This window comes from Allobosea sp. CS1GBMeth4 (assembly GCF_900185715.1).
In the GTDB taxonomy this organism is placed as follows: Bacteria; Pseudomonadota; Alphaproteobacteria; order Rhizobiales; family Beijerinckiaceae; genus Allobosea.
This window is the reverse complement of the sequence record NZ_FYAS01000037.1, coordinates 1-45,673: the sequence shown is the minus strand read 5'-3', so window position 1 is coordinate 45,673 and position 45,673 is coordinate 1. Positions and strand designations below refer to the sequence as shown.

Here is a 45,673-nt window from a genome sequence, read left to right as displayed (position 1 = left end):
CGGCGGTGCCGATCGCCGATCCGGCACGGCGCCTGCAGAAGCGCCCGGTCTCGAACGACGAGATCAAGAGCCCGATCCGCCCGGCCGACTACGTCCCGCCCGTGCGCCAGTACCGCGAGGTCTCCCCAGGACACGCCGTCATGATCTGGGGCGAGGAATGGGACGCAAAACCACACATCGCACTCGTCGCGTGAGCCGATCCGTCATTGCGAGCGCAGCGACGTAGCGATCCGGGAGCCGGGGAGCACTGCCGCCCCCGGATCGCTTCGCTTGCGCTCGCAATGACGATCCGGCCGTTTCGGGCCCTTGGCCCGTCATGACCTGCCGATCCGCGTGGCGATCCATGTCGCGGCCTCGTCCAGCTGCGTGAGATCGACTCCCGTCGCGATGCCGCTGGCCTCGAAATGCGCGACGAGCCGCTCGGTCGCGAGATTGCCGGCGGCGCCGGGCGCATAGGGGCAGCCGCCCAATCCGCCGACCGAGCCGTCGAAGACCCGCAGTCCGAGCTCCCACGCCGCCGCGACATTGGCGATGGCCCGTCCCGACGTGTCGTGGAAATGTCCGGCCAGCATCGCCGCCGGCGCCCGGCGCAAGGCGGCCTCGACCATGGCCGCCGTCCGCTCCGGCGTGCCGCGACCGAGCGTGTCGGACAAGGCGATCTCGCTGCAGCCGAGCGCCAGCAGCTCGGCCGCGACCGTCGCGACCGCCTCGGGAGCGATCGGCCCCTCATAGGGGCAGTCGAGCGCGCAGGAGACATAGCCGCGGACCGGCACGCCGGCGCGCTCCGCCAGCGCCATCACCGGCCTGAAGCGTTCGATGCTCTCGGCGATCGAGCAGTTGGTGTTCCTCCGGCTGAAGCTCTCGGATGCCGCGGTGAACACCGCCAACGCCTGCGCACCGGCGGCGAGCGCGGCCTCCGCGCCCTTTTCGTTCGGGACGAGCGCTGAGAATGCCACGCCCGGCCGGCGGCCGGCGCCACGCATCACCGCTGCGTGGTCGGCCATTTGCGGCACCCAGCGCGGCGAGACGAAGGCGGTCGCCTCGATGCGCGCGAGGCCGGCATCGGCGAGCTTGCCGATCAGCGCGAGCTTGTCCTGCGTCGCGATCTCGGCCTTCTCGTTCTGCAGGCCGTCGCGCGGGCCGACCTCGACGATGGTGACGCTCGCCTGCGCCATCGTCAGGCGCCGAGATAGGCCGAGCGCACGCGCTCGTCGCGCAGGAGTTCGGCGCCGGTCCCGGCGAGCGTGATCGTGCCGGTCTCGATGACATAGGCGCGGTCGGCGATGGCGAGCGCCTGATTGGCCATCTGCTCGACCAGCAGGATCGTCATGCCTTCTTCGCGCAACCGGCGGATCACGGCGAAGACCTCGCGCACGATCAATGGCGCCAGGCCGAGCGAGGGTTCGTCGAGCAGGAGCAGCTTCGGCCGCGCCATCAGGGCGCGGGCGATCGCCAGCATCTGCTGCTCGCCGCCCGAGAGCGTGCCGGCGAGCTGGCCCTGCCGCTCGGCGAGGCGCGGGAAGACGCCGAAACAGCGCGCGATATCGCCGGCTATGCCATCCTCGTCCGTCCGCGCATAGGCGCCGAGCACGAGATTGTCGCGCACGCTCTGGTCGCCGAAGACCAGGCGGCCCTCCGGCGAGTGGCCGATGCCGAGCCGGACGCAATCATGGCCCCTGATCCCGGTGATGTCGCGCCCCTCGAAGCGGACGGTGCCGCCGGCGACTTTCACCAGCCCGCCGATCGCCCGCATCAGCGTCGACTTTCCGGCGCCGTTGCCGCCGATCAGCGTGACGACCTCGCCCCGGCCGACCTCGAGCGAAATGCCCTTCAGCGCCTCGACCGCGCCATAGCGGACCTTGAGCCCTTCGATCGCGAGCATGGTCATGCGGCGTCTCCGGTCGCGGCGGCCTCGTCGTCGGCGCCGAGATAGGCGGCGATGACCTTGGGATCCCGGCGGATCGCCTCCGGCCGCCCCTCGGCGATCAGCGCGCCGTAATCGAGCACCAGCACGTGCTGGGAGATGCCCATGACCAGGTCCATGTGGTGCTCGATCAGCAGCACGGTGACGCCGGCCTCGCGGATGCGGCGGATGACCTCGCCGAGCTCGTGCGTCTCCTGCGGATTGAGGCCGGCCGCCGGCTCGTCGAGCAGCAGCAGCCTCGGCCTCGATGCCAGCGCCCGGGCGATCTCGAGCCGCCGCTGCAGCCCGTAGGGCAGGCTCTTCGCCGGCTCATGGGCGCGTTCGCCGAGACCGAGATCGGCGAGCAGCGCCAGCGCATCGGCGCGCGCTTCGGCCTCGGCCCGCCGGCTCGCTGGCAGGCCGAGCAGCGAGGCGGCGAAGCCGGAGCCGATATGCCGGTGCGCGCCGAGCAGGACGTTGTCGAGCGCCGAGAGCTCGCCGAACAGCTTGAGGTTCTGGAAGGTGCGAGCGATGCCGAGCGCGGCGACGCGATGGGCCGGCCAGCCGGCAATCTCCTGCCCCTCGAAGCGGATCGAGCCGCTGCCCGGCGCGACATGGCCGGAGAGCAGGTTGAGCAGGGTGGTCTTGCCGGCGCCGTTCGGGCCGATCAGCGCGTGGACCTTGCCGGCTCCGATCGCGAAGGAGACGTTGCGCACCGGAACGATGCCGCCATACGCCTTATAGAGACTCTCGACGACGAGGATGTCGCTGGTGGCAGGCATGGCGGCTGCCGCCGCCAGGGCGCTGCGGCCGGCGACGGCAGGCGGCACGATCTTGCGCCGCCGCCAGCGGGCGGCCAGTGCGGAGACCGCGCCGGCGATGCCGTTCGGCATCAGATAGAGCGAGAACAGCAGCAGCGCGCCATAGGTGAAGTGCTGCAGGGCCGGCCAGCGCGCCAGCCAGGCGTCGAGCAGCGTCAGGATCACCGCGCCGAAGAGCGGCCCGTAGAGCGAGCCCGAGCCGCCGAAGATCACCACCACCAGCAGGAAGATCGACAGGTTGAAGGTGATGAAGTCGGAGTTGAAATACTGGTTCTGCTGCGCGACCACGGCACCGGCGAGCGCGCAGCTCACCGCCGAGATCACGAAGGCCAGCGTCTTCGCCCGCACCACGGAGATGCCGACCGACTGCGCCGCCGGCTCGGCCATCTGCACCGCCAGGAAGGCGCGGCCATAGCGGCCGGCGAGCAGCGAGCGCAGCATCAGATGGGCGGCGATGCAGAGCGCGCCGACGAACCAGACCCAGTGCAGGTTGGTGAAGCTGGTCCCGGCGAGCGCGGGCGCGCTGATGCCGTAGAAGCCGGCCTGGCCCTTGAAGATGTCGGTCCATTCCGTGACGATCTTCTCGACGACGATGCCGAAGCCGATCGTCACCATGGCGAGGCTCGGGCCGGAGACGCGCACCGAGGGCATGGCGATGACGAGGCCGAAGACCGCGCCGAAGCCGCAGGCCAGGAGCAGCGAGAGCCAGGGGGAGAGACCCCATTCGATGTTGGCGATCGCCGCCGTATAGGCGCCGACCGCGAACAGGCCGGCATGGCCCAGCGACTTCTGGCCGGCATAGCCGACGAGGACGTTCAGGCCGGCCGCTGCGAGATAGTTCACCCCGATCGTGAACAGGATCTGCAGGTAGAAATCGTTGAGGCCGAACAGGGGCACGAGTGCAAGGCCGGCCGCCAGCGCCGCCACCCCGATCGCATGGGCGAGCGCCGGCATCAGATCTTCTCCACGCTGCGCGCGCCCATCAGGCCGCTCGGGCGGACGACCAGCACGATGATGATCAGCAGGAAGATGGTGATCTCGCGCATCTCGGCGCGCCAGAGCCCGACCAGCGCCTCGACCACGCCGAGCAGGAAGCCGCCGAGCATGCAGCCGCGCGGGCTGGTCAGCCCGCCGACGATCGCGGCCGAGAAGGCCTTCAGCGCGACGCCGAGGCCGATGAAGACCGAAGCCGTGGTGATCGGCGCGATCAGGATGCCGGCCAGCCCGGCGAGGCCCGACGAGATCACGAAGGCGGCGATCACGATCGTCTCGACATTGATGCCGACGATCGCCGCCGCCTGCGGGTTGAAGGCGACGGCCCTGAGCGCCTTGCCGAAGCGCGTCCGGCGCAGCACGATGTCGAGCAGGGCCATGACGGCGACCGCGACGGTCGCGATCAGCACCTCCTGCGGCCTGATGCCGGCGCCGGCGATGCGCCAGACCTCGGAGCCGAGCGGCGAGGGCACCGCGATCGAGGCCGGGCCCCAGATCGCGAGCGCGGTGTTCTGCAGGATGATGCCGAAGCCGATCGTGCTCAGCACCCAGTTGAGGCCGCCGGCGCCGACGAAGGGCTTGATCGCGCAATAGTAGAGCGCGATGCCGATGGCTCCGACCACGACGACGCTGGCGATCGTCGCCAGCATATAGGCCGTCATGGTCATCTCGGCCTGGGTGAGATTGCCGAAATGCGGCTTGCCCGCTGCCAGCAGCAGCAGCGAGACGCCGACCAGGCTGCCCGGCACCAGGAAGGCGCCCTGGCCGAAATTGAAGGTCTTGGTCGTGGCGTAGGTGATGTTGAAGCCGAGCGCGATCAGCCCGTAGATCGCGCCCAGCGCCAGACCGCTGGCCAGAGCCTGAAGGAATGCCGTCATCGTCTCTCCGTTATGACGAGCCAAGCCGCTCCAGCCTCGTCATGCTCGCCCTTGTGGCGAGCACCCAAGTCTTGAACGCCGCTCTCGATCGAGCGAAGACGTGGACGGTCGGCACAAGGCCGACCATGACGGGATGAGTCCGAGGGGGACGCTCAGCGCTTCAGGTCGGCCGCCGTCAGCCCCTTGACCACGGCGTCGTCGAGCTTGACCACGCGTCCGTCCTTCCACTGCGCCAGATGGAAGTCGGCGACGCCGAGCGCCTCGTGCTGCTCCTTGCTGAACGGCTTGTCATAGGCCTTGATGATGCCCTGCACCTTGCCGAGGCTCTCGAGCGCCTGCTGCAGCTTCGGCCCCTCGCTGCCGCCGGCCTGCTTGATCGCCGCGGCGATCAGCATCACCGCGTCATAGCCCTGCGCGGCCGAGACGAAGGCCGGCATGTTCGGATGCTTGGCGACGAGGCGCTTGTGCAGCGCCGCGGCGCGGTCGCTGGCGTCCTCGGTGGTCGACGCCGCGAAGATCGTCTTCTCGGCGAGCTTCGGCCCGGCGATGTTGATCAGCGGCGTGTTGATCGACCCCCAGGTCGAGAGCAGGCCGGGATAGTAATCCATCTTCTCCATGCTCTTCAGCACCTGCGCGGTGGCGTCGGCCAGCGAGCCGGTGATGACCATGTCGGCGCCCGCCGCCTTCAGCTTGGCGAGCTGCGAGGTCATGTCGGTGTCCTTCGGCCCGAACTTCTCGATGCCGACCGGCTTGATGCCATGCAGTGCCAGGATCTCCTGCAGGTCCTTGGTCGCCGCCTGGCCGTAGCCGGTGGTGTCGGCGATGATCGCGATGTTCCTGGACTTCGAGGCCTTGACCGCATAGGCGGCGAGCAGGGCGAGCTGCTCGCGATCGACCATCGAGACGCGGAAGATGTAGTTCTGCGGCTCCTTGGCGTAGCGGGCTGTGATGTCGGTCGCGGTCGCGACATGCGAGATCACCGGCACCTTCTTCTGCTGCGGGATGTGCAGCCAGGCCAGCGCATTGCCCGAGTTGGTCGGGCCGACCACCGCCGCGACCTTCTCGTTGTCGATCAGCTCGTTCATGTTCTGGATCGACTTCGGCGGCGCGCCGGCATCGTCGCGGACCACGCCGACGACCTTGCGGCCGAGCACGCCGCCCTGCGCGTTGAGGTCCTCGATCGCGGCCTGGAAGCCGTAGAGGCCGGAAAGGCCGAGCTCGGCGGCGCCCGAGGCCGACTGGTCGGCATTGTAGCCGATCTTGATCTCGTTCTGCGCGAAGGCCGGCAGCGACAGCGCCATGCCGGTCGAGACCATGAGCGCGCCGAACAGGCGGCGGGTGATGCGATTGTCCATGAACGTTCCTCCGGTTTTCGTCCGCTTGCTGCGGTTCTGTGGTGAGTCTCTGAAAAGCGTCAGCCTTTGCGCCGCTGCGCCAGCAGCTCGCGCGCCCGGTCGACGCGGACATCGTGGCTGCGGGCGAGCTCGGCGGCGATCGCCTCGATCTCGGCGCCCTCGGCCCCGGCGACGATGGCGATGTTGCGGGCATGCAGCGCCATGTGGCCGCGCTGGATGCCTTCGGTCGCCAGCGCCCGCAGCGCCGCCATGTTCTGGGCCAGGCCGACCGCGACGGTGACCTCGGCCAGCTCCTGGGCGCTGGTCACGCCGAGCAGCCGCAGCGCCCACTGCGCCAGCGGATGGGTCTTGGTCGCCCCGCCGACCAGGCCGAGCGCCATCGGCATCTCGATCGAGCCGACGAGATTGCCGTCGCGGTCCTCCTCCCAGGTCGTCAGCGAGGTGTAGCGGCCGCTGCGGGCGGCATAGGCATGAGCTCCGGCCTCGATGGCGCGCCAGTCATTGCCGGTCGCGACCACCACCGGGTCGATGCCGTTCATGATGCCCTTGTTGTGGGTCGTGGCGCGGTAGGGGTCGATCGCGGCGAAGGTGTAGGCGTCGAGCATGCCGTCGATCATGCGGCGGCCGGAGAATTCCCTGGTCGCCAGCGCCGCCTCCGGGATGGTGACGCTGGCGCGTGCCAGCCGGAGGTCGGCGAGGTTCGACAGGATGCGCAGGCGCACCGTGCCGCCGGTAATGCGCTCGACGATCGGCGCCACCGTCTCGGCCATGGTGTTGACGGTGTTGGCGCCCATCGCGTCGCGCACGTCGACCAGCAGGTGCATGACGACGATCGGCCCGCGCGGCGTTTGCGGGAAGACATGGACCTCGATGCCCTGGCAGCCACCGCCGAGCGAGATCAGCACCTTGTCCCTGGCATTGGCGGCGGCGACGATCTCGGCCTCTGCCGCCAGCAGCTTGTGGCGCGCGCCTTCAGGATCGCCGACGCCGAGCAGCTGGACCTGCGCCCGCATGATCGGGCGGTCGCTCGAGGTGCGAAAACCGCCGGAGCCGCGCGCGATCCGCGCCATATAGGAGGCGGCGGCGACGACGGAGGGCTCCTCCACCGCCATCGGGATCAGGTAGTCCCTGCCGTTGACCGTGAAGTTGGTGGCGATGCCGAGCGGCAGCTCGAAGGTGCCGACGACGTTCTCGATCATGCCGTTGGCGAGGGCGAGCGGCAGCGCGCCGGGCTGCGCCGGCAGGGCGCGGTCGGCATCGGACAGGCCGGCCGCGGCGACGGCCTGGGCCAGGCGCTCGGCGCAGCTCAGATTGCGGTAGTTCTCGATGCGCGAATTCACGTCGCGCGCGGCGGCGCCGCGCGCCTCGGCCGTCCTCATGTCGTTTCCTCCCCCAGCCGGGGTGTCGTTCTGCGCCGGGCTGTCCGCCGCGGCGCTTCTTCGGTTGACAAGCTCGGACAATCGCGGAAGAGCGGCAAGGCACAATTTCCGCAATGTCCCATTCTCTGTACCAGTTGATAGGCTGGTACAGACGGGAGGAGTGATGGACGAACAGGCCGACAGCAACCGCACCGGCGCGATCGTCGCCCGGATCGGCCGGATGATCGACGAGGGGCTGCTCCAGCCCGGGCGGCGCATGGCCTCGCTGCGCCTGGCGGCCGGCGAATACGGCGTCTCGAAGAACACCATGGTCGAGGTCTACGACCGGCTGGTCGCCAGCGGCCGCCTCGAGGCCCGTCGCGGCGCCGGCTTCTATGTCCGCGCGCCGGGGCAGCGGCCGAGCGAGCTGCCTCCGCCGCACATGACCGAGGCGGTCGACATCGTCTCGCTGCTGCGCGAGCAGCTCTGCCAGGTGCATCCGGTGCGCGTCGGCGACGGCCGCCCCCCGCGCTCCTGGATGGAGGATTCCGAGCTCGGCCGGCATCTGCGTGTCCGCGGCGGCAAGGGCGACCTGCCGATCGAGCACGGCTATGGCGATCCGGTCGGCTACGCGCCCTTGCGCGCCCAGATCGGGCTGATGCTGGCGGAGCGCTCGATCCAGGTCTCGCCGGGGCAGATCCTGATGACCTTCGGCGCCAACCATGCCCTCGACCTGATCATCCGTCAGCTGCTCCAGCCCGGCGACACGGTCCTGGTCGACAGCCCCGGCTATTATCCGCTCTTCGGCAAGCTCAAGCTGGCCCGCATCGAGATCGCCGGCGTCAGGCGTCTCGCCGAGGGGCCGGACCTCGACGATCTCGCCGCCCAGATCACGCGGCATCGGCCGAAGGTCTTCTTCACCCAGTCGCTGGCGCATAATCCGACCGGCGGCTCGATCGCCCTGCCGGTCGCCCACCGCCTGCTGCAGATCGCGGCTCACCACGATCTCACCATCGTCGAGGACGACCCCTTCGCCGACGTGATGCCGGGGAGCGCGCCGCGGCTCGCCGCGCTCGATCAGCTGGAGCGGGTGATCTATCTCGGCACCTTCTCCAAGACGCTCTCGGCGAGTCTGCGCATCGGCTATGTCGCGGCGAGCCCGGCGCTCGCCCGCTCCCTCGGTGACATGAAGATGCTGACCGTGGTCAACTCCTCAGGCTATCTCGAGCGGCTGGTCAGCGACCTGATCGCCAGCGGCCAGTACCGCCACCATCTCAAGCGCCTGAAGGAGCGGATCGGCAAGGCGACGGGCAATGCCCTCGGCGGGCTGGAGCGCCTCGGCCTGCCGGTCTTCGCGCGGCAGGGCGGCGGCTATTATCTCTGGGTCGAACTGCCGCCGGGCCTGGACGACCTCGCTTTGGCGCGCCGGGCCTCGGAACAGGGCATCTTCATCGCCCCAGGCACCGTCTTCATGCCCGACCGGCGCCATTTCGACGGCGGCTCGAGAGCGGCCGGGATGCGGGTCAACGTCGCCTATGCCGACGACCCCGCCTTCAGGGCCTTTCTCCAGGCCGAGCTCGATCGCGCCCGATAGCGCCCAAGCGCGCCGGCCTCCGGGCGGGCGGGACCGCCCTGCTGACAATTTCCTCCAATCCGGGCGCGGGCATTTGCCGTAGCCCGGAGCTGCTTCACTACGGAGATGCTGCGCATGCCGGCCTTTTCGATCCTGCTCCCGAACCCTCCCGTCGCTGGCCGGGCCGGTGCCCATTCCGGTGGTGCGGCGCTGTCCGGCGGTGATCCGTTCGCGGCGGGCCGCGAGGTCGCCTGGAGCGGCCCTGACGCTCTCGCGGCCGGGCAGGTCGCCGTTTCGGGAGTGGGCGAGTGCGAGGATTTCCCGCACACCGAGATCCTCGTCGTCACCGGCGGCCGCCTCATCCTGTCGTCCGCGGAGGGAGGCAGGCGGGAGCTCTCGCCCGGCCAAGGGGTCGTGATCGCGCGCGGCACGGCCTTGCGCTTCGAGGCGGCGCCCGGCACGCGCTGGGCCTTCTGCGCCGGGACGGGCCTCGCCTCCGCCGCTCCCGGGCTGACCGAGCTGCCGGAGGACGCGGTCCTCTCGCCCTCGTCGCCGCCGCCGATCGAGCTCCTGGAGGGGCCGGCGCCGCAATGCCGCAGCTTCAACGCCTTCACCGACGAGGCGATGCGCCTGCGGGCCGGCATCTGGGACTCGACGCCCTATCGGCGCGTCTCGCGCCCGCATCGCGTCAACGAGCTGATGCACGTCCTCGCCGGCAGCGTCACGCTGACCGGCGCGGACGGGCGCCCGGTCCGGATCGGGGCGGGAGAGACGGTGTTCGTTCCCCATGGCGTCCCGTGCGCCTGGACCAATGACGAGCACGTGGCGAAGATCTATGTCGTTCAGGAGGTCGCCGCGTGAGCGCGTCTCTGCTCGCAGCGTCCGGCGAGGAGCGCCGGGCGACGGAAGGCGGGCCTCCGGAACAGGTCGCCCTGCGTGCGATCGAGGCCGGCGACGCCCCGTCCTGTGCCGAGCTGTCGCGCCGTGTCGGCTGGCCGCATCGCCGCGAGGACTGGGAGTTCGTGATCGGCCTCGGCCGGGGCGTCGTCGGGATACGCGACGGCCGGATCGTCGCCTCGGCGCTGTGCTGGCCGTATGGCGAGAGCCACGCCACGCTGGGGCTGATCATCGTCGCCCCGGAGGAGCAGGGAGCCGGCATCGGCAAGCGGCTGATGCAGGCGCTGCTCGCGCAGGCGGGCGAGCGCTCGCTGATGCTCAACGCCACCACGGCGGGTGCTCCGCTCTACGAGCGCTGCGGCTTCCGGCCGCTGCACGACGTGCGCCAGCAGCACGGCCATGTCCTCGCCGTCGCCGCGCCGGTCCTCGGCGCGGGCGAGCGGCTGCGCCCCGGCGGCGCCGCCGATCTGCCGGTGATCGAGCAGCTCGACCGCGCGGCGAGCGGGCTCGAGCGCGGGCCGACCCTCGCCGCGCTGCTGCGCTGCGCCGACTGCGTCGTCCTGGAAAGGAACGGGCGGCCGGTCGGCTTCAGCATGCTGCGCGCTTTCGGCCGCGGCGATGTCGTCGGCCCCGTGGTGGCGGAGAGCGAGAGCGATGCCCGCGCCCTCATCGCCTGCTGGCTTCATGGCCGGGAAGGCCGCTTCATGCGTATCGATCTGCAGGTCGGCTCGCCGCTCGGCGCCTGGCTGGAACGCTGCGGCCTTGCTCCTGCCGGAGACGTCACCACGATGGTGCGCGGCGACAAGCCGGAGGCGGCGGGCCCGGCGCGCCTGCACGCGCTGATCAATCAGGCGCTCGGCTGAGCCCGGCTGGAGGTTTGGACGTGACCCTGCTGCTCAAATCCGACGCCGAGCGCGCCGGTGAATGGACGAGGCTGCTGGCGGTGAAGGCGCCGGAGCTGCCGTTCCGGGTCTGGCCGGATATCGGCGATCCCGCCGATATCCGCTACCTCGCGGCCTGGATCCCGCCGGACGACCTGCGCGGCTTGTTCCCGAATCTCGAGGTGCTGTTTTCCGTCGGTGCCGGGGTCGACCAGCTGAACCTGGCCGATCTGCCGCCCGGTCTGCCGATCGTGCGGATGATCGAGCCGGGCCTCGTCGACAGCATGGTCGAATACGTCACCATGGCGGTGCTGGCGCTGCATCGCGACCTCGTGCCCTATATCGCGGCGCAACGGAGCCAGGCTTGGGCGCCGCTCAGGATCCGGCCGGCCTTCGAGCGCCGCGTCGGCATCCTCGGGCTCGGCGCGCTCGGCAAGGCCTGCGCGCGCGCGCTCGCCGGCTTCGGATTCGATGTGGCCGGCTGGAGCCGCTCGCGCCATCAGGTCGAGGGCGTCTCCGCTTTCGCGGGCGATGCGGAACTGCCGGATTTCCTGGCCCGCACCGACATCCTCGTCTGCCTGCTGCCGCTGACCGACGCGACGCGCGGCCTGCTCGGCGCCGAGCTGTTCGCCCGGCTGCCGCGCGGCGCGATGCTGGTCAATGCCGGCCGGGGCGGCCACCTCGATCAGCAGGCGCTGCTGGCGGCGCTGGACAGCGACCAGCTCGCGGCGGCGGTGCTCGATGTCTGCGAGCCCGAGCCGCTGCCGGCCGGGCACCCGCTCTGGGTCCACCCGAAGGTGCTGATCACCCCGCATATCGCCAGCCGCTCGCGCTCGGAGGCCTCGCTCGACGCGATCATCGAGAACCTGAGGCGCCACCGGGCGGGCGAGCCTCTGATCGGCCTGATCGACCGCCAGCGCGGCTATTGAACGGAGCAGCCAATGACGGCCTTGTCCCTGCAAGATCGCGACCTCCTGGTGGGGCGTGCCCTGATCGGCGGTGAGTGGGTTGCCGCCGCCTCAGGTGAGGAGCTGCCGGTGCGCGATCCGGCGACCGGTGTTCAGATCGGCACGATTCCGGCCTGCGGCGAAGCCGAGACGAACGCGGCGATCGCCGCCGCGGAGGCGGCGTTCCCGGCCTGGAAGGCACGTCCGGCGGCCGAGCGCGCGGCCCTGCTGGAGCGCTGGCACGATCTGATGCTGGAGCACCGCGCCGATCTCGCCCGCATCATGACGGCCGAGCAGGGCAAGCCTCTCGCGGAAGCCGAGGGCGAGGTGCTCTACGGCGCCGGCTTCGTCAAATGGTTCGCCGAGGAGGCGCGGCGCGTCTATGGCGGCACCGTGCCGGCGCCGACCGCCGACCGGCGCATCCTCGTGCTGAAGGAGCCTGTCGGCGTCTCCGCGGCGATCACGCCCTGGAACTTCCCCAATGCGATGATCACCCGCAAATGTGCGCCGGCGCTCGCCGCCGGCTGCCCGATCGTGGTCAAGCCCTCGGAGCTCACGCCCTATTCGGCGCTGGCGCTCGGCGTGCTGGCTGAGCGGGCCGGATTCCCGCCCGGCGTCGTCAACATCGTCACCGGCCTGCCGCAGGGAATCGGCGCGGCGCTGACGCAGAACCCCGTCGTGCGCAAGCTCTCCTTCACCGGCTCGACCCGGGTCGGCGCGCTCCTGATGCGGCAATGCTCGGACACGCTGAAGCGGCTGAGCCTCGAGCTCGGCGGCAACGCGCCCTTCATCGTCTTCGACGACGCCGATCTCGACGCCGCCGTGGCCGGGGCCATCGCCAGCAAGTTCCGCAATGCCGGCCAGACCTGCGTCTGTGCCAACCGCATCCTCGTCCAGGACGGCATCCACGACGCCTTCGCCGACCGGCTCGCTCGGGCGGTTGCGGCGATGCGGGTCGGTGACGGGCGGCAGGCGGGCGTCACCATCGGCCCGCTGATCAATGCGGCGGCGGTCGAGAAGGTCCACGCGCATCTCGACGACGCGCTCGCGCTCGGCGCGACCAGGCTGGCCGCGGCTGAGGGCGAGGTCGAGGCGTCCCGTTTCGTCGTACCGACGGTGCTGACCGGCGCGACCACGCGCATGCGGCTCGCCAATGAGGAGACCTTCGGCCCGGTGGCGCCGCTGTTCCGCTTCAAGCACGAGGACGAGGCGATCGAGATCGCCAACGGTACGCCCTATGGGCTCGCCGCCTATTTCTACACGCAGGACCTCAATCGCTCCTGGCGCGTCGGCGAGCGACTGGAGTTCGGCATGGTCGGCCTCAACACCGGCTCGGTCTCGATGGAGGTGGCGCCTTTCGGCGGCATCAAGCAGTCGGGCATCGGCCGCGAGGGCGGCGCGACCGGCATCGAGGAATATCTCGAGCTGAAGAGCTTCCATATCGGCGGGCTGAAACCCGCCTGAGCTGTCGGCCGAAGCACGATCTGCCGATCGCGCGCCGCAATTGGGCAGGGCATACCAAAGCGGCACGCCAAAGCCGCCGCACTGCCCGGCCGGCCGCTCCTAGCCTCTGCGACAGGCGTCACGCCGTCAGCGGAGGTCGAGGCGGTTCATATGCTCCAGTCTGTTTCAAGCCTCGCCGTCCGGGCTCCGGAGCCGACGAGCCCCGGCATCCGGCGGGCGCTGGCCCATATCGAGCGGCATTTCACCGAGGCTCTCTATCTCGACGATCTGGCGGCTCTGGCCGGCCTCAGCGTCTGCCGCTTCGTCACCGTCTTTCGCCGTCAGGTCGGGGTGACGCCGCATCGCTTCGTCTGCCGGCAGCGCGTGCGTTATGCGCGCACCCTGCTCGCCGATGGCGTCCCGGCGGCCCAGGCCGCGCTGGAGGCCGGCTTTTTCGACCAGAGCCATCTCTCGCGCCATTTCAAGAGCGTCTACGGCCTGACCCCCGGCCGCTATCTGCGCGAGCAGACGCAGGCCGCGCGGCCGCGACACGGACGGATCGCCTGTCCGCCGGCCGCGCCCTTCTCCAACCTTCCAAGCCCACGTCCCGTCTGAGGTTCTGCCATGAGCGTCAACTCCCTCGAAGCTCTCGACCGTCGCCATTGGGTCCACCCGGTCGCCAACTGGGCCGGCCACGAAAAACGCGGCGTCACCGTGATGAAATCGGCCAAGGGCGCCTTCGTCACCGACAGCGACGGCCATGAGCTGATCGACGGCTTCGCCGGCCTCTGGTGCGTCAATGTCGGCTACGGCCATGACAGCATCGTCGAGGCCGCTGCCCGCCAGATGCGCGAGCTGCCCTACGCCACCGGCTATTTCAGCTTCGGCAGCGAGCCGGCGATCCGGCTCGCCGCCAAGCTCGCCGAGCTCACCCCCGGCGATCTCGACCACATCTATTTTTCGCTCGGCGGTTCGGACGCCGTCGACAGCGCGCTGCGTCTGATCCAGTTCTACTACAACGTCACCGGCCAGCCGACGAAGAAGGCGATCCTCTCGCTCGAGCGTGGCTATCACGGTTCGAGCTCGACCGGCGCGGGCGTCACGGCGCTGCCGGCCTTCCATGCCGGCTTCGACTTTCCGGCGCATGTGCATCACTACGTCGCCCCGCCCTATGCCTATCGCAACCCGACGGGCTCGGGCGATGCCGCGGTGATCGCGGCCAGCGTCGCCTCGCTGCGCGCCAAGGTCGCCGAGCTCGGCGCCGAGAACGTCGCGGCCTTCTTCTGCGAGCCGGTGATCGGTTCGGGCGGCGTCATCGTGCCGCCGAAGGGCTGGCTCAGAGCGATGCGCGAGACGGCGGCCGAGCTCGACATCCTCTTCGTCGCCGACGAGGTCATCACCGGCTTCGGCCGCACCGGCCCGCTGTTCGCCTGCGAGGCCGAAGGCGTCGTGCCCGACATGATGACCATGGCGAAAGGGCTGACCTCCGGCTATGCGCCGCTCGGCGCGCTTGCGCTCGGCGAGAAGGTCTATCGCGCCATCGCCGACAACGCCCCGGCCGGCGGCCCGGTCGGCCATGGCTACACCTATTCCGGCCATCCGGTCAGCGCCGCCGTGGCGCTCGAGGTGCTGCGGCTCTACGATGAGGGCGGCATCCTCGCCAACGGCCAGCGCGTCGGGGCTTATTTCGAGGAGCGCCTGGCGACGCTCGCCGACCACCCGCTCGTCGGCGAGGTCAGGGCACGCGGCCTGCTCGCCGGCGTCGAGCTGGTCGCCGACAAGGCGACGAAGCAGAAGCTGCCGCGCGAGGTGAAGCTGTCCGACCACCTCTTTGCCCGCGGCTATGCCAATGGCGTCATCTTCCGCGCTTTCGCCGACGACATCATCGGCCTTGCCCCGCCGCTGTCCTGCAGCGAGGCCGAGATCGACCTGATCGTCACCAGGCTGCGCAAGACGCTGGACGAGGTCATGGCGCTGCCGGAGGTGGCGGCGGCGTTGAAAACCGCAAAGGCGGCATGATCCATGCTTGGCCCGGACCGCATCGAACGACTAGTCTGATGCCGGTTCGGGCACGCTTCGCGGGGCCGATTCCGCAAGAGGCAGCCAAGGCATGAGGCCCTCGTCGTGACACCGGGTGTGCGGCTCGACCGCATCGACATGAAGATCCTGATCGAGCTGCAGAACAACGGCAGGATCACGAACGTCAACCTCGCCGATGCGGTCGGCCTGTCGCCGAGCCCGTGCCTGCTGCGGGTGAAGCGGCTGGAACAGGCCGGCTTCATTTCCGGCTACGGCGCGACCATCAACCTGCAGAAGCTCGGCGAGACCATCACCGTCTTCACCGAGATCACCCTGGCCGACCACACCAAGGAATATTTCATCCGCTTCGAGACGGCGCTCAGGCGCGTCGACGAGGTGATCGAGTGCCACATGGTCAGCGGCGGCTACGACTATCTCGTCAAATTCGTCACGCGCGGGCTGACGCATTACCAGTCGCTGATCGAGACGCTGCTCGACCGCAATATCGGCATCTCCAAATACTTCAGCTACATCGTCATCAAGTCGCCGATCCAGAAGCCGGGCTATCCCCTGCCGGTGCTGTTCGACCTGTAGGGCTCAGCCGAGCGCCTGGGTGACCAGCCCGAAGGTCCGCGCCGCGCCCCGCGGGCCGTGATTGCGGCCCCTGACCATCGTCGTCACGGTATCGAAGACGGTCATGCCGCACTCTTCGAGGAAGCCGCCGAACCTGCCCTGTTCCTGGGCGGTGTCGACGCGCAGGAACTGGCCGTCATGAGCGAGCACATGCGGATGCACGAGGGCGATCGCAGCCTCGTCGCTTTCGGCGACGATCGGGCCGACGACATGGCCGCGGCCGAAGCGGCGGCAGAGGGCGAAGCCGACGAGCGCGCCGTCGCGCTCGACCACCGTTCCCGTCGCGAGCTTCATCAGCGCGGCTATGACGCGCGAGCGGTCGGCGCCATAAGCGTCGGCGTCGAGCCGCGCGATCGCCTCGCCGTCGGCGGCGGTCGCCGGACGGATGGCGAATCCGCCGGGCGCGGCCCCGGCCGGTGCCTGGACGCGGCCCTGATGCTGGAAGATGCGGCCGATCGGCTGGAAGTCGAGCGAGCGGTAGAGGCGGTAGCCCGCCCGCGTCGCGTTGAGCCGGAGGTCGCGAGCGCCCGCCTCTTCGAAGATCGTGTCCATTAGCCGGCGTCCGGCGCCCTGCATCTGCAGGCGCGGGGAGGTGATGACCATGCCCACCGTGGCGAAGTGCGGCCCGAAGGGCCACCACATCGCCGAAGCCAGGACCCGGCCGATCGCGTCGCAGGCGACGAAGCCGTACCCGACCTCCAGCACGAAGCGCCAGTCCTCGGGCCGGTGCGGCCAGCTGACGCCGACGGAGAGCTGGTGCGCCTGGGCGATGTCCGCCTCTGTCATCGGCCTGATGGCGAGCTCGTAATCGAGCCGGCGCCGAGCCGTACCGTGAGCCACTGTTGCCGGCCTCGTTCCTTGAATGCTGCACGACTATAGGCAGGCGCCGGGCTGCGGAGAACTGCAAAATTGTCCAAGAACCCGTGGCGCGGCTCGCTATTCTCGACGCCCGGAGCCGGCTCGGCCGGCCGGGCGCGGCTCTCGCCGCCCTGTCCGGAGCGCTGGGACTGACCTGCCATGAAGCTCGAACCCTATTGGCTCGCGACGGCTCCTGAATTCGCCGCCGGCTCGCGCGCGCCGGTCGCCGGCAAGGTCGACGTCGCCATTGTCGGCGGCGGCTTCACCGGCCTGTCGGCCGCGCTCGCCCTGGCGAAATCGGGCGCGAGCGTCGCCGTGCTCGAGGCCGGCCGCGTGATCGGCGAGGCGTCCGGCCGCAATGGCGGGCACTGCAACAATGGGCTCGCCCACGATCTCGGCAGCCTGGCGGCCAGCCTCGGCGAGGAGAGGGCGGTCGCGCTTTACCGGGCCTTCGACAGCGCCGTCGACACCGTCGAGGCGCTGGTCGCGAGCGAGGCGATCGACTGCGGCTTCGTCCGCACCGGCAAGATCAAGCTCGCCGCCAAGCCGGAGCACTTCGCCAAGCTGGAGAAGAGCGCCGCCCTGCTGCAGCGCACGGTCGAGCCGACTCTGGCCGTGGTGACGCCGGCCGAGACGCGCCGCGAGATCGGCTCGGACGGCTTCCATGGCGGCCTCGTCTATCCGCGCAGCGCGCATATGCATATGGGCCGCTTCGGCGTCGGCCTCGCCGAGGCGGCCGCGCGGCGCGGCGCGGCGATCCACGAGAACGCGGCGGTGACCGGGCTCGAGCGGTCGACCGCCCAGGCCCATCGCGTCGTCACCAGCCGCGGCACGCTGGAGGCGGGGCAGGTGCTGCTCGCCACCGGCGCCTCGCGCCGGGGCCCGTTCGCCTGGCTGAGGCGGCGCATCGTCCCGGTCGGCAGCTTCATCATCGCCACCGAGCCGCTCTCGCCCGAGCGCGCCGCTGCGATCATGCCGACGCGGCGGACCGCGACGACGACGAAGAACATCGGCAACTATTTCCGGCTCACCCCCGACAACCGCTTGATCTTCGGCGGGCGGGCGCGCTTCGCCCTGTCGAGCCCGGCCTCGGACGCCAAGAGCGGCGAGATCCTGAAGGCGCGCATGCTGGAGCTCTTCCCCGAACTGGCCGGCACCCGCATCGACTATTGCTGGGGCGGCCTCGTCGACATGACGGCGGACCGGCTGCCGCGTGCCGGCGAGCGCGACGGCCTGTTCTATGCGCTCGGCTATAGCGGCCACGGCACGCAGATGTCGGTCCATATGGGCCAGGCCATGGCCCGGGTGATGGGGGGCGAGGCGAAGGCCAACCCCTTCGCCGGCCTCGACTGGCCGGCGGTACCCGGCCATTTCGGCCCGCCCTGGTTCCTGCCCTTCGTCGGCATGTATTACCGCTACCAGGACTGGCGCCATTGAGCCTTGGCGACGGGCGTCGTTCTCGGGCGAAGCGAAGCGCAGCCCCGAGAATCTCGTGACAGGAAGGCGCCAGTCAGCGTCTCGTCCGGCCTGAGATGCTCGGGTCAAGCCCGAGCATGACGTCGCCTGCGCTACGCATCCTTCTTCTGTCCGCTCATGGCGAGCAGGACGAGCAGGAAGGAGGCCGCCGTCAGCAAGGTCGAGATCGAGGCGATGGTCGGGTCGATCTCGTCGCGCAGCGCGGTGAACATGCGCTTGGTCAGGGTCTGGTACTGCCCGCCCGAGACGAAGAGCGCGATGATGGTTTCGTCGATCGCCGAGATGAAGGCGAAGACGGCGCCGGCGAAGACGCTGGCCTTGATCTGCGGCAGCGTCACGGTGAGGAAGGCGCGCAGGCGGTTCATGCCGAGGCTGCGCGCCACCATCTCCTGCGTCTTGTCGAAGCTCTGCAGCCCGGCGACCACCGAGGTGATGACATAGGGCAGGCCGAGCATGACATTGGCCAGCACCAGCCCCGTCAGCGTCTGGATCAGGCCGAGCTTGGCGTAGACGAAGAAGATGCCGATCGCGACGATGATGATCGGCACGATCAGCGGCAGCATCAGCACCATGTGCAGGGAGCGCATCAGCCGGTTCTGGGCGTTGCTGATCGCATAGGCGGCGGCGGTGCCGAGCGGCGTCGCGATCAGCACGGTCAGGGCGCCGAGCATCAGGCTCATCCGCGTACCCTGCATCCAGTTCGGATTGCCGAAATATTCCTGGTACCAGCGCAGCGACAGCGCCGGGGGCGGGAAGGTCAGGAAGCGCGTGCTCGAGAACGACATCGGCACGATGATCAGCACGGGCAGCATCAGGTAGAGCAGGATCAGCCCGACGACGAGGCCGAAGGCGAGGCGCGGCAGCAGGGAGGTCTTCATTTCTGCCCCAGCATCTTGTCGAGCGGGATGATGCGGCCGACCGCGGCGAAGATCGCGAGCACGCAGGCGAGCAGCACGACGCCGACGGCGCTGGCCGCGCCCCATTGCGCGTAGAGCTCGACATTGCGGCTCACCACCATCGAGATCATCACGGTGCGCCCGCCGCCGAGCAGCTCGGGCGTGATGTAGAAGCCGAGCGTCAGCACGAAGACGAGGGTGAGCCCGGCGACGACGCCCGGTAGCGACAGCGGCAGGAAGATGCGCCGGAAGCTGTAGAGCGGGCCGCCGCCGAGGCTGGCGCCGGCGAGCATCAGCTCGCGCGGGATCTTCTGCATGGTGGAATAGAGCGGCAGCACCATGAAGGGCAGAAGGATGTGGACGGTCGCGATCACCGTGCCGAGCTCGTTGTGCACCAGCGCCAGCGGCTCCGAGACCAGCCCGAAGCGCTCGAGCAGCTGGTTGGCGACGCCGGTGCGCTGCAGCAGCACGAGCCAGGCATAGGCGCGCACCAGCACGCTGGTCCAGAACGGCAGCATCACGCAGGCCAGGATCAGCACGTTCCAGGGCCGCCTGGCATGGGCCGCCGCATAGGCGACGGGATAGCCGAGGATGAGGGTGAGCAGCGTCACCGTCAGCGCGATCCGGAAGGTCAGCGCGAAGCTGCGCCAGTAGACCTCTTCGGCGAAGATGCGGCGGTAATGCTCCAGCGTGAAGCCGTTGTCGTAGACCGACTGGGCCGCGAGCCATCCGACAGGGATCACTACCAGCGCGACGATCACCAGCACGGCCGGGGCCGCGAGCAGCGCCATCAGCGCCTGCTCGCGGCGCTGATGGGCAAGGGAGGGGTCGATCGCGCTGGTGCTCATCTCGTCACCTCATGTCCGGCTTTCGCGCGTCATGCTCGGGCCTGACCCGAGCATCTCTGGTCGGAAGAAGCGCCGAAAAGCGCCTTCTCGTCGTCATTCTCGGGTCTGCGCTGCGCTTCGCCCGAGAATGACGACGAGCCTCATTTCTGCATGAACTGCAGCCAGCGCTTCTCGGCGGCCTCGCCGGCCGGCGAGGTCCACCAGGCATAGGACATCAGGGCCTGTACCTTGGCGTTCTCCGGCGCGCTCGGTAGCTCCTTGGCCCGCGCCTCGGAGATGACCTTGGTGTCATAGGCCTTCGGGTTGGCCGGGCCGTAGTCGATATGCAGCGGCAGATTGGCCTGATGCACCGGGTCGACCGCCTCGTTCAGGAATTTGAGCGCCGTCGGCAGGTTGGGCGCGCCCTTGAGCACGCAGAGCGAGGTGCTCTGCAGGATGCCCTGGTTGTAGGTGTAGGTGACCTTGGCGCCTTCCTTGGTCAGCGCGCTGATGCGGCCGTTCCAGGCCATCACCATGTCGACCTCGCCATCGTTGAGCAATTGCGCCGACTGGGCGCCGGAGGTCCACCAGACGGTGATGTTGGGCTTGATCTCCTCCAGCTTCTTGAAGGCCCGGTCGACGTCGAGCGGATAGAGCTTGTCGGGCGCGACGCCGTCGGCCATCAGCGCCGCTTCCAGCGTCGCGAGCGGGTTGTTGCGCAGCGAGCGGCGGCCGGGAAACTTCTTCACGTCCCAGAAATCGGCCCAGGTCTTCGGCGCCGAGGCGGCGTCCGGGAACTTCTTCAGGCTGTAGCCGAGCACGCTCGAATAGAACTCGTAGGCGACGGACCAGTCGCTGCGGTATTCGGCCGGCATCGCCGCCGCGTTCGGGATCTTGCTGAAGTCGAGCTTCTCGACAATGCCCTGCTCGCCGCCGCGCAGGCAGAAATTGGTGGCGACGTCGACGACGTCCCAGCTCGGCTTACCTGTGGCGACCTGCGAGCGCATGATCGGCCAGGCGTCGGGCACGCTGTCCTGGTTGATGGTGATGCCGAGTTTCTTGGCGGCGGGATCGAGGATCGCGATGGTCTGCGCCTTCTGATAGGCGCCGCCCTGCGAGACGAACATGATCTGCTCGGCCGCGAGCGCAGGGTCGAGCAGCGCGAGGGAGAGGCCCGCGACGGCGCAGGCGGTCCGGAAGTTCAAGCTCTTAGCCATGTCCTGTTCCCCTGTTGTGTTGGATCGGAGCTTCGAGGCCTACCGTCCGATCGCGTCCAGAAACTGGTACCAGCCGGCGACCAGACGGACCGCCGGTTCTCGAAGCGGGTAGAAGGGCACGCGCCGCATGCGGCCGATGTCGAGCAGCCCGACATCGGGGCGCTCGCCGCGCGCGAACGCGGCGAGGTAGCGCCCCATCAGGCTCGACATGGCGACGCCGGCGCCGTTGTAGCCCATCGCCGTCAGCACGCGCTCGTCGACGCGCCCGACATGCGGTACGGAATCGAGTGTCATCGCCACCAGGCCCGACCAGGAGAAGGCGAGCGGCACGTCGGCGACCTGCGGGAAGATCCCGACCATCGCCTTGTGCAGGGCGGCGAAGGCCGCGGCGGAATCCGTCTTGCCGAAGGCGCCACGTCCGCCGAAGACGATCCGGTCGTCGACCATGCGGAACCAGCGCATCATCCGCTTGGTCTCGGTGTAGGTCCGGCGCGTCGGCATGACGCCGGCGGCGAGGTTCGGGGAGAGCTTTTCCGTCGCGATGATCGCGCTGCGGAAGGGGATCAGCGTGCGCTGGTAGGCGCGGGTCGCCGGGGTCAGGTCGGAATAGCTGTTGGTGGCGACGATCGCCTGCTTCGCCCGCACCGTACCGCGGGGCGTTTCGACCAGCACGCCGTCGCGCTCGCGCCGGAGGCCGAGCGCCGGCGTATGGCTGTGGACGGGGACGCCCTGCGCGCTCACGCCGCGGGCGAGGCCGCGCAGATAGGCGAGCGGGTGGATGCCGCCCGAGCCGGCGTTGAGCACGCCGCCGACGAAGCCGGCCGAGCCCGTCTCGTCGCGCACCTGTGCGGCATCGAGCACGGTCATGGTGGTGTCGCCGAGTTCGGCCCGGAGCCACTCGGCTTCCTTCACCGCATAGGCCAGCGTCTCATGGTTGTGCGCGGCCTTGACCTGGCCGGCGCGGGTCAGTCCGGCATCGGCGACGCCGCAGCTGTCGACCAGCTCCGCGACGATGTCGGTCGCCTCATGGGCGATGTCGTACATCCGTTTCGCCATGTCCCGGCCATGGCTGGCGGCGATGGCCGGGAAGGACAGGCGGAACTTGGCGGTGACGACGCCGCCATTGCGCCCGCTCGCGCCCCAGCCCGGCTCGTTCGCCTCGAGCACGATGGGCGCGAGGCCGCTGGCGGCGAGATGATGGGCCGCCGAGAGCCCGGTATAGCCGGCGCCGATGATGACGACATCCGCCTGCGCGTCGCCGGCGAGCGGCGGCAGGGGCGGCATTGGCGCCGCCGTCGCCCGCCACAGCGAGGGCGCGGCGTCGAGGGTCTGCCAGGATGTCGGCGCAGCCGCCATGCGGATCAGCCCCGTTCCGCCTCGACCGCGTCGGCGAGCGCCTTCAGCGTCGGGAAATGATAGTCGGGCTTGGTGAGCTCGGGCACCGCCGGCGTGCCGCCGAAGCCCTTCTGGCCCTGGCGGCGCTCGATCCAGCAGGTGGCGTAGCCCAGTGACCTGGCGACGCGGATATCGTGATACTGGCTCTGCGCGACATGCAGGATCTCCTCCTGCTTGTAGCCGAAAGCCGATTGCCGGCCGCGGTTGAAGGCGAAGAACAGCGGATCGGGCTTGGGGTGGATCGCCTCGTCGGCGGTGACGCTGTCGTGGAACGGGTTGCCGAGCGTGTGCGCGTAGCAGGCGAAACTCGGCCGGTCCGCGTTGGTCATCGCCACCAGCCGGTAGTGCTTGCGCAGCCGCGCCAGCGCCTCGACCGAATCCGGGAAGGCGGGGTGGCGCAGGATGGCGAGCTGGAAGGCGTCGGCCGTGGCCTCGTCATGCGGCAGGCCGAGCTCCTTGGCGAGGTGGATGTAGACGAGCTTCATCACCTCGCTTGAGCGCTCGTAATGCAGCTCGCGGCCCTTGAGATAGGGCGCGAAGATCTCGTCGTCGCTGAGCTTGGCGGCGGCCGGTCCGCCGAGGCGGCGGACCGCGCCGAGGACGCCGCTCTCGAAATCGATCAGCGTGCCGACGACGTCGAATGTGAGAACTTTGAAATCGCTGAGGGCCATGGTCTTGCGTCTCTGCTGGGGGAGGGGTCAGGCGCCGGTCTTCGGCACGATGATCGTGTCCTGCGGGTGCAGGCTGACGGCGAGGCGCTCGCCGACCGGCGGGATGCGGCGGGCGGCCTCGTAATGGCTGGGCTGGCGCAGGCTGAGGGCCGTGCCGTCGTCGAGCGCGAGGAAGACGCGCAGGCTCTCGCCCTGGAAGACGATGTCGGTGACGCGGGCTTCGAGCCGGTTGCGGTCGGGGCTGCCGGAGCCGTCCTCGACCAGCAGCTTCTCGGTCTGGATGGCGAGCACGAGCTCGCCGGTCGGCGCGATCGGGCGGGCGCTCTTCAACACCGTGCCGGCGAGCGAGACGCTGTCGGACGAGACGCGCGCGACCGGCAGCAGCGTCGCCTCGCCGATGAAGCTGGCGACGAAGGCGTTGGCCGGATGATCGTGCAGGCGCTCGGGCCGGTCGATCTGAACCAGCTTGCCGTCCTTCAGGATGGCGACGCGGTCGCTCATCGTCAGCGCCTCGCGCTGGTCGTGGGTGACGTAGATGATCGTCGCCCCGAGCCGCTTGTGGAGCTGGCGCAGCTCGATCTGCATGGTCTCGCGCAGCTGTTTGTCGAGCGCCGAGAGCGGCTCGTCCATCAGGATCAGGCGCGGCTCGAAGATCATGGCGCGGGCGAGCGCGACGCGCTGGCGCTGGCCGCCGGAGAGCTGGCCGATGCCGCGCTCCTCGTAGCCGGCGAGGTCGACCATGGCGAGCGCGCCGCGGACCTTCTCGGCATGGCTCGATTTCGGCAGGCGCCGAGCCCGCAACGGGAAGGCGACGTTCTCGCCGACGCTCATATGCGGGAACAGCGCGTAGTTCTGGAAGACGATGCCGATGTCGCGCTTGTGCGGCGGGGTGAAGGTGACGTCGCGTCCGCCGAGATGGACGGAACCGCCGGAGGGCTGGATGAAGCCGCCGAGGATGCCGAGCAGGGTGGTCTTGCCCGAGCCGGACGGCCCGAGCAGCGAGACGAATTCCTGCGGGGCGATGTCGAGCGAGACGTCGTCGAGAGCCCGCACCGAGCCGTAGTGCTTGCTCGCGGACCTGATCTCGACGCGTTCGCCGCCCATTGTCGCCATGGCACACTCCCTTTGCGACATAGCGACAGCGGCGGAGCGCGCAGGCAAAGGCCGATTCTTCGGTGCGCTATAAGGTGATCTTATGGTGCGCTTGGCCGCTGCGAGATCCGTCGTGCGGCGCTTGCCTCTGTCGGGCTGTCGCCGCCGCCATATCCACGCCTCATGAAACGAGATGTCGGGCGCTCCCGGCAATTGCCAAATAATCAGGAGGAGCATAACTTCATGTAATGTCAGAGCTGCGCCGCATGGTCTCGTCGAGCAATGCGCTCTTCGTCTTCGAGGCGGCGGCGCGCAGCGGCAGCTTCACCCGCGCGGCGGAGGAGCTGAACGTCACGCAGCCCGCGGTCAGCCGCATGCTGTCGCGCTTCGAGAGCCATCTCGGGCTGCGCCTGTTCGAGCGCGGCCGGCAGGGCGCCGTGCTCACCCCGCAGGGCGAGGTGCTCTATCGCCGCGTCGCGGCCGGCTTCCGCAGCATCGAGGCGGGGCTCGTCGAGGTCGAGCAATTGCGCGCCGGCAAGGAGATCGTGACCATCTCCGTCTCCTCCGCCTTCACCACCCACTGGCTGATGCCGCGCATGGACCGCTTCCAGAAGCGTTTCCCGGACGTCGACCTGCGCTTCCAGATGATCGCCGGTTCGCTGCGCGGGCCGGTCGACAGCGTCGACCTCGGCATGCGCTTCCTCGACGGCGACGAAGCCGTGCCCGCCGAGGCGATGGTGGTGCGCGAGGTCATGCTGCCCGTCTGCAGTCCGGGCTACCGGCGTGCCGGGCCGGAGGCCGCCGCGGCCGGCGAGGGCAACACCATCATCAATCTGACCGATTCCGATCTCGACTGGGCCGGGCGCTATCCGCCCTTCGCCACCGGACGGCCGGGGCCGGCCAAGACGCTGAGCCTGTCCGATTATGCCGTGGTGGTGCAGGCGGCGCTGCTCGGCCAGGGCGTCGCCTTCGGCTGGATCACGGTGGTGTCGCATGCGCTGATGTCGGGCGCGCTGGTGCCGGCCAGCGACCGGCTGACCCTTGGCGCGCGCAGCTGCGTCCTGCTGACGTCGCGCAACCGCCCGCCGAGCCCGGTGGTCCGCGAGATCAGGCGATGGATCGGCGCGGAGCTGAGGGGCGAGATCGAGGCGATCGACGCGCTCCATCCCGGCCTGCGGCTGATGCAGGCCTGTTATCAGAGCGGGGCTGGATCGTCATTGCGCGGAGCGTCGGCGACGAAGCAGCCCAGGCGGGTGTAGAACGCTGCCGCCCCTGGATTGCTTCGCTGCGCTCGCAATGACGGTCTTGCCAACTCAGCCCGCAATGTCGATCAGCACCGTCTTGTGGCGCAGGTTCTGCTCGACCGCCTGGCGGCCGAGGTCCTTGCCGATGCCGGAGCTCTTGTAGCCGCCTGTCGGCAGGATGAAGTCGAGCGTGCGGCTGTAGCGGTTGACCCAGACGGTGCCGGCCTGGAGCCGGCGCACGGCGCGCAGGCCGCGGCCGAGATCGCGCGTGTAGATGCCGGCGGCGAGGCCGTATTCGGGATGGTCGGCGAGAGCGAGGCCCTCCTCCTCGTCCACGAAGGTCTGGATGGTGAGCACCGGCCCGAAGATCTCCTCGCGTACCGCCGCCGTGTCCGCCCGGACGTTACCGATCAGCGTCGGCTGGTAGAAGGCGCCGTGATGGCCCTCGATCCGCCCGCCGCCCATCACGATCTCGGCGCCCTGCTCGCGGCTGCGCGTCACGATCGCGTCGATGCGCCGCGCCTGCGGCTCGGAGATGATCGGGGCGAAGCCGGTCGCGGCCTTCCAGGTCGGGCCGGGGGTGACCGAGGAGAGCCGGCTGCGCAGCGCCGCGACCAGCGCCTCCGCGACCGGCGCCTGGACGATCAGGCGCGAGCCGGCGACGCAGGCCTGCCCGGCATTGGCGAGCAGAGAGCCGGCGATGCAGGCGGCGGCCTTGTCGAGATCGGCGTCGGCGAAGACGAGCTGCGGGCTTTTGCCGCCGAGCTCGAGCGTGACCGGCTTGATGCCGCTCTCGGCGGCCGCCTTCATCACGGCGATGCCTGTGCGGGTCGAGCCGGTGAAGGAGAGCTTGGCGATGCCGGGATGGCGGCTGAGCGCATCGCCCGTCACGGCGCCGGTGCCCTGCACGACGTTGAAGATGCCGGCGGGGATCCCGGCCTCGACCGCGAGCTGCGCCAGCCGCACGGTCGAGAACGGGGTCAGCTCGGACGGTTTCAGGACCATGGCGTTGCCGGCGGCGAGCGCCGGCCCGACCTTCCAGCTCGCCATGCTGAGCGGAAAATTCCACGGTGTGATCGCGCCGACGACGCCATAGGGCTCGGAAACGATCATGCCGAGCTGGTCGGTGCGTGTGGCCGCGACCTCGCCGCCGAGCTTGTCGGCCCATTCGCTGAAGAAGCGGAGGCCTTCGGCGACACTGGCGACGTCGCCGGTCACCGCCTGGGCGATCGGCCGGGTCGAGCCGAGGGCCTCGAGCCGGCCGAGCTCCTCGGCGCGCGCCTCGATCAGATCGGCCCAGCGGCGCATGGCGCGGGCGCGCTCGCGCGGCGGGCGGCTCGCCCAGCCGCTGTCGCGGACGGCGCGCGCGGCATCGTTCACGGCGCGGTCGACGGTCGCGGCATCCGCGACCGGCAGTTCGGCATAGTCGACTCTGTCGGAGGGGCGGGCGACGGGGATGCGCTCGCCATCGCCGACATTGGCCCCGCCGATATAGTGCCCCGCAGCGAAGGCGACGGATTCGGGCGCGAAATCGGCCATCGACCTCAGAGCCCCAGAAGGCCCGGCAGGCCGCCGATGTCCCTGATCTCGTGGGTGCTGTAATAGGGGTTCGACGGCTCGTGGCCGCGGTTGACGAAGACGCGGCGGGCGATCCTCATGTCGTAGGCGGTCATATGGTCGTAGCGGAAGCTCGACGAGCAGTGCATCAGGTCCTGCGGGCCGCAGCCGAGCATGTCGAACATGTATTCGAAGGCGCGCATGCGCGGCTTGTAGGCTTGCGCCTCCTGTGCGGTGTACACGGCGTGGAAGGGCGCGCCGAGCTTGGCGACGTTGTGCGGGATCAGGTCGGTCATCGAGTTCGAAAGGATGACGAGCGGGATCTCCTTCGCCACCTTGGCGAGACCGGCCGGCACGTCCGGATGCGGGCCCCAGCCCGGGACCTCGTCGACGATGCGCTGGGCATCGGCCGGGTCGTAGGCGATGCCGTGCAGCTTGCAGGTCCGCTCCACCGCGCGGTGGACGACGTCCGGGTAGGGCTTCCAGGGGCCGAGGACCTCGTCGAGGCGATAGCTCGAGAAATCGTCGCAGAACGCGTCCATCTGCTTGGGCGCAAGGCGGCTGCCGTAGACGCGCCGGGCGGCCGGCGCCATCTCGAAATAGGTCAGCGTGCCATAGCAGTCGAAGGTGATGAATTTCGGCCGGAAGCTGCTCATCGTCTGTCTCTCGATGGTTGCGACGGCTGTCTGCCGCTGTGAGAAGGTTAGAGTGCGCCTGCGGGCAGGGAGGCGGAATCGGATCGGCGCGACCGAAGATTCTGCCGATCAGCCGGGATGCTTCGGCATGGATTGCTGGACGTGCCGGGGCAGGATGGACAGGCCGGGCCGCCTCGCCGAAGGTCGCCGGCCCCAACCTCGCTCGCGAATCTCATGACCGTCGAAACCGTCCTCGCCGACCTCGTCGGCTTTCCCTCCGTCTGCCGCACGCCGAACGGCGCGATCATCGAGCATGTCCGCGCCTATCTCGCGCGCCATGGCGTGGAGAGCGTGATCGTGCCCGGGCCGGAGGGCGACCGCGCCAATCTGTTCGCGACGATCGGGCCGAAGGCTCCGGGCGGCGTCATCCTCTCGGCGCATCTCGACGTCGTCCCGGCGCCGCCGGAGGGCTGGCTCGGCGATCCCTTCCGGCTGCGGCGCGACGGGGAGCGGCTGATCGGGCGCGGCGCCGTCGACATGAAAGGCTTTGCCGCCTGCATGCTGGCCAGCGTGCCGGCCCTTGTCGGCAGGGAGCTGGCGCGGCCGGTCCACATCGCGCTGTCCTATGACGAGGAGATCGGCTGCGTCGGCGTGCGCCGTCTGATCGCGCGGCTGCCGGAGCTATGCCCGCCGGTGCTCGGCTGCATCGTCGGCGAGCCGAGCGGTCTGCGGCCGGTGCTGGCGCACAAGGGCAAGATCGCCCAGCGCGTCACGGTGCACGGCAAGGCCGGGCATTCCTCGCGCACCGATCTCGGCGACAACGCGATCCACTATGCCGCCGGCCTCATCGCCGCGATCCATGAGGAGGCACTGCGCCATGCCCGGCAGGGACCTTTCGCCGAGGCCTTCGCGCCGCCCTATTCGACGGTCCAGGTCGGAGTGATCCAGGGCGGCACCGGCATCAACGTCGTGCCGGCGCAATGCGTGTTCGACGTCGAGGCCCGCGCCATCGCCGGGCAGGACCCCGCGGCGCTGCTCGGCTTCCTGCCTGATGTCGCGGGGCGGATCCGGCGCGACGCCGCCGCGACTGGACACAGGGTCGACTTCGGCTTCGAGACCCTCAGCGAATATCCGCCGCTCGCGCTCGCCGAGGCCGATCCGCTGGTGGCCTTCGCCGAGGCGGTCTCGGGAGAGGCACGCCAGGCCGCGGTCAGCTACGGCACGGAAGCCGGCCTGTTCCAGCAGGCCGGCATCGCCGCGATCGTCTGCGGTCCCGGCGATGTCGCTCGCGCCCACAAGCCGGAAGAGTACATCACCGATGCCGAGCTCGCCGCGGTGATGGCGATGATCGCGCGCATCGCCGACCGGCTCTGCTGAACCTCAGAACTCGCCGATCGCGCCGCGGGAGCCGTCGACGAGGCGGGAATGCCTGAACGGGCGGGGGTCGACGATCGGCGTGTCGCCGGTCGCGAGGTCTGCGGCGAGATGGCCGGCGGCGGGGCCGAGGCCGAAGCCGTGGCCGCTGAAGCCGGCGGCCAGGACGAAGCCGGAGAGGCCGGCGACGGGCGAGATCACCGGCACCGCATCGGGCGTGGAATCGATGTAGCTGCCCCAGCTTTCGCGCACGGCGACGCTCTTCAGGGCCGGGAGGACGCTGTGGGCGCGCGCGATCAGCGTCGCCATGGCACGCCGGCTCGGCGCCGGGTCGAGCATGCGGATCGCCTCGAAGGGGCTGGCCTCGTCGAGCCTCCAGCTGCCGAGGGCTTCCGGCCCCTTGAAGAAGGACGAGCCGATGCCGAGCTCGACCGCCTTCAGCCGCTTGACGAACATCGGCAGGAAATCGCGGGCATAGCGCAGGCCCTGCGGCGTGATCTCGAGCGTGCCCTTGCCGCTGATCGCGACGGTGTAGCTGCCGTCGAGGCGGCGGGTCAGCGCGATCTCCGGGGTGTAGAAGGCGTCGAGGAAGTCCGGCGCCGGCGCGGTCCGCAGGCTGGTCACGCGGATGCTCGCCTGCGGGAAGGCGATGCCGTGGTGCCGGCAGAAGGCCGAGGCCCAGGCGCCGCCGGCGAGCACCGCCGCATTGGTCCGGATCGTGCCCTTCTCGGTGACGACGCCGGTGACCGCGCCGTTGGCGATGTCGAGCCCGCGCGCGGCGCAGCCCTGATGGATGCTGGCTCCGGCGCGGCGGGCGCCGTCGGCCATCAGCGGTGCGGCGAGCGCCGGCTCGGCCTTGCCGTCGCTGGCGGAATGCAGGCCGCCGAGCCAGCTGCGGCCGCTGGCGCCGGTCATCGCCGCGGTTTCCGCCCCGGTCAGCATCCTGGTCTCGACGCCGAAAGCCCTGGCCGTTTCGCGCCAGCGCTCCCATTGCGCCAGCTGCGCGGCGTCGTTGGTGGCATAGACCAGGCCGCAGCGCCGGAAGCCGCTGTCGCGGCCGAGCTCCTCGCTCAGCGTCTCCCACAGCTCCATGGCGCGGATCGCGAGCGGCAGTTCGCGGGCGTCGCGGTTCTGCTTGCGGCACCAGCCCCAGTTGCGGCTCGACTGCTCGCCGCCGACGACGCCCTTCTCGACCAGCGCGACCGAGCGACCGCGCCGCGCCAGATAGTAGGCCGCGGCGGCGCCGACGATGCCGCCGCCGATGACGACGACGTCCGCGGCAGCAGGCAGCGCGTCGCTGCTGGCAATTCGTTCTATGGTCGGCGACATGGCACGCTCCCGAGGCAGCCGCGCTACGGGCGGCGCGGCTTGAGGGCTCTACACTGGGGTGAAAGACGGATTCTCCGGTCAGATTGCTCGACTGACCGGAGCCGGCTCACGCGAGGGTCACATCAGCCCGGGCTCGCCGAGGTCGGTCCCGTCGACGAGGCGGCTGTAGCGGTAGGGGTGAGGGTCGACGATCGGGCTGTCGCCGGCGACGATGTCGGCCGCGAGCCGCCCGGCCGCCGGCCCGATCCCGAAGCCGTGACCGCTGAAGCCGGCGGAGACGTGCAGGCCCGGCAGCGCCTCGATCGCCGAGATGACGGGCACCCAATCGGGCGTGAAGTCGATCAGCCCGCCATATTTGTGCTTGATCTCGACATTGGCGAGCTGCGGAAAGATCTCGGCAAGCCGCTTCTTGGCGAAGGTGATCAGCTCCTCCTGCGCCGGCGGATCATAGGTCCGCATCCGCTCGAAGGGCGAGATCGAATCGTTGCTCCAGCGCATCAGCGCCTCCGGCCCGTAGAAGAAGGATTTGCCGGCGCGGATCGTCAGCAGCTTGTGGCGCTTCTTGAAGGTGCGCCAGAACGGCCTGGCGTTGAGCATGCCGTGCGGCGAGAGCTCGAGCAGGCCGCGCCCGCTGATGCCGACGGTGAAGCCGCCGTCGACCCTGCGGCGAATGGTGAGATCGGGCGTTGAGATGCCGCCCGCCGTGATCTCCGGCGCAGGCCCGGTGAAGAACGAGGTCGACTTGATCCCGGCGAGCGGCATGCGGATGCCGTGATGGCGGGCGAACATCGCCGTCCAGACGCCGCCGGAGAGCAGGACCGCACTGGTGCGGATCGTGCCTTTCTCCGTGACGACGCCGGAGACGCGCCCGGCCGCGGTCTCGAGCCCGCGTGCCGCGCAATCCTGATGAATGGTGACGCCGAGCCGGCGTGCCGCCTCGGCGATGGCGGGCACGGCCATGGCGGGCTCGGCGCGACCGTCAGTCGGCGAATGCACGCCGCCGATCCAGGCGCCCTTGGCATGCGGCGCCAGCGCGCGGGCCTCCTCGGCGCTCAGCATGCGCGTCTGCATCTGGTACTGGCGGGCGTCGTCGCCCCAGCGTTCCCAGAGGTCCATGTCCGAGCGATTGGTCGTCAGATAGATCAGGCCGGTCCGGCGGAAGCCGACATCGGCCCCGACCTCCTCGGACAATCCGTTCCACATCTCGACCGCCCGCATCGCCAGCGGCAGCTCGCGCAGGTCGCGATTCTGCTGGCGGCACCACCCCCAGTTCCGGCTCGACTGTTCGCCGGCGAGATAGCCCTTTTCGACCAGCGCGACCGAATGGCCCTTCTTCGCCAGGTGGTAGGCGGCGGTGACGCCCGCGATGCCACCGCCGATGACCACGACGTCGGCCGCGGCAGGGAGAGCTTCGTCGCTGTGGACGCGGTTGACCGGTGGCGACATGACGGCGTGGTCCTTGGCGGGGAGGTCGCGCGGGCGGCGCGGACCGTGGCGGGAGGCGGATATTCAAGCCCGACCCGCTTGGAACCCTATGCCAAAGGAGAGGCTGGATTCGGCAGATTGTTTTGGTTGTCCCGGCAAAGGACGGGGACCATCGCCGGTCGGGGCCTGCCTATGATCGGGGAGGCCGTCACTTTGCCGGCCATGCGGCGAACCGCCAGGCAAAAGGCGGCGACCGCGCTGCGGCCTACCGGGCCGTCGACAACGAGGGGATCAACGATGAACAAGCCGTCCACGAAGGCGCCTGGCCTCGCTTTGCCCGCTCTCCATCGCCGCGACCTCTTCGCGCTCGGTGCCGGCGGCATCCTCGCCGCGTCCGGTCTCGGCGCCCGCGCCCAGGGCAAGGCGCCTCCGCCGCCGCCCGCCAAGCCGACCGGTCAGGTCGTGGTCGGCCTGTCGCAGGAGCCGACGGCCTTCAACCCGCTGATGCCGGGCATCGAGGTCGACGAGACCGTCTGGATGCAGGTGTTCAACACGATGTGGCTGGCCCAGCCTGACGGCTCGCTCGTTCCCGATCTCGCCGTCGAGGTGCCGAGCGAGGCCAATGGCGGCATCTCGGAAGGCGGCCTCGCCTGGAAGGTCAGGCTGCGCGAGGGCGTCACCTGGCATGACGGGACGCCGTTCACCGCCGAGGACGTCAAATACACGCTCGAGCTGATCAATGCCCCGGGCTTCAAGGCGCGCACCCGCGTCGGCCATGCTCTGGTCAAGGACATCAAGGTCACCGGCCCGCTGGAGATCTCCTGGCGCATGGAGAAGGCCTATGCGCCCTATCTCGCGCTGCTCTCCAACACCTTCATCGTGCCCAAGCACATCCTGGAGAAGGCGGCCGACCCGAACACGGCGCCGTTCAACGGCGCGCCGGTCGGCACCGGTCCGTTCCGATGGGGCACCCGCACGCCGGGCGACAACATCCAGCTCGTCGCCAACGAGAAATACCACGGCAAGGGGCCGTATCTGGAGAAGGCGGTGCTGAAATACGTGCCCGACCAGACCGCGCTCTACGCGCAGTTCCGCACCGGCCAGGTCGACCTGATCATCGGCACCGGCATCCCGGCCAATTTCTATGCCGAGGCGGTCAAGCTGCCCGGCCGCAAGGTGGTGAAGATCCCGAGCGCCTCGCTCGAGGTGCTGATGCCCAATCTCGAGCACCCGGCCCTGTCAGACAAGGCGGTGCGCAAGGCGCTCTACGCCTCGATCAACAAGCAGGCGATCATCGACATCGTCTTCTACGGGCTGCACATCCCGACGGAATCCTTCATGCCGCAGGAATCCTGGGCCTATGATCCGAGCCTGCCGAAGCAGGTCTACGATCCGGCGCTGGCCGGGAAGATCCTCGACGAGGCCGGCTGGAAGCGCTCCGGCTCGGGCGTGCGCATGAAGAACGGCGTGCCGCTCGAATTCGCCGTCTCGACCACGACGGGCGCGGCCCTGCGCGAACAGTGCCAGCAGCTGATGCAGCAGGACTGGCAGCAGATCGGCGTCAAGATGACGATCAACAACATGCCCGCCGCGGTGCTCTGGGGCGAGTTCTACACCCGCTCCAAGTTCAACTCGGTGCTGGTCGGCACAGCCTTCCGCACGGTGATCGACCCCGATCCGGCGCATCGCTTCGGCTCGGACGCGATCCCCGCCAAGAGCGGCAACGGCGCCAACCAGATGCAGTGGCAGAACGCGCAGGCCGACGCGCTGATGAAGCAGGGCCAGGAGACCTTCGAGCAGGCGAAGCGCAAGGCGATCTACCAGAAGCTCCAGGTGCTGGTGCGCGAGGAGCTGCCGATCCTGCCAATCTACCAGTACGCGCCGGTCGAGGGCTACAAGGAAGGGCTGATCGGCTATCAGCCCAACATCAACGCCCGGCAGAACACCTGGAACATGGGCCAGTGGTACTGGGCCAGGTAAGGTGAGGATCGACCTTGACGGCGCCGGCCTGAAGCCGGCGCCTGCCGGAGGTGCGACGTCATGATCGCTTTCCTGCTGCGCCGGCTCGGGCAGTCGCTGCTGCTGCTGCTGATCGTCTCGATGATCGGCTTCGCCATTCTGCATCTCGCTCCCGGGGGGCCGATGTCGCAATTCGCCGCCGGCGGCGACATGAGCCAGGCCGATCTCGACCACATCGCCGAACAGCTCGGCCTCAACCGTCCGCTGCCGGTGCAATATCTCGAATGGCTCTGGCGCATGCTCTCCGGCGACTGGGGCGTGTCCTATCGCGACCAGCAGCCGGTCCTGCACATCATCGCCTCGCATCTCGGGGCGACGCTGGAGCTGATGCTGACCTCGACGCTGCTCGCCATGATGATCGGCGCCTGGGTCGGCATCCTCGGCGCGATCCGGCGTTATTCGCTGTTCGACACGCTCGCCACCGTCGGCGCCATGATCGCGCTCTCGATCCCGACCTTCTGGTTCGGCCTCGTGGTGATCTACGTCTTCTCGGTCGGGCTCGGCTGGCTGCCCTCGGGCAACCGCTACACGATGGGCGACGGCTCGTTCCTCAACCAGGTGCACCACCTGATCGGACCCTGCATCGTGCTGGCGCTGGTCTCGACCGCGGTGTGGAGCCGCTACATGCGCTCCTCCATGCTCGAAGTGGTGAACCAGGACTACATCCGCACTGCCCGCGCCAAGGGCGTGCCGGAGCGCCAAATCCTGCTGCGCCATGCCCTGCGCAACGCGCTGCTGCCGATGATCACCATCACCGGCCTGCACGTCCCGACCCTGCTCTCGGGCGCGCTGGTGACCGAGACGGTCTTCACCTGGCCGGGCATGGGCCGGCTCTTCCTCGATTCGATCGGCTACCGCGACTATCCCGTCGTCATGGGCATCCTGATGTTCACCGCCGTGCTCGTCCTGCTGGGATCCCTGCTCGCCGACCTGCTCTACGGCGTCGCCGACCCGCGCATCTCGAGGAGCGGGCGATGAGCGACATGCCCTTCACCGGCACGGCCGAGCCCGCGCTGCCCCCGGCCCCCGGCTTCTGGAACAGCCCGGGCCTGCGCCGCTTCCGCCGGCACCGGCTCGCCGTCTTCGGCGCGGCGACGATCGTCCTGCTGACGCTCGCCTGCATCGTCGGCCCGCTCCTGTTGCCCTACACCGACACCTTCATCGACATCCGCAACCGCTTCGCGCCGCCCTTCTCCGGGCCGCATGTGCTCGGCACCGACCCGCTCGGGCGCGATATCCTGGCCCGTCTCCTGATGGCGGGGCGGATCTCGCTCGCGGTCGGCTTCTCGGCCATGGCGATCGCGATGGCCATCGGCATCGTGGTCGGCATGGTCGCCGGCTTCTACGAAGGCGCGCTCGGCGCGGCGCTGATGCGCTTCGTCGACGCCATGCTGTGCTTCCCGTCGATCTTCCTGCTGCTGGCGATCTCGGCGCTGATCTCGCCCTCCGTGCCGTCGATCATCCTCTTGATCGCGATGACCTCCTGGATGGAGGTCGCCCGCGTGGTCGAGGCGCAGATCCGCTCGCTGAAGACGCGCGAGTTCGCGCAGGCGGCGCTCTCCTTCGGCTCGAGCAACCGGCGCATCATGTTCCGCGAGCTGCTGCCGAACGCCATCGCCCCGATCGTCGTCGCGGCCACGCTCAACGTCGCCCATGCCATCCTGGCGGAGAGCTACATCTCCTTCCTCGGCTTCGGTATCCAGCCGCCGACGCCGAGCTGGGGCAACATGCTGGAAAGCGCCCAGAGCTATCTCACCAGCGCGCCCTGGCTCGCCATCGTTCCCGGCGCCGCCATCACGCTCGCGGTCACCAGCTTCAACTTCGTCGGCGACGGGCTCCGCGACGCGCTGGACCCGCGGATGGAAGGCCAGTGACCGGAGCTGTCGCCGAGCTCTGGCGCTATCCGGTCAGCTCCATGGCCGGCGAGCGGCTGGCCCTGGCCCAGGTCGAGGCTGGCGGCGTCGCCGGCGACCGGATCTGGGGACTGCTCGATGCTGCCACGGGCCGCATCGCCTCGCCCGGCCGGGAGAAGCATTTCCTCGGCGTACCGCGCGCCTATGCCAGGGTTACGGGCGATGGCGTCGCCCTTTCGCTCGACGGCGAGCGCTGGGCGGGGCCGGAGGATGCGGCGCTGCTGGAGGGCCTGTCGCGGGCTTTCGGCTTCGCGCCGGTGCTGAAGCCGTTCGATGCCGTCGCTTCGGGTGGATTCAGGCCGCGCTACGAGCATGCGCCGATTCATCTCGTCACCAGCGCGGCGATCCGTAGCCTCGAGCGGGAGCTGCCAGGCAGCCTCATCGATGCCCGCCGCTTCCGGCCGAACCTCCTGATCGACTGGCCTGACGGCATTGACGCCATACCGGAGCACGGCTGGATCGGTCGCGAGATCAGGATCGGGGACGTCGTGCTGAAGGGACGCGAGCCGTGCGGGCGCTGCGGCTTCATCACCATCGCGCAGGAGGGCCTGCCGCAGGATGTCGAGATCCTGCGGGCCGTGGTCAAGCGTCACGAGCGCAATTTCGGGATCTATTGCGACGTGGTGAAGCCCGGCGAGATCGCTGCGGGCGCGACCGTCACCGTCGGCTGAGCCGCGGCTATTCGGCCGCCTGGGCGATCCCGGGGCTGCCCTGACCGACCTCCGGAATCTGCGGATAGTCCCGCCGTATCGCGGCGAAGGCTGTGGCTAGGTCGAGTTTGCCGGAAGCGTTCCGCATCGCAGCGAACAGCTTGGTCTTGGTGAAGAAGCGCCAATGCACCGGCAGGGCAGCGAGCAACTGCGTCAGCGCCGCATAGTTCTCAGCCGTCCAGACCCGCTCGAAGGCGTCCCGCTCCGGGCCGAAATGGAAATGCGTGCTGTGGGCGCGCGTCTTCAGCTCCGCCCGCAGCACTGCCGTGGCATCGCGATCGACGGCGCCTGCCTGGATCACCACGCCGTAGAGCGCTCCTGCCGCGCCGGGGCTGACATAGCCGCGCTCGACGTCGAGCAGCACCCGCTCCGGCTCGCGTTCGAGCGGCGAGCCGCGGCCGCCGCCGCCGGGCGAATGGATATGGATCACGTCGCCGGGCTCGGCGACGGCGATGTCGGTGTTGCCGAGCACGCGCTCGTTCGGCCGGCCTGGGTTGATGATGAAGTTCGAGGTCTCGGCGGAAAGCCCGCCGAGCGTGCCCCAGGGCCGGAAATGCGACCGGTCTCGGTTGCGCACGGTGATGCGCGAATTCGGCGAGAACACCTTGAACTCCATCACGGTCGCGAGACCGCCGCGCCAGCGCCCGGCCCCGCCTGAATCCGGCAGCAGCCCGTAGCGCATGAAGCGGATCGGCACCTCGGTCTCGGTGATCTCGATCGGCGTGTTCTTGAGATAGGCAGCGTCGGCGCCCGAGCCGTTCGGCCCGTCGCGATGCGGCATGCCGCCGCCGCCGCCGACCACCGGATTGATCGCCGCGATGACGCTGCGATGCGTCTTCTCGTCGGTCGTCATCACGTTGACGATCGAGCTCGAGCCGGCCGGCGCCGCCGGCAGGCGCTCCGGCGCGGCGAGGCTGAAAGCGCCGAAGATCAGGCTGCGCAGCCGCGCGCAGGTCAGGCTGCGCATGCCGACCGCCGCCGGGAAGGACGGGTTCAGCACCGTCCCTTCCGGCGCGATGCAGGTGAAGGGCCGGGTCAGGCCGGAATTGAGCAGAAGCTGCGGGTTCAGCGTGTAGAGCACGTAGTAGACGCCGACGAGCAGCAGGGTGTGGCGCGGGTCGGAACCGGTCGGCACGTTCAGCGAGGAGCCGAGCTGCGGGTCCGACCCTGTGAAGTCGAGGACCGCCTCGTCGCCCCTGATGGTCAGGGTCAGCGCCAGCCGGCACGGGTTGCCGTCGACGCCGTCCTCGTCGGCATAGTCGGAGAAGACATATTCGCCGTCGGGGATCGAGCGCAGGATCTCGCGGGCCTGATGCTCGGCATAGTCCATCAGCCCGCCGAGCCCGTCCATGAAGCCCTCGGCGCCGAACTTGGCGACCATTGCCTGGATCTTGCGCTCGCCCGTGTTGAGCGCCCCCGCCAGAGCCTTGAGGTCGCCCATGTTGAGCGCGGGCTTGCGCACGTTCATCATCATGATGCGCAGCACGGTCTCGTCGAAGGCGCCGTCGCGCATCAGCGTCATCGGCGGGAAGCGGATGCCCTCCTGATGGATCTCGGTGAGCGAGCGCGACAGGCTCGCCGGCACCGCCCCGCCCATGTCGGTGTTGTGGACATGGCCGCCGACGAAGCAGACGATCTCGCCCTCGTGGAAGATCGGCTTCCACAGATGCGTGTCGGGGGCGTGAGTGGCGAGGTAGCCGCTATAGGGATCGTTGGTGAAGGCGATGTCGCCCGGCCGGTAGTCCGGCACCATCTCGATGGCGCGGTTGTAGTTCATGCCCGGATACCAGGTCGCGCCGAGGTCCATCGGCACGGCGACGACGCGCCCGGTGCGGTCCATCACCATCACGGTGAAGTCTTCCGTCTCCTTGACGAAGGTGGAATGCGCCGTGCGGTAGAGCGTGTAGGCCATGTTCTCGGCCGCGGCCCGGCAGTGATTGGCCAGGACCTGCAGGGTCACCTTGTCGACCATGGTCAGGCCCCTTCGCGCAGCATGAGATGGAGACTGAGGAAGGCGTCGACCCGCGCTTCGAAGCGGGCCGGGATGCAGATCGTGGTGTCCTCCTGCGCGACCACGGCCGGGCCGGAGAAATAGTGGCCGCAGCGCAGCCCCTCGCGCTGGAACAGCGCGACCTCGCGCTCGGCGCCGTCGAGCCAGACCGTGATGGAGCGCGCCGGCATGGCCGCTTCGTCGACCGCTTCGGCCGCCGGGGCGAGTTGGGGGCGTGGCGTCGCGCCGGTGACGACGAGGCGCAGATTGACGATCTGGACCTCGCCCGCCTCGTCGTTGAAGTCGTAGATGGAAAGATGCTGTCGGTGGAAGGCCACGCGGATCGCGGCGAGGTCGCCGTCGACGAGCCAGCTCTCCAGGAGCGGCACCTCGATCTCGAAGGACTGGCCGTGATAGCGCATGTCGGCGCTCAGGGTCTCGACGACCGGCCCGGTGAAGCGCTGGTCGTCGCGGATCCAGGCGAGCCCTGCGCGCTTCAGGCGCGCCAGCGCTTCGCGCAGCTGCGGCAGCGAGGCGGGCTCGGCCGCGGCGAAGACGCTCTGGATGAAATCGCCCTTCAGATCGGCGATCAGCCCGCCCAGCGCACTGACGACGCCGGGGCGGCGCGGCACCAGCACATGCGGGATGCCGAGCTCGCGCGCCAGGAAGCAGCCGAGCATCGGCCCGGCCCCGCCGAAGGGCATCAGCGCGAAGTCGCGCAGGTCGACACCGTAGCGGGCGACGAGCTTGTTGACCTCGACGAACATCTCCGAGACGGCGATGGCGATGATCGCTTCGGCCGTCGCCTGCGCGCTGCGGCCGAGCATTGCCGCGATCTCGCCGACGACCTTCTGCGCCAGGTCCCGGCGCATGCCGATCTGGTCGTAGGCGAGGGCGGTGTGACCGAGGAAGCCGCAGGTCGCCATCGCGTCGGTGACGGTGGCGCGGGCACCGCCGCGGCCATAGCAGGCCGGGCCGGGCGTCGAGCCGGCGCTTTCGGGGCCGACCTTGAGCACGCCGAAGGCATCGGCCCAGGCGATCGAACCGCCGCCGGCGCCGATCGAGGTGACCGAGACGCTCGGCACATAGAGCGGGAAGTCGCCGACCACCTCGCCGGTGCCGAATTGCGGCCGGCCCTCGATGATCAGGGCGAGGTCGGCGCTGGTGCCGCCGATGTCGAGGGTGAGGATGTTCTTCGCCCCGGCCTGCTCGGCGAGATAGGCCGCGCCGATCACGCCGGAGGCCGTGCCCGAGAGCAGCATGTTGACGCAGGCGCGCTTGCCGGTCGCGGCGTTCATCACCCCGCCATTCGACTTGGTCAGCATCGGGCCGGCAGGCACGCCGCGCGAGGCGAGCGCCTCTTCGAGGGCATCGAGGTAGCCTGAGACGCGCGGATGGACATAGCCGTTCAGGATCGCCGTCGTGGTGCGTTCGTACTCGCGGATCACCGGCCAGACCTCGCTGGTGGTGAAGACGAACAGCTCCGGCGCCAGTTCGGCGATCAGCGCCCGCGCTTCCGCCTCATGGGCGGGATTGCGATAGGCGTGCAGGAAGGAGACGATCACGCCGTCGACGCCGCGCGCCTTGAGCTTAGCCACCGCATCGGCGAGCGCCTCGCGGTCGAGCGGTTCGGCGATGCCGCCGTCGGAGAGGATGCGGCCGCCGACGCCGAAGACGCGGTCGCGCGGGACGAGCTGCTCGGGGCGGGCGCAGAACAGCGAATACATGTCCGGCATGCGCAGGCGCGCCAGCTCGATCACGTCCTCGAAGCCGGCGGTGGTGATCAATCCGAGCCGGCTGCCCTTGCGCTGGATGATGGTGTTGATGCCGACCGTGGTGCCGTGGACGAAGGAGACGATCTCCTGCGCCGGCACGGCATGGCGCTCGTTCAAGAGGTCGAGTCCGGCGAGGAGCTCGCGGCCCGGCGCGTCGGGCGTCGTCAGCACCTTGATCGTCTCGACGCGGCCGCTGCCGGTCTCCAATGCGCAGAAGTCGATGAAGGTGCCGCCGATGTCGACGCCGATACGCCAGCTCATGATGGGCTCGTTCGCGAGAGGACGGGCCAGTCTTGGAGAGGGCGCCCGCGAGGGTCCAACACCAAAACCGCGATGCCGGATAAGCCGGCCTTATGGCTCGGGCGTTTCGGCGGCGGGCCGGTCGAGATCGAGCCGCCGGCAGGCCGTCCGGATGTGGGCGCGCAACAGTTCATGGCTGCGCGAGAGCGGCCGGCGCGTGCTGGTCAGCAGGCAGAGCGGCAAGGCGACATGCGGCCGGAACGGGCGCGTCACCAGGCCGGGGAAATCGTGCCAGGGCAGCAGCCCGTCGACGATGGCGACGCCGAGCCCCTGCTGCACGAAGGCGAGCGCGATGATGGAGACGTCGATCTCCATCTCCGGGCGGAAGGGCAGGCCCTCGCGGGCCAGCGCCTCGCGCAGCAACTGCCCGGGCAGGGATTCGGCGCGGTAGGAGATCAGCGTCTCGCCATCGAGGTCCTCGGCGCCGATGGCCTCGCGCTCGGCGAGCGCATGGCCGGCCGGCAGGACACAGACCACCCGGGTGTAGCCGACCACCTCCGTCTCGATGAAGGGCGTCGGCTGGTCCATCATGGCGATGCCGAGCCCGGCCTGGTCGCGGTCGAGCATGGTGATGATCACCTCGGCCGGGACGACATAGGACAGGACCCGCGTGTTGGGATGCGCGGCGCGGAAATGGCGCAGCGCCTCCGGCACGACCGAGAGTGAGGGCGGCGCCGAGGCGGCGAGGCGCACGAGCCCGGCCTTGCCGTGGCGCAGGTCGCGCGTGCGCCGGCGCAGCATTTCGAGGTCGCCGAACAGGCGCTCGACCTCAGGATAGATCTCCTCCGCCTCCGGAGTCGGTATCAGCCTGCCCTTGACGCGCAGGAACAGCTTGAAGCCGAGCTCGTCCTCGGTGTGCAGCAGGATTTGGCTCAGCGCCGGCTGCGAGACGTTGAGCGCCTCGGCCGCCCCGGTCAGCGTGCCGCAGCGCATGACCATACGGAAGACTTCGATCTGGCGGGCACGCATCGCTTGATCCTAGCGCGCTTTCCGTTCGGCCGGAATCGGCTGATGGACATGAAGTGGCACGTACCGGAAGCCGAGATGCCGCGGCGCCTGTCGGACACCGCGATCGAGCATCCGTGTCATGCGAAGCCGGAGATAGGACGATTTCGTCGCGTCATCGCAGGAGCGGCTCATGTCGCCGTCCGGGTGTCCCGGTCCGACGCTCGCGAGCCTGCGCGGGCGGGAGCGGGGACGCCGACCGTTTCCGGAAAGCGTCCGGGGTGGTTCCTTCCGCCGCCCGGAATGCGCGGATGAGATGCGGCAGGTCGCAGAAGCCGGTATCGGCCGCGACCTGTGTCGCCGATCGGCCCGTCGTCTGCAGCAGGTGCTTCGCCTGCTCGACCCGGATCAGCCGGTCCGCTGCCAGCGGCGTCAAGGCCAAAGCCTCGCGGAAATGCCGTTCGAGCTTGCGCCGGCTCACGCCGAGCAGCGCCGCGACGCGCCCGATCGCCAGCGGCGCCGCGATCGATTGCTGCATCAGCAGCAGCGCCTTGCGCACCAGGGCGTCGTTGGCGACGAGGGCGAGCGGCATGCCCGGCTGCGGCTCTTCCGCGGCCATCGCCTCGTCGATGATCATGATGCGCAGGCTCTTGGCGGCCATGGCGCGCCCGAGATGGCGTTCGACGACGAAGGCGGCGAGATGAGCCGAGGAGACGCCGCCCGAGCAGGTCAGCCGGTCGCGGTCGACGACGAAGATCTGGTCCGAGACCGGCTTCAGCCCGTCGAACCGCTCGAGGAAATCGGCATGGTGGAACCAGCTGACGCAGGCGCGATAGCCCTGCATCAAGCCTGCCCGGTGCAGGATGAAGGTCCCGGTGCAGACCCCGACCAGCGGCACTCCGGCCGCGGCCGCGCGCTTCAGGAAGCCGACCGTGTCGGGGTGCAGGTTCTCGATCTCGTCGACGAGCCCGCCGACGACCACGAGATAGTCGAACCGCGCGGGCTCGCCGAGGCGTTCCTCCGGCTGGACGACGACGCCGCAGCTCGAGGCGATCGGCTCCATCGTCGGCGACAGGACGCGCCAGGAACAATGGATCGGCCGCGACCGGTCGCCCTCGTCCGCCGACAGGCGCAGCACGTCGACGAAGTTCGCGAAGGCGCAGAGCGTGAACCGCCGGGCCAGGATGAATCCGACCTTCAGTGTCGCCATCTGTCCTCCTTGTCGCCAGCGTACAGGATTAATGACGGATTCATACAGCCGGAAGCTGCGCCGTTGCGGCATGCATCGGATGAAGGATCCGGGAGGCGTGGATGACGCATTTCTCTCTCGCCCAGCTCGTCAGGGGCGCGCTGACCGGCCAGGCCAACTGGACGCCGCAATGGCCGGACGCGCAGCCCAGGGCCGCCTACGACGTGGTGATCGTCGGCGCTGGCGGGCATGGCCTCGGCGCGGCCTACTACCTCGCGAAGGAGCACGGCATCACCAATGTCGCGGTGATCGACAAGGGCTGGCTCGGCGGCGGCAATACCGGCCGCAACACCACGATCATCCGCTCGAACTATCTCTATGACGAGAGCGTGCGCCTCTACGACCACGCGCTCGATCTCTGGGATACGCTCTCCCGCGAGCTGAACTACAACGTCATGTACTCCCGGCGCGGCGTGATGATGCTCGCGCACAATGCCCACGATGTTCAGTCCTTCCGGCGCCACGTCCACGCGAACCGCCTGAACGGCGTCGGCAACGAATGGCTGACGGCGCAGGAGGCGAAGCGCTTCTGTCCGCCGCTCGATATCTCGGCCTCGGCGCGCTACCCGGTCGTCGGCGCGACCCTGCAGCGCCGCGCCGGCACGGCCCGGCACGACGCTGTGGCCTGGGGCTATGCCCGCGCCGCCGCGGCGCGCGGAGTCGACATCGTCCAGAACTGTCCGGTCACGGCGATCCGCCGCGGCGCGGACGGGCGCGTGACCGGGGTCGAGACGGCGAAGGGCTTCATCGCCGCGAAGAAGGTCGCGGTCTCCGCCGCCGGCCACACCTCGGTCGTGATGGCGAGCGCCGGCGTGCGCCTGCCGCTCGAATCCTACCCGCTGCAGGCGCTCGTCTCCGAGCCGGTGAAGCCGGTCCTGCCTTGCGTCGTCATGTCGAACTCGGTGCACGCCTACATCAGCCAGTCCGACAAGGGCGAGCTCGTCATCGGCTCCGGCACCGACCAGTATGTCAGCTATTCGCAGCGTGGCGGCCTGCCGCTGATCGAGCACACGCTGGCGGCGATCTGCGAGATCTTCCCGATCTTCCGCCGCATGCGCATGCTGCGGAAATGGGGCGGCATCGTCGACGTGACGCCCGACCGCTCGCCGATCATCGGGCTGACGCCGGTCCCCGGCCTCTATGTCAATTGCGGCTGGGGCACCGGCGGCTTCAAGGCGACGCCGGGTTCGGCCCATGTCCTCGCCCACAGCATCGCTCGCGACCAGCCGCACCCGATCAACGCCCCGTTCACGCTCGAACGCTTCACCAGCGGCCGGCTGATCGACGAGGCGGCCGCGGCCGCCGTCGCGCATTGAGGCCCCCGCCATGCTGTTGATCCGCTGTCCCTATTGCGAGCAGGACCTGCCCGAGCTCGAATTCGCCTATGCCGGCGAGGCCCATATCGCCCGGCCGCAGGACCCGTCGACGCTCAGCGACGAGGAATGGCGCGACGTCCTCTTCATCCGCACGAACCCGCGCGGCGTCCATTTCGAGCGCTGGCGCCACGTCCATGGCTGCGCCCGCTTCTTCAACGCGGCGCGCGACACCGTCTCCGACCGTTTCCTCACGACCTACAGGGCGGGCGAGCCGCGTCCCGACATCTCCGCCTTGACGGGAGACGCCGAATGACCAGCTGCCGCCTCCCGAACCGCGGCCGCGTCGACCGCGGCAAGCCTCTCCGCTTCACCTTCGACGGCAAGAGCTATCAGGGACTCGCCGGCGACACCCTCGCCTCGGCCCTGCTCGCCAACGGCGTCCGTCTGCTGGGCCGCTCCTTCAAGTACCACCGGCCGCGCGGCGTCGTCTCCGCCGGCTCCGACGAGCCGAACGCGCTGATGGGCACGAGCCGGGGCCCCGGCCGCTCCGAGCCGAACACGCGCGCGACCATGCAGGAGCTCCGCGACGGCCTGATGGCGACCAGCCAGAACCGCTGGCCGAGCCTCGCCTTCGACCTCGGAGCGGTGAGCGACCGCCTCGGCTCGCTCTTCTCCGCCGGCTTCTACTACAAGACCTTCATGTGGCCGCGCGCCTTCTGGGACCGCGTCTACGAGCCGGTCATCCGCGGCGCCGCCGGCCTCGGCGTCTCGCCCACGGCGCCCGACCCCGACCGCTATGCCGCCCGCTTCGCCCATACCGACGTGCTGGTGATCGGCGCCGGTCCCGCCGGCCTCGCCGCGGCGCTCTCCGCCGGCCGCGCCGGCGCCTCCGTCATGCTGGTCGACGAGAGTGCGGAAGCCGGCGGCAGCCTTCTCTCTGAGCCTTCGGTGTCGATCGACGGCAAGCCGGCCTGGGATTGGCTCGCCGCCGCCCTCGCCGAGCTGGACGCGCTTCCGAACGTCACCGTCATGACCCGGACGACGGCGATCGGCTATTACCATCAGAACCTGATCGGTCTGGCGCAGCGCCTCACCGATCACCTCGCCAGTCCGCCAGAGGACGCGCCGCGCGAGCGGATGTGGAAGGTCCGCGCCGGCGAGGTCGTGCTCGCCCAGGGCGCCCTCGAGAAGCCCCTCGTCTTCGACGGCAACGACCGGCCCGGCGTGATGCTGGCCGGCGCCGCCCAGAGCTATCTTCACCGCTACGGCGTCAAGATCGGCGATCGCCCGGCCATCGTCACCGCCCACGACTCGGCCTGGTTCGCCGCCTTCGATCTCGCGGAGGCGGGCATCAGGCCCGCGGTCATCGTCGACATCCGCGCCAGCGTCGAGCCCGCCCTCGCCGAGCGGGCCCGTGGGCTGGGCATCGAATGCCTGCTCGGCCACACCGTCACGGGCACCTCCGGCCGGCTGCGGGTTAGGTCGCTGCGCGTCAACCCGGTCCGGAACGGCACGGTCGGCGCCGCCCGCGGCATCGCTTGCGACGCCGTGCTGATGTGCGGCGGCTGGACCCCTTGCCTCCACCTCTTCAGCCATACCAGGGGCGGCCTGGCCTGGGATGAGACGCTCCACGCCTTCCTGCCGGGCGAGGCGAGCGAGGCGGTCCATGTCGCCGGTGCCGGGCGCGGCCTCTGGGGCATCGCCGCCGCGCTCGACGACGGCGCCGCCGCGGGCGCCGCGGCCGCTCGCGGCGCGCCGG

39 protein-coding genes and 1 pseudogene are annotated in these 45,673 nt (G+C 69.7%); 19 read left to right on the top strand and 21 right to left on the bottom strand.

All coding sequences use genetic code 11. From position 1 onward, the window contains the following. Positions 1-194, top strand: a pseudogene (locus CS1GBM4_RS20325) (glutathione ABC transporter ATP-binding protein GsiA); the annotation flags it as partial. A gap of 120 nt (positions 195-314) precedes the next feature. Here CS1GBM4_RS20325 and CS1GBM4_RS20320 read toward each other — a convergent pair. The 6 genes from CS1GBM4_RS20320 to CS1GBM4_RS20295 all read right to left on the bottom strand — a co-directional run bounded on the left by CS1GBM4_RS20320 (position 315) and on the right by CS1GBM4_RS20295 (position 7,329). Next, positions 315-1,175: a hydroxymethylglutaryl-CoA lyase gene (locus tag CS1GBM4_RS20320; RefSeq protein WP_186420573.1), complete on the bottom strand. Its 861-nt coding sequence runs from the start codon at positions 1,173-1,175 to the stop codon at positions 315-317. Positions 1,176-1,177: 2 nt separating this feature from the next. Then, a complete protein-coding gene (locus tag CS1GBM4_RS20315) occupies positions 1,178-1,888 on the bottom strand; it encodes an ATP-binding cassette domain-containing protein (RefSeq protein WP_210201611.1) in 711 nt (236 codons plus the stop codon). Then, positions 1,885-3,678, bottom strand: a complete 1,794-nt coding sequence (locus tag CS1GBM4_RS20310) for a branched-chain amino acid ABC transporter ATP-binding protein/permease (RefSeq protein ID WP_186420572.1) — start codon at positions 3,676-3,678, stop codon at positions 1,885-1,887. Before CS1GBM4_RS20310 ends, CS1GBM4_RS20315 begins: the two co-directional genes overlap by 4 nt. After that, positions 3,678-4,595, bottom strand: a complete 918-nt coding sequence (locus CS1GBM4_RS20305; protein ID WP_186420571.1) for a branched-chain amino acid ABC transporter permease — start codon at positions 4,593-4,595, stop codon at positions 3,678-3,680. Before CS1GBM4_RS20305 ends, CS1GBM4_RS20310 begins: the two co-directional genes overlap by 1 nt. Before the next feature lie 152 nt (positions 4,596-4,747). Beyond that, the gene (locus CS1GBM4_RS20300) at positions 4,748-5,950 is read right to left on the bottom strand and encodes an ABC transporter substrate-binding protein (protein ID WP_186420570.1); all 1,203 of its coding nucleotides are present in this window, start codon (positions 5,948-5,950) and stop codon (positions 4,748-4,750) included. A gap of 59 nt (positions 5,951-6,009) precedes the next feature. Next, positions 6,010-7,329, bottom strand: a complete 1,320-nt coding sequence (locus CS1GBM4_RS20295; protein WP_186420569.1) for a hydroxymethylglutaryl-CoA reductase, degradative — start codon at positions 7,327-7,329, stop codon at positions 6,010-6,012. A 163-nt stretch (positions 7,330-7,492) separates the two neighbouring features. On the opposite strand from CS1GBM4_RS20295, the gene CS1GBM4_RS20290 reads away from it, so the two are divergent. From CS1GBM4_RS20290 to CS1GBM4_RS20255, 8 genes are all read left to right on the top strand, one after another. Continuing rightward, positions 7,493-8,902, top strand: a complete 1,410-nt coding sequence (locus CS1GBM4_RS20290; RefSeq protein WP_186420568.1) for a PLP-dependent aminotransferase family protein — start codon at positions 7,493-7,495, stop codon at positions 8,900-8,902. Positions 8,903-9,016: 114 nt separating this feature from the next. Further along, the gene (locus CS1GBM4_RS20285; protein ID WP_186420567.1) at positions 9,017-9,742 is read left to right on the top strand and encodes a cupin domain-containing protein; all 726 of its coding nucleotides are present in this window, start codon (positions 9,017-9,019) and stop codon (positions 9,740-9,742) included. Continuing rightward, positions 9,739-10,641 carry a GNAT family N-acetyltransferase gene (locus tag CS1GBM4_RS20280; protein ID WP_210201610.1) on the top strand — a complete coding sequence of 301 codons (903 nt, stop codon included), beginning with the start codon at positions 9,739-9,741 and terminating at the stop codon, positions 10,639-10,641. Before CS1GBM4_RS20285 ends, CS1GBM4_RS20280 begins: the two co-directional genes overlap by 4 nt. A 20-nt stretch (positions 10,642-10,661) precedes the next feature. Continuing rightward, positions 10,662-11,588, top strand: coding sequence for a glyoxylate/hydroxypyruvate reductase A (locus CS1GBM4_RS20275; RefSeq protein ID WP_186420566.1), 927 nt, complete (start codon positions 10,662-10,664; stop codon positions 11,586-11,588). Positions 11,589-11,600: 12 nt separating this feature from the next. Next, complete coding sequence (locus CS1GBM4_RS20270) at positions 11,601-13,070, top strand: NAD-dependent succinate-semialdehyde dehydrogenase (RefSeq protein WP_186420565.1); 1,470 nt, start codon at positions 11,601-11,603, stop codon at positions 13,068-13,070. A gap of 150 nt (positions 13,071-13,220) precedes the next feature. Continuing rightward, complete coding sequence (locus CS1GBM4_RS20265; protein ID WP_186420564.1) at positions 13,221-13,664, top strand: AraC family transcriptional regulator; 444 nt, start codon at positions 13,221-13,223, stop codon at positions 13,662-13,664. Between the two features lie 9 nt (positions 13,665-13,673). Beyond that, entirely contained in the window at positions 13,674-15,068 is a 1,395-nt protein-coding gene (locus CS1GBM4_RS20260) for an aminotransferase class III-fold pyridoxal phosphate-dependent enzyme (protein ID WP_186420563.1), read from the top strand. 105 nt (positions 15,069-15,173) lie between these two features. Then, positions 15,174-15,662, top strand: coding sequence for a winged helix-turn-helix transcriptional regulator (locus CS1GBM4_RS20255; RefSeq protein ID WP_186420562.1), 489 nt, complete (start codon positions 15,174-15,176; stop codon positions 15,660-15,662). A 3-nt stretch (positions 15,663-15,665) separates the two neighbouring features. On the opposite strand, the gene CS1GBM4_RS20250 is transcribed toward CS1GBM4_RS20255, so the two are convergent. Next, a complete protein-coding gene (locus CS1GBM4_RS20250; RefSeq protein WP_244607324.1) occupies positions 15,666-16,541 on the bottom strand; it encodes a GNAT family N-acetyltransferase in 876 nt (291 codons plus the stop codon). 177 nt (positions 16,542-16,718) lie between these two features. Between CS1GBM4_RS20250 and CS1GBM4_RS20245 the strand changes: the two genes are divergently transcribed. Further along, positions 16,719-17,996 (top strand): FAD-binding oxidoreductase, encoded by a 1,278-nt coding sequence (locus tag CS1GBM4_RS20245; RefSeq protein ID WP_186420561.1) that lies wholly within the window; start codon positions 16,719-16,721, stop codon positions 17,994-17,996. Positions 17,997-18,127: 131 nt separating this feature from the next. Here CS1GBM4_RS20245 and CS1GBM4_RS20240 read toward each other — a convergent pair whose 3' ends face one another. From CS1GBM4_RS20240 to CS1GBM4_RS20215, 6 genes are all read right to left on the bottom strand, one after another. Next, entirely contained in the window at positions 18,128-18,913 is a 786-nt protein-coding gene (locus CS1GBM4_RS20240) for an ABC transporter permease (protein ID WP_186420560.1), read from the bottom strand. Then, positions 18,910-19,779, bottom strand: coding sequence for an ABC transporter permease (locus tag CS1GBM4_RS20235; RefSeq protein WP_186420559.1), 870 nt, complete (start codon positions 19,777-19,779; stop codon positions 18,910-18,912). The genes CS1GBM4_RS20240 and CS1GBM4_RS20235 overlap by 4 nt, the downstream gene beginning before the upstream one ends. A gap of 140 nt (positions 19,780-19,919) precedes the next feature. Then, positions 19,920-20,975, bottom strand: a complete 1,056-nt coding sequence (locus CS1GBM4_RS20230) for an ABC transporter substrate-binding protein (RefSeq protein WP_186420558.1) — start codon at positions 20,973-20,975, stop codon at positions 19,920-19,922. Positions 20,976-21,014: 39 nt separating this feature from the next. Then, positions 21,015-22,331, bottom strand: a complete 1,317-nt coding sequence (locus CS1GBM4_RS20225; protein ID WP_186420557.1) for an FAD-binding oxidoreductase — start codon at positions 22,329-22,331, stop codon at positions 21,015-21,017. Between the two features lie 5 nt (positions 22,332-22,336). Next, positions 22,337-23,041, bottom strand: coding sequence for an HAD-IA family hydrolase (locus CS1GBM4_RS20220; protein ID WP_186420556.1), 705 nt, complete (start codon positions 23,039-23,041; stop codon positions 22,337-22,339). A gap of 27 nt (positions 23,042-23,068) precedes the next feature. Further along, positions 23,069-24,154: an ABC transporter ATP-binding protein gene (locus CS1GBM4_RS20215; RefSeq protein WP_244607323.1), complete on the bottom strand. Its 1,086-nt coding sequence runs from the start codon at positions 24,152-24,154 to the stop codon at positions 23,069-23,071. Positions 24,155-24,381: 227 nt separating this feature from the next. Here CS1GBM4_RS20215 and CS1GBM4_RS20210 point away from each other — a divergent pair, with 227 nt between their 5' ends. Beyond that, positions 24,382-25,392 carry a LysR family transcriptional regulator gene (locus tag CS1GBM4_RS20210; protein ID WP_186420555.1) on the top strand — a complete coding sequence of 337 codons (1,011 nt, stop codon included), beginning with the start codon at positions 24,382-24,384 and terminating at the stop codon, positions 25,390-25,392. 54 nt (positions 25,393-25,446) lie between these two features. On the opposite strand, the gene CS1GBM4_RS20205 is transcribed toward CS1GBM4_RS20210, so the two are convergent. Both CS1GBM4_RS20205 and CS1GBM4_RS20200 read right to left on the bottom strand, forming a co-directional pair. Next, positions 25,447-26,916, bottom strand: a complete 1,470-nt coding sequence (locus tag CS1GBM4_RS20205; RefSeq protein ID WP_186420554.1) for an aldehyde dehydrogenase family protein — start codon at positions 26,914-26,916, stop codon at positions 25,447-25,449. A 5-nt stretch (positions 26,917-26,921) separates the two neighbouring features. Then, positions 26,922-27,590 carry a haloacid dehalogenase type II gene (locus CS1GBM4_RS20200; RefSeq protein WP_186420553.1) on the bottom strand — a complete coding sequence of 223 codons (669 nt, stop codon included), beginning with the start codon at positions 27,588-27,590 and terminating at the stop codon, positions 26,922-26,924. A 213-nt stretch (positions 27,591-27,803) separates the two neighbouring features. Here CS1GBM4_RS20200 and argE point away from each other — a divergent pair, with 213 nt between their 5' ends. Beyond that, positions 27,804-28,946, top strand: a complete 1,143-nt coding sequence (gene argE, locus CS1GBM4_RS20195) for an acetylornithine deacetylase (protein ID WP_186420552.1) — start codon at positions 27,804-27,806, stop codon at positions 28,944-28,946. A gap of 3 nt (positions 28,947-28,949) precedes the next feature. On the opposite strand, the gene CS1GBM4_RS20190 is transcribed toward argE, so the two are convergent. Together CS1GBM4_RS20190 and CS1GBM4_RS20185 are read right to left on the bottom strand one after the other, a co-directional pair. Continuing rightward, positions 28,950-30,272, bottom strand: coding sequence for an FAD-binding oxidoreductase (locus CS1GBM4_RS20190; protein ID WP_186420551.1), 1,323 nt, complete (start codon positions 30,270-30,272; stop codon positions 28,950-28,952). Positions 30,273-30,389: 117 nt separating this feature from the next. After that, positions 30,390-31,718, bottom strand: coding sequence for an FAD-binding oxidoreductase (locus CS1GBM4_RS20185; RefSeq protein WP_186420550.1), 1,329 nt, complete (start codon positions 31,716-31,718; stop codon positions 30,390-30,392). 276 nt (positions 31,719-31,994) lie between these two features. On the opposite strand from CS1GBM4_RS20185, the gene CS1GBM4_RS20180 reads away from it, so the two are divergent. From CS1GBM4_RS20180 to CS1GBM4_RS20165, 4 genes are read left to right on the top strand one after another with little or no spacing between them, the layout of a single operon-like run. Continuing rightward, positions 31,995-33,677, top strand: coding sequence for a peptide ABC transporter substrate-binding protein (locus CS1GBM4_RS20180; protein WP_186420549.1), 1,683 nt, complete (start codon positions 31,995-31,997; stop codon positions 33,675-33,677). A 60-nt stretch (positions 33,678-33,737) separates the two neighbouring features. Then, complete coding sequence (locus CS1GBM4_RS20175) at positions 33,738-34,694, top strand: ABC transporter permease (protein ID WP_186420548.1); 957 nt, start codon at positions 33,738-33,740, stop codon at positions 34,692-34,694. Beyond that, positions 34,691-35,590: an ABC transporter permease gene (locus CS1GBM4_RS20170; protein WP_244607322.1), complete on the top strand. Its 900-nt coding sequence runs from the start codon at positions 34,691-34,693 to the stop codon at positions 35,588-35,590. Before CS1GBM4_RS20175 ends, CS1GBM4_RS20170 begins: the two co-directional genes overlap by 4 nt. After that, positions 35,587-36,300 (top strand): MOSC domain-containing protein, encoded by a 714-nt coding sequence (locus CS1GBM4_RS20165; RefSeq protein WP_186420547.1) that lies wholly within the window; start codon positions 35,587-35,589, stop codon positions 36,298-36,300. The genes CS1GBM4_RS20170 and CS1GBM4_RS20165 overlap by 4 nt, the downstream gene beginning before the upstream one ends. Before the next feature lie 7 nt (positions 36,301-36,307). Here the strand turns inward: CS1GBM4_RS20165 and CS1GBM4_RS20160 are convergent, their stop codons facing one another. The 4 genes from CS1GBM4_RS20160 to CS1GBM4_RS20145 all read right to left on the bottom strand — a co-directional run bounded on the left by CS1GBM4_RS20160 (position 36,308) and on the right by CS1GBM4_RS20145 (position 42,559). Further along, complete coding sequence (locus CS1GBM4_RS20160) at positions 36,308-38,311, bottom strand: hydantoinase B/oxoprolinase family protein (protein WP_186420546.1); 2,004 nt, start codon at positions 38,309-38,311, stop codon at positions 36,308-36,310. A gap of 2 nt (positions 38,312-38,313) precedes the next feature. After that, complete coding sequence (locus CS1GBM4_RS20155; RefSeq protein ID WP_186420545.1) at positions 38,314-40,365, bottom strand: hydantoinase/oxoprolinase family protein; 2,052 nt, start codon at positions 40,363-40,365, stop codon at positions 38,314-38,316. A 90-nt stretch (positions 40,366-40,455) separates the two neighbouring features. After that, the gene (locus CS1GBM4_RS20150; RefSeq protein ID WP_186420544.1) at positions 40,456-41,373 is read right to left on the bottom strand and encodes a LysR family transcriptional regulator; all 918 of its coding nucleotides are present in this window, start codon (positions 41,371-41,373) and stop codon (positions 40,456-40,458) included. Positions 41,374-41,524: 151 nt separating this feature from the next. Further along, entirely contained in the window at positions 41,525-42,559 is a 1,035-nt protein-coding gene (locus tag CS1GBM4_RS20145) for a GlxA family transcriptional regulator (RefSeq protein ID WP_186420543.1), read from the bottom strand. 101 nt (positions 42,560-42,660) lie between these two features. Here CS1GBM4_RS20145 and CS1GBM4_RS20140 point away from each other — a divergent pair, with 101 nt between their 5' ends. The 3 genes from CS1GBM4_RS20140 to CS1GBM4_RS20130 form a co-directional block, all read left to right on the top strand. Continuing rightward, entirely contained in the window at positions 42,661-43,914 is a 1,254-nt protein-coding gene (locus tag CS1GBM4_RS20140) for a sarcosine oxidase subunit beta family protein (RefSeq protein ID WP_186420542.1), read from the top strand. Positions 43,915-43,924: 10 nt separating this feature from the next. Next, on the top strand, positions 43,925-44,227 hold the full coding sequence (locus CS1GBM4_RS20135) for a sarcosine oxidase subunit delta (RefSeq protein ID WP_186420541.1): 303 nt from the start codon (positions 43,925-43,927) through the stop codon (positions 44,225-44,227). After that, positions 44,224-45,673: 2Fe-2S iron-sulfur cluster-binding protein (locus tag CS1GBM4_RS20130; RefSeq protein ID WP_186420540.1), on the top strand; the 1,450-nt coding region annotated here is incomplete at its 3' end. The genes CS1GBM4_RS20135 and CS1GBM4_RS20130, both read left to right, overlap by 4 nt.

Excerpts from the sequence above, each read along its gene's own strand:
- CS1GBM4_RS20305 (WP_186420571.1), bottom strand. The coding sequence starts at position 4,595 with ATGACGGCATTCCTTCAGGCTCTGGCCAGCGGTCTGGCGCTGGGCGCG.
- CS1GBM4_RS20190 (WP_186420551.1), bottom strand. The coding sequence starts at position 30,272 with ATGTCGCCGACCATAGAACGAATTGCCAGCAGCGACGCGCTGCCTGCT.
- CS1GBM4_RS20185 (WP_186420550.1), bottom strand. The coding sequence starts at position 31,718 with ATGTCGCCACCGGTCAACCGCGTCCACAGCGACGAAGCTCTCCCTGCC.
- CS1GBM4_RS20160 (WP_186420546.1), bottom strand. The coding sequence starts at position 38,311 with ATGGTCGACAAGGTGACCCTGCAGGTCCTGGCCAATCACTGCCGGGCC.
- CS1GBM4_RS20135 (WP_186420541.1), top strand. The coding sequence starts at position 43,925 with ATGCTGTTGATCCGCTGTCCCTATTGCGAGCAGGACCTGCCCGAGCTC.
- CS1GBM4_RS20285 (WP_186420567.1), top strand. The coding sequence starts at position 9,017 with ATGCCGGCCTTTTCGATCCTGCTCCCGAACCCTCCCGTCGCTGGCCGG.
- CS1GBM4_RS20220 (WP_186420556.1), bottom strand. The coding sequence starts at position 23,041 with ATGGCCCTCAGCGATTTCAAAGTTCTCACATTCGACGTCGTCGGCACG.
- CS1GBM4_RS20245 (WP_186420561.1), top strand. The coding sequence starts at position 16,719 with ATGAAGCTCGAACCCTATTGGCTCGCGACGGCTCCTGAATTCGCCGCC.
- CS1GBM4_RS20145 (WP_186420543.1), bottom strand. The coding sequence starts at position 42,559 with ATGGCGACACTGAAGGTCGGATTCATCCTGGCCCGGCGGTTCACGCTC.
- CS1GBM4_RS20260 (WP_186420563.1), top strand. The coding sequence starts at position 13,674 with ATGAGCGTCAACTCCCTCGAAGCTCTCGACCGTCGCCATTGGGTCCAC.
- CS1GBM4_RS20290 (WP_186420568.1), top strand. The coding sequence starts at position 7,493 with ATGGACGAACAGGCCGACAGCAACCGCACCGGCGCGATCGTCGCCCGG.
- argE (WP_186420552.1), top strand. The coding sequence starts at position 27,804 with ATGACCGTCGAAACCGTCCTCGCCGACCTCGTCGGCTTTCCCTCCGTC.
- CS1GBM4_RS20205 (WP_186420554.1), bottom strand. The coding sequence starts at position 26,916 with ATGGCCGATTTCGCGCCCGAATCCGTCGCCTTCGCTGCGGGGCACTAT.
- CS1GBM4_RS20315 (WP_210201611.1), bottom strand. The coding sequence starts at position 1,888 with ATGACCATGCTCGCGATCGAAGGGCTCAAGGTCCGCTATGGCGCGGTC.
- CS1GBM4_RS20215 (WP_244607323.1), bottom strand. The coding sequence starts at position 24,154 with ATGGCGACAATGGGCGGCGAACGCGTCGAGATCAGGTCCGCGAGCAAG.
- CS1GBM4_RS20230 (WP_186420558.1), bottom strand. The coding sequence starts at position 20,975 with ATGGCTAAGAGCTTGAACTTCCGGACCGCCTGCGCCGTCGCGGGCCTC.
- CS1GBM4_RS20295 (WP_186420569.1), bottom strand. The coding sequence starts at position 7,329 with ATGAGGACGGCCGAGGCGCGCGGCGCCGCCGCGCGCGACGTGAATTCG.
- CS1GBM4_RS20200 (WP_186420553.1), bottom strand. The coding sequence starts at position 27,590 with ATGAGCAGCTTCCGGCCGAAATTCATCACCTTCGACTGCTATGGCACG.
- CS1GBM4_RS20180 (WP_186420549.1), top strand. The coding sequence starts at position 31,995 with ATGAACAAGCCGTCCACGAAGGCGCCTGGCCTCGCTTTGCCCGCTCTC.
- CS1GBM4_RS20140 (WP_186420542.1), top strand. The coding sequence starts at position 42,661 with ATGACGCATTTCTCTCTCGCCCAGCTCGTCAGGGGCGCGCTGACCGGC.
- CS1GBM4_RS20225 (WP_186420557.1), bottom strand. The coding sequence starts at position 22,331 with ATGGCGGCTGCGCCGACATCCTGGCAGACCCTCGACGCCGCGCCCTCG.
- CS1GBM4_RS20150 (WP_186420544.1), bottom strand. The coding sequence starts at position 41,373 with ATGCGTGCCCGCCAGATCGAAGTCTTCCGTATGGTCATGCGCTGCGGC.
- CS1GBM4_RS20300 (WP_186420570.1), bottom strand. The coding sequence starts at position 5,950 with ATGGACAATCGCATCACCCGCCGCCTGTTCGGCGCGCTCATGGTCTCG.
- CS1GBM4_RS20235 (WP_186420559.1), bottom strand. The coding sequence starts at position 19,779 with ATGAGCACCAGCGCGATCGACCCCTCCCTTGCCCATCAGCGCCGCGAG.
- CS1GBM4_RS20270 (WP_186420565.1), top strand. The coding sequence starts at position 11,601 with ATGACGGCCTTGTCCCTGCAAGATCGCGACCTCCTGGTGGGGCGTGCC.
- CS1GBM4_RS20175 (WP_186420548.1), top strand. The coding sequence starts at position 33,738 with ATGATCGCTTTCCTGCTGCGCCGGCTCGGGCAGTCGCTGCTGCTGCTG.
- CS1GBM4_RS20265 (WP_186420564.1), top strand. The coding sequence starts at position 13,221 with ATGCTCCAGTCTGTTTCAAGCCTCGCCGTCCGGGCTCCGGAGCCGACG.
- CS1GBM4_RS20240 (WP_186420560.1), bottom strand. The coding sequence starts at position 18,913 with ATGAAGACCTCCCTGCTGCCGCGCCTCGCCTTCGGCCTCGTCGTCGGG.
- CS1GBM4_RS20310 (WP_186420572.1), bottom strand. The coding sequence starts at position 3,678 with ATGCCGGCGCTCGCCCATGCGATCGGGGTGGCGGCGCTGGCGGCCGGC.
- CS1GBM4_RS20170 (WP_244607322.1), top strand. The coding sequence starts at position 34,691 with ATGAGCGACATGCCCTTCACCGGCACGGCCGAGCCCGCGCTGCCCCCG.
- CS1GBM4_RS20210 (WP_186420555.1), top strand. The coding sequence starts at position 24,382 with ATGTCAGAGCTGCGCCGCATGGTCTCGTCGAGCAATGCGCTCTTCGTC.
- CS1GBM4_RS20155 (WP_186420545.1), bottom strand. The coding sequence starts at position 40,365 with ATGAGCTGGCGTATCGGCGTCGACATCGGCGGCACCTTCATCGACTTC.
- CS1GBM4_RS20320 (WP_186420573.1), bottom strand. The coding sequence starts at position 1,175 with ATGGCGCAGGCGAGCGTCACCATCGTCGAGGTCGGCCCGCGCGACGGC.